The organism is Bradyrhizobium sp. KB893862 SZCCT0404, assembly GCF_018130885.1.
GTDB lineage: Bacteria > Pseudomonadota > Alphaproteobacteria > Rhizobiales > Xanthobacteraceae > Bradyrhizobium > Bradyrhizobium stylosanthis.
In genome coordinates, this window is record NZ_JAFCLT010000016.1 from 56,105 (window position 1) to 113,775 (window position 57,671).

The following is a 57,671-nucleotide window of genomic DNA, read 5'->3' on the forward strand; positions in this document are numbered from 1 at the left end:
GAGTGGGGGGCCGCGCTTCTGCGCCCCTCACAACCCCATCCCCCGTTCCAAATCTGCCCCAAAGCTGGCATAGCTTAACCATGTCGCACGTGGCGGACAGGGTGGAGCAGGCATGGCGCAGGCGGTATTGGGCATCATCGGCGGATCCGGCATCTACGACCTGCCGGGCCTCGAGGGCGCGCACGAAGAGGTGATCAAGAGCCCCTGGGGCGAGCCGTCGGCTCCCTTGCGGCGCGGCTCCATCGCCGGCCTGCCGATCGTGTTCCTGCCGCGGCACGACAAGGGCCACCGGCTGTCGCCTTCCGACATCAACTATCGCGCCAATATCGACGTGTTGAAGCGGGCCGGCGTCACCGACCTGATCTCGCTGTCGGCCTGCGGCTCGTTCAAGGAAGAGCTGCCGCCCGGCACCTTCGTTCTCGTCGATCAGTTCGTCGACCGAACGCACAAGCGCGAGAGCTCGTTCTTTGGCCGTGGCTGCGTCGCGCATGTCTCGATGGCGCATCCGGTCTCGCCGCGCTTGCGCATTCACCTCACCGCGGCCGCCGAAGCCGAAGGCCTCGCGATCGCGCGCGGCGGAACCTATGTCTGCATGGAGGGGCCGCAATTCTCCACCTATGCGGAGAGCATGACATACAAGACATCAGGTTATTCCGTGATCGGCATGACCAACATGCCCGAGGCGAAGCTCGCCCGCGAGGCCGAGATCTGTTACGCCACCGTCGCGATGGTGACCGACTTCGACTGCTGGCATCCCGACCACGACGCCGTCACCGTGCAGGACATCATCCGCGTGCTGACGTCGAACGCCGACAAGGCCAAGGCCCTGGTGGCACGGCTGGCGAAGGATTTCCCGCGCGAGCACGAACCGTGCCCGATCGGCTCGGACCGCGCGCTCGACACCGCGCTGATCACCGCGCCCGAGGCGCGCGATCCCGAGCTTCTGAAAAAGCTCGATGCGGTGGCCGGGCGCATCCTGCGCGGTTGAGACGCAAGAGAGACAAAAAGGCAGAATGCCATGAAGGTCGACGGCAAGCATTTCCGCAGCATCTGGCGCGAGCGCGACGGCTGGTCGGTCGGTGCGATCGACCAGCGCCGGCTGCCGCATGAGTTCGTCATCGCGCGCCTGACCTCGTGCGAGGACGCCGCCGTCGCGATCCGCGACATGCTGGTGCGCGGCGCGCCGCTGATCGGCGCGACTGCGGCCTATGGCATGGCGCTCGCGATGCGCGAGGATTCCTCCGACATCGGTCTGAAGCGCGCCTACGAGACGCTGGTCGTGGCGCGGCCGACGGCGATCAATCTGAAATGGGCGCTGGACGAGATGCGCACGGCGCTCGCGCCGATCGACCCGGTGGAGCGGGCGGAAGCCGCCTATGCGCGCGCCGACGAGATCGTCGAGCAGGACGTCGAGATCAACCGCGGCATCGCCGGCAACGGCCTTGCGTTGATCGAGGCGATCGCGGCGAAGAAGCCGAGCGAGACGGTCAACGTGCTGACCCATTGCAATGCCGGCTGGCTTGCCACCGTCGACTGGGGCACGGCGACGGCGCCGATCTATCTCGCGCATGAACGCGGCATCAAGGTCCATGTCTGGGTCGACGAGACCCGCCCGCGCAACCAGGGCGCCTCGCTCACCGCCTGGGAGCTCGGCCATCACGGCGTGCCGCACACGGTGATTCCCGACAACACCGGCGGACACCTGATGCAGCATGGCATGGTCGATCTCGCCATCGTAGGCACCGACCGCGTCGCCGCCAACGGCGACGTCTGCAACAAGATCGGCACCTATCTCAAGGCGCTCGCCGCTCATGACAACGGCGTGCCGTTCTACGTCGCGCTGCCGTCGCCGACGATCGACTTCGCCGTGAACGACGGCATCCGCGACATTCCGATCGAGCAGCGCAGCGGCGTCGAGGTCACGGACATGACCGGCCGTACCGCGGATGGAAGGCTGGAGACGGTGCGCATCGTGCCGGAGAACTCGCCGGTCGCGAACTATGCCTTCGACGTGACGCCTGCGCGGCTCGTCACCGGCCTGATTACGGAACGTGGCGTGCTGAAACCGGATCGTGCCGCGCTGGCGGCGGCCTTTCCCGAGCGAGTCACTGCTACGGCGAAGTAGGTCTCGTAGGGTGGGCAAAGGCGCGAAGCGCCGTGCCCACCATATGCTAGCGGTGGGCACGCTGCGCTTTGCCCAACCTGCGGCATTTTGCGAACTATGTCAGCTTCAACCCCGTCGCCGCCTCGAGCTCCGCGATCGCCTGCGCGCCGCTGGCCACCTTGATCGTAGTCATGCCCATCTCGCGCGCCGGCTTCAGGTTCACGCCGAGATCGTCGAGATAGACGCACTTCTTCGGATCGACCTTTAGTGTCTCGACCATCAATTGATAGATGCGCGGATCGGGTTTGCGCAGGCCGATCTTGGCGGATTCGATGACGTGGTCGAACAGCACCATCACCTCGGCCACGTAGAGCGAGCGCCCGGTCATGCTGCCGATCGCGTTTGCCGGCAGATTGTTGGTGATGCAGCCGGTCTTGAATTGCGCCTTGATGCGCTTCAGCGCCTCGACCATCTCGGGGCGTAGATCGCCCTGGAGTAATGGCAGCACCTCGCGTCCGCGGACCTCGGCGCCAAGCGCGAGTGATTCCGCCGCGAACAGCTTGTCGAAGGTTTCGATATCGACCTCGGCGCGCTCGAACTTGGCCCAGGCGTTTTCGAGATGGTTGGCGGCGTTGGTGCGCCGGATGATGTCGGCGGGCAGGCCGCGCTCGGTCTCGAACCGCGTGAACGCCTCGAACGGCGAGCTCGTCAGCACGCCGCCAAAATCAAAGATCACCGCCTCGGTCGTCACGATCCTGTCCCCGTCAATTCCTTTCCAAGAGGGCTAGCATGCGCTATCGGCAAGGGCCAGTCCGAAGCAGCCCGTCGTCTCCACCGAGGCCGAAGCGTGTTCCCATGAAGAAGCCTGCAATGCTTATCGCAGCCGCGCTGCTGCTCGCCACCCCCGCTTACGCCATCGTCGGCGGCGGCACGCCGCAGGCTGATGGCGTCGCGCGCGCCGTCGTCACCATCGTCGGTTCTCGCGGCAATTTCTGCACCGGCACGCTGATCGCACCAAAACTGGTGCTGACGGTCGCCCACTGCGTGCAGCCCGGCGCCGACTACAAGATCGTCGATCGCGGCGCCGACGGCGCGCCGCAATTGCTGAACGTCCGCACCGTCGCGATTCATCCAAGCTTCAACATGCAGGCGATGCAGGCGCATCGCGCCACCGCCGACGTGGCGCTGCTGCAACTGGAAATTCCACTGAAGGGAAAATCGACAGTGCCGGTCGGCACGCCGACCATACCGATCCAGGTCGGCAGCCGGTTCGTCATCGCCGGTATCGGCGTCACCGTGCGCGGCGACGGCAAGAGCGGCGGCGCGACGCGTGTTGCCGGTCTCGTCGCCACAGGGCAGCCCGGCACGCTCCAGATCCGGCTGGTCGATCCCGTAACCAACGGAGTTCGTGACGGAATCGGCGCCTGCACCGGCGATTCCGGCGGGCCCGTGTTCGAGGACAAGCCGAACGGCACGATGCTGGTCGGCCTCATCAGCTGGTCCACGGGTCCGAACGGCGCCGCAGGTTGCGGCGGCCTGACCGGTGTCACGCCGCTCACGCTCTATCGCGACTGGATTTTGCAGACCGCGCGGAGCTGGGGTGCGGCGCTGTGATTTGACGGCGACCTGATCTATGTCATTTTGAAGCGGAAGCGCGATGGGTGATCATGCCCGTCGCGGAGGAAACGCGCCGTCCGGTCAAGGACGGCCACAAAAAGCAAGCAAGGCATAGAAGCAACAATGAATGTCGCTGTTCGCAGTCACGCCACCACCAAGCAGGCCTCGGAACATTTCGACGTGCTGATCGTCGGCGCCGGTATCTCCGGCATCGGCAGTGCCTACCACATCAACAAGCAGCTGCCGGGCACGAGCTACGTGATCCTGGAGACGCAGGAGACGTTCGGCGGCACCTGGTCCACGCACCGGTATCCCGGCATTCGCTCCGACAGCGACCTGCACACCTTCGGCTACAGCTTCAAGCCGTGGGTCGGGCCGCCCATCGCGACCGCGGAAGAGATCCTCTCCTATATGAAGGAGGTGATCGACGACAACGATATCGCCCGGCACATCCGTTACAAGCACCAGATCAATTCGGCGAGCTGGTCGAGCGAGCAGAACCTCTGGACCGTCGAGGCGACGACGACCGACACCGGCGAAGCAAAAACCTTCACTGCGAACTTCCTCTGGATGTGCCAGGGCTATTACCGCCATTCGGAAGGCTACACGCCGGAGTGGAAGGGCACCGATCGCTTCAAGGGCCGCATCGTCCATCCGCAGACCTGGCCGGATGACATCGATCTCACGAACAAGAAGGTCGTCGTGATCGGCTCGGGCGCGACCGCGGCGACGCTGGTGCCGAACATCGCCGACAAATGCGCGCACGTCACCATGCTGCAGCGCTCGCCGACCTATTTCCGGCTCGGCCGCAACGCCATCGAGATTGCTGAAGAGCTCCGCCGGCTCCAGGTCGATGATGCCTGGATCCACGAGATCGTGCGGCGAAAGATCCTGTTCGAGCAGGATGCGTTCACAAAACTCTGCCTGTCCAATCCGGAAGGGGTGAAGAAGGAGCTGATCGGCCAGATCAGCGCGGTGCTCGGTCCGGACTACGACGTCGAGAAGCACTTCACGCCCAGCTATCGTCCGTGGCGCCAGCGCATCGCCTTCGTGCCCGATGCCGATCTGTTCAAGGGCATCGCCAGCGGCAAGGCCTCCGTCGTCACCGACGAGATCGAATGCTTCGTCGAGAACGGCATCCAGCTCAAATCGGGCCATGTGCTGGAAGCCGATGTCATCGTCACCGCGACCGGCTTCAATCTCGCCGCGCTCGGCGACATCGCGTTCGAGATCGACGGCAAGCCGCTCGCTTTCGGCGACACCGTCACCTATCGCGGCATGATGTTCACGGGCGTGCCGAACATGGTCTGGGTGTTCGGCTATTTCCGCGCCAGCTGGACGCTGCGCGTCGATCTCGTCGCCGATTTCGTCTGCCGGCTGCTCGGCCACATGAAGGCGAAGGGCAAGAAGAAGGTCGAGGTGAGCTTGCGCTCCGAAGACCACAACATGCCGATCCTACCCTGGATCGATCCGGAAAACTTCAATCCGGGCTACATCATGCGCGACATGAACCTGCTGCCCAAGCGCGGCGACAAGCCGGAATGGCAGCACAGCCAGGACTACTGGACCGAGAAGGACGAGATCCCGAAGACGGACCTGGACGACAAGGCATTCGTCTACGGCTGAAGGAAGTATTGTGTAGGGCGGCAGCGACCGCCCTACGCACGACCGTCGTCATGGCGAGAGCCATGACGCATTATTTCAGGAAAAAGTTGCAACGAATGCCGCCGCAAAACGTGGCCCGGTTGCAACATGGCCGTCGGATTCTGCCTCGGTTGTGCGCCAAACGGACGCATTTCGGTAGCGCCGTAGTTTTACGGAACCTCGTCATGACCTAAGTTCCCGGCGAAATTGCTGGGAATTGGGGGTGCGAGGTGCAGGGCGTGGGGCCATGGTGGCGGCAGGATCGATTGCGCCGATCCGTTGCTGCGTCGCTTGCAGGCGTATCGGCCGTCTTCGTCGGCTTCTGCCTTTGCACGACACCGGCCAACGCGCTCTGCGCGCCCGATCCCGCCACCAGCGGCCAGACCGTCACCTGCAGCGGCACTGACACGGACGGCTTTCAGGCCGGGGTCGGCGTCGACAGCCTCAATGTCAACGTGCTCTCCGGCGCGATCGTGAACGATAACGGGGCGGTCTCGATCGGCGTCAACGATTCCAGCACGGTCACCAACAACGGCACGCTCTCCGCCGGCTCGGGCCTGACCGGCATCGGCGCCGGAAATTTCAACACCGTGACGAACAACGGCATCATCACCGTGATCGACAGCGGCCTCGGCATCCAGGTGATCGACCACAACACGGTCGCCAATGCCGGAACGATCACGACCGGCGATAACGGTGCCGCGATTTGGGTCAACGACAACAACACGGTCACCAACAGCGGTGCGCTGTCCGTCGGCGCGGGAGGCGCGGGTGTCTTCTCGAACCAGAACAACACGATCACCAATACTGCGACGGGTACGATCATTGGAGGCGACGATGCACGCGGCATTTTTGCGGTAGGCGGCGCGACCGTGATCAATGCCGGCACCATCACGGTCGGCGATTCCACCGGCTTCTCCGGCGGCATTCTCGCAGTCGGCAACAACAACACGGTCACCAACACGGCCACCGGCAGGATTACGGTCGGACAGAATGCAGCCGGCATCTTCATGGCTGGCGACGCCCAGACCGCGAGCAATTTCGGCACCATCACGGCCGGCGATCTTGGCGTCGGCATTGCCGTGCAGGGCGACGATGCCAAGGTGACCAACGGCGGCACGATCACCGCGGGTGACAGCGGATCGGCGGGCATCTCGGTGCAGGGCGACCGGGCGGTGATCAGCCAGAGCGGCACGATCAATGTCGGCGTGGGCGGCGCCGGCATCGCCTATAACGGATCGTCCGCCACGATCACCAACAGTGGACGGATCACCGGCGGCGATTTTGCCGAAGGCATCCTGGCGTTCGGCGATTCCAACGTCGTCACCAACAGCGGCACGATCACCGTCGGCACTGCCGGCGTCGGCATCGACGTGAGTAACTTCAGCACCACCAATCAGGTGGTCAACACCGGCACCATCACCGTCGGGGCCGGCGGTATCGGCATCACCGTGAGCGGCGGCGGCAGCGTCTTCAATTCCGGCACCATCAACGCCGCGACCGGCCTCGCCGCGATCGAGTTCTGCAGCTGCGGCCCGAACACGCTCACGCTCGGTCCGGGCAGCGTCATCAACGGCGCCGTGCTCGGCGCCGGCACCGACACGTTCCAGCTCGGCGGTGTCGGCAAGGACACGTTCAATCTCGACCTGATCGGCACCGCCCTCCAGTACGACGGCTTCTCGACCTTCAACAAGGTCGACAGCTCGACCTGGACCGTGACCGGCACCGGCAATCAGGACTGGAACGTGCTCGGCGGCACGCTGCTGCTCGCCGGCACCATCAACGGCACGGTGACCATCGCGAGCGGCGGCACGTTCGGCGGCGTCGGTACGGTCGGCACAACCACCGTCAATGGCGGTACGCTGGCGCCGGGCAATCCGACCGGCACGCTCACCGTATCGGGCGATCTCACCTTCACGTCCGCATCGAGCTACATGGTGCAGGTTTCGGGCGCCAGCAACGGCCTCGCGGTCGTGACGGGTACGGCGACGCTCGGCGGCGCGACGGTCGTGGTCGTGCCGACCGGCTCGATCGCGAAGCATTACACCATCCTGACGGCGACGACGCTCCCCGACACGTTCAATCCGGTCGTGGCCGGGCTCTCGCCGAACCTGAAAGCGGTCCTGAGCTACGATCCGGGCAACGTCTTCCTCGATCTGTCGCTGAGCTACGGCACCGGCCTCAACGTCAACCAGCAGAACGTCGCCAACGTCTTGACCAATCACTTCAACAGCACCGGCAGCCTGCCGGTGGCGCTCGCCAATCTCTCGCCGGCCGGTCTCACGCAGGCCTCCGGCGAATCCGGCACGGGATCGCAGCAGACGACCTTCAACGCGATGAACCTGTTCATGAGCCTATTGACCGACGTGTTCGGTTCGGGTCGCAGCGGTGCGCCCGGGGCGACGCCGCTGGCCGACGAGGCGGATGCCTATGCGTCGACCGGCAAGCGTGCACGTGACGGAAGCGCGCGCGACGCGTTCGCCTCGATCTACCGCAAGGCGCCGGCGGCGACATTCGATCAGCGCTGGGATGTGTGGGCGGCCGGCTATGGTGGCTCGCAGACCACGGACGGCAACACGGCCCTCGGTTCCAACGCCAGCAGCAGCAGCGTCTACGGCACGGCCGTCGGCCTCGACTATCGCTTCTCGCCGTCGACGATCGCCGGTTTTGCGCTGGCCGGCGGCGGCACCGGCTTCAACGTCAACGGGCTCGGCTGGGGCCGTTCCGACCTGTTCCAGGCCGGCGCCTTCGTGCGTCACAACGCCGGACCGGCCTACATCACGGCCGCATTGGCCTATGGCTGGCAGGACGTCACCACCAATCGCATCGTCACCGCTGCCGGGACTGATCAGCTTCGCGCGCAATTCAACGCCAATGCGTTCTCGGGCCGCGTCGAGGGCGGCTATCGCTATGCGACACAGTGGATTGGCCTGACGCCCTATGCCGCCGCCCAGGCCACCATGTTCAGCCTTCCGAACTATTCGGAGTTCGCGGTGGTCGGCAACAATACCTTTGCGCTCAACTATGCCGCCAAGGACGTGACCAGCACCCGCACCGAGCTCGGCCTGCGTGCGGACAGGTCGTTTGCAGCGGCGGGCGGCGTGATGACGCTGCGCGGACGTCTTGCCTGGGCGCATGACTTCAATCCGGATCGCACCGTCGGCGCGGTGTTCCAGACGCTGCCGGGTTCGGCCTTCGTCGTGAACGGCGCCGCCCAGGCGCGCGATTCCGCACTGACCACGGCGTCGGTGCAGATGAACTGGATGAACGGCTGGTCCGCGTCGGCGACCTTCGAGGGCGAGTTCTCGAACGTCACGCGCTCCTACGCCGGCAAGGGCGTCCTCCGCTACGCGTGGTGAGGTGAGGGCATAGAGGTCGTCGTCATGCCCGGGCTTGTCCCGGGCATCCACGTTCTTTGTCCCGCGAGGCCAGACGTGGATGGCCGGGACGAGCCCGGCCATGACGCTGTGGAAGCTTCAACGCCTTTTCCTCCAGGGCGCCCCAGGAAAGCTACCGCTTCTTCTGCTCGGGCTGGCGAGGTGGCCGCGGCGGCAGGGGCGTGCCGGCCATCTTGTTCGCGGTCTCGCTGACGTCGAGCAGCGAGCGGCGGATCTCCTCGAGATAGGTCGCCGATTTCTTCTTCATGGTGTCGGCGAGCTCGTGCAGGTCCTGCACCTTCTCGAACAGTTCGTCGGCCTTGCCGTTGACGAAGCCGGGCACCACGCTTTCGATCTTGGTGACGGCCTTGTCGAATCCCGCGAAGGCGCTGTCGACCTTGGCCATCACGGAATCGATCTCGCCGCCCTTGCTCCTGAGATCGGCGGTGTAGGTCTCGAACGTGCGCAGACCCTCCTTGATGGCCGGCGCGTTGCTGACGATGGTGCGGTCGACGCTGTGCAGGGTGTCGACGATGGATTCGGCGTCGCTGAGATCGGCGGTCAGCACGGGGATGCCGTCCACATCCAGCGGCACCGGCGGCGCCGAGGGCGCGCCACCGATCAGCGAGATCGCGGCGACGCCGGTGAGCCCCTGGAACTCGATGCCCGCGACGGTGTCCTTGCGGATCGGCGCGGCGTTGTCGAGCATGACCAAGGCCACGATGCGGCGCGGATTGTCGAGCTTGATCGACAGGATCTGGCCCGCAGGCACGCCGTCGAAATTGACCGGCCCGCCGCGGCGCAGGCCGCTCGCGGAGCCGCCCTCGAACACCACGCGCAACTGGCTGCGGCTCTGGATGGTGCGCCATTTCTGCACGCCGAGCAGGCCGCCGAACGCGACGGCGATCACCGCCAGCGTCGCCGTACCGATCACAAGATTGCTCGCGCGTGCCATGAGGCTGAGTCTACGGCCAAAGCGGGCAGGTGGGAAGAAGCCCGGATGGCCGAGATTCTAGGTAGGGCGGGTTAGCGAAGCGTAACCCGCCAACGCCTACCCCCGGATAGGTGGAATTGGTGGATTACGCTGCGCTAATCCGCCCCACAGTCTTCTCAATGCCCCGCCGCGCGTTTTGCCGCGGCATTGTTCAGCACGATCAGCGCATCGACGGCCACGCCCGTTTTGGGGTTGATCAGGAACGGATTGATGTCGACCGAAGCGATGCGGTCGCCGGCATCCGCGATCAGGTTGGACAGGCCGACCAGCGCCTTCACCGCGGAGGCCTCGTGCAAGGCCGGCTTGCCGCGATAGCCGCGCATCTTGATGCCGGCCTTGGTGCGGCCGATCAGGAGCCGCGCCTCGGCCTCGTCCAGCGGCGCGCCGGCGAGCGCGACGTCCTTCATCAGCTCGATGTCGATGCCCCCCGTGCCGAACAGCACGACCGGACCCATCTCGGCATCGAGCGAGGCGCCGACCACCAGCTCGAGATCGGCCTTGACCTGCTGCGCGATCAGGATGCCGTCCAGCTTCGGCTTGCCCTTCAGCCTCGCCACCCGCGCGGAAATGTCGGTGAACGCCTTCTTCACCTCGGCTGCGCTGTTGAGGTTCAGCACCACGCCGCCAATGTCGGACTTGTGCAGGATCTCGGCGCTGACCACTTTCGCCACGACCGGGAAGCCGATCTGCTTGGCGATCTTCGCAGCCTCCGCCGCGGTCTGCGCGATCGCCTCCCTGGAGATCGGGATGCCATAGGCCTTCAGCAGCTTCTTCGAGGCGACCTCGTCGAGCGCGGCGCCGTTAGCCGATTTCAGCGCCTTCTCCAGCACGGCGCGTGCGGCGGGCTTCGATGAGGAGACGATGTCGGGCACTTCCTTGCGCAGCTTCGCATAGGCGAGCAGCGACTTGATCGCGGTGACCGCCCGGTCCATGCCCTGCATCACCGCGAGATGGGGGAGTGATTGGCGCAAGCCCTTGGTGAAGTCGGTGAAGCCGATCGACATCGCGCTGATATAGATCACGGGCTTGCCGGCCCCGCTCGCCATGTCGTTGACGATACGCAAGTTCCGCTCGCGCAGCTCGTGCGGCGTCTTGGGCAGCTCGGCATCGATGATCACGATGTCGATATCGGGATCGTCGATCATCAGCTTGATCGACTTCATGTAGACGGAGGGATCGACCACCGCGGCAAAGCCGGCGTCGAGCGGATTGCCGACGATCGAGCCCGGCCCGAGCATTTTTGCGAGCTCCGAGCCGACATGCGGGCTCAGCGGCGCGAAACTCAGGCCTTCGGCATAGAAGGCGTCGAGCAGCATGCCGCGCTTGCCGCCTGAGAGTGTCACGGCTGCGAGCCGGTCGCCCTTCGGCACGGCTGAGTGGACGAAGCATTCGGTGGTCTCGATCAGCTCGTCGAGCCCGCCGACCCGGATCACGCCCTCGCGCGTTGCGATGGCGTCGAAAGTCTCGATCGAGCCAGCCAGCGCGCCGGTGTGTGCCATCGCCGCGGCGCGGCCGCCCTCGGACGCCCCGAGCTTGAGCGCGATCACCGGCTTGCTGGCGGCGCGCGCCGCCTTGCAGGCATCGCGGAACGCCTTGGTGTTACGCACGCCTTCGAGGTAGACGACGATCACCCTGACGCTTGGATCTTCTGCGAAATAGCGCATCAAATCCGGCGTCTCGAGCCCGGCTTCGTTGCCTGTGGTCACCATGTAGCCGACCCCGACGCCGCGATCCTCCAGCGCCTGGCGGATCGCCATGACGATGGCGCCGGATTGACCGGCGATCGCCACCGCGCCCTGTTCCATGGTGACGATGCGGTCGTCGATATTGGTGAAAAGCTTCTCGCCGGCGCTCAGATTGCCGAGGCAGTTCGGCCCGGTGACGGCGAGGCCCGTCTCGCGTATCGCCGCCTGCAATTCGGCGGCGAGCCTCTGGCTCTCGTCATCCTGCAGCTCGCTGAAGCCGGAGGTGACGATGGTGGCCGAGCGCGCGCCGGCGGCAGCCGCATCGCGGATCACCTGCACGGCGAAGCGTGCCGGCACCAGCACCAGCACGTGATCCGGCTTTTCCGGCAGGCTCGCGAAATCCTTGTAGCAGGTGACGCCCCAGATGCTCTCGCGTTTGGCGTTGATCGGATAGAGCCCGCCCTCGAAACCGTATTTGACCAGATTGTTCCAGATGCGCTCGGCATAATTGCCGGGCTTGTCGGTCGCGCCCACCAGCACGATGTTGTGCGGGTGCAGCATGGCATGGATGCGCTTGACGATGTCGCTGGCGCCCGGCGGCGGAGACCATGGACGAGACGCGGACGCAGCAGACACATGGGCTTCCATGGCGTGACCTCACCTGTTGTTCTTATTGGTGGCGCGTCACTCTGTTCTATGGGGAGTTCTTCGGAGTGGCAACCATGCGAGTTGGCATGCCGTGTGGTGGAATGAGCAACGCTTCGGTGCGTCTCGCTGGATCGCGGGCGATCTATCTGCCGGCTTCGATCAATGTTGCGTGCAGGATGTAGCGCTCGGGGCCGGAACTGACGGCGTCGAATGGCCAGCAGGTCGCGAGAACGAGCTCGAAACCCTGCGCCGTGGCATCGATGCCCGATGCATCGAAACGGACCACGGCCGACGAATCGGCGCGATAACGAAAATGTTGACCGTCGCTGCGTGTGACGTCGATGACGTCGCCGATGGCAACGTTGCGCAGGAAGCGGAAATGCGTGTCGCGATGGGCGGCATAGACGGCAATCCCGCGTTCGCCCGCCTCCGGCGTGTGGTCGACATGGCCGGGTCCGAAAGCCAGCGCCTGTCCGCTCGCGCCTTCCAGCACGATGGCGCTGGCGCCGATCCGCTTGACCTCGATCCGCGCCACCGGCCAGGTGTCGGCCCATGACCATGGCTTCACCGCCTGTCCCGTCGCCATGCTGCGGTCGAACGCCCGCTCCAGCAGCGCCTGCGCGAGCCAGGCCTTGGCGTGGATGTAGGCGCCGTCGCCGAACAGGATGAGGCCGATCAGGGCCAATACCAGGGGAGAGATGAAGCGGGGCATTGTGTCAATTCCTGTCATTGCGAGGAGCCCTTGCGACGAAGCAATCCAGACTGTCTCAGCGGGTGCATTTCTGGATTGCTTCGCTTCGCTCGCAATGACGAATTCGGTTGAGACGGCGTGTTCCCAAAAAAAGGCGCGCGCGGCCGTTGGAAGGGACGGGCAGCCGCGCGCGCTAACAGAGGAGTTCGGGGGGCTCCTCTCTCAAGCGGCGACGGTGAGCAAGGGCCGACGCCGGTTGAACACGAACAGGACCAGGGCGAGCACGATCAGGACGAGGCCTGCGATCATCTTCAGCTCGGCCGAGGTTGCGGTCTTGGGCAGGCGGACTGCGTCTTGTGCGGCGGGGGTCGGCCGTCGCGCCGCCGGCAGATTGCGTGCATCGGCATGACGTTCGCGCAGCTGCGTCGGCGTCAGATGCGGCCGTTCGCCGAACACCTTCTCGAAATCCCATCCAGCCGGCAGATTGATCGGCAGGTCGCTGAGCCTGAGCGGCTCGCCTTCGGGCCGGCTCGGCGTCTTGTCGACGGCGACGAGGCTGGTGAGCCGCGTGACGATCTGGTGGTCGAGCGCCAGCGCCAGGATCGCCTTGTCGGAGTCGTCGGGCGTCATCTCGCGCAGCGTGCGCGCCACCTCGGCATCGCCGATCTTGCGCCTCGCCCAGAGTTTCGACAGCCCCTTGCCTTCGGCGGCGCTTTGCAGCGGCAGCGTCACCGACCACGGGCGGTCGCCGACGCGGCCCTTGATCTCGAGCGAGCCCGCGAGCTTGTCGAGCTTGGCCGCCAGCACCAGCGGCTCGTCGCGATAGACGTCCGGAATGATCGCTGGGGTGATGTCGGCCTTGGCGTCGGAAAATTTTGCGCTGAGGCCGGTCACGGCAGGGTTTTCCAGCTTGGCGAACAGGCCGCGCATACGCTCCTCGACCTGCTCGACGGAGCCGATATGGGTGAAGGCGCCGCGGCCGAGCTCGGCGGCGCGCGTCATCAGATAGGTGTTGGGCGCAGAGCCGATGCCGACCATGAAGACGCGCGAGCGGCCGCGCATCGCCGTGATGGTTTCGAACAATTGCTGCTCGTTGCCGATCGCGCCGTCGGTCAGGAACACGACCTGGCGAACCATGTTGGTGTCAGCGAGCTTGTCGGTCAGCGCGGCGCGCATTGCCGGCACCATCTCGGTGCCGCCGCGCGCCTGCAGTCCATTGACGAAACCGAGTGCTTCGCCGAGATGCGCGGGGTCGGCCGGCACGGAGGTTGAGAACAGCACGTCCATGGTGTCGTCGAAGCGAATGACGTTGAAGCGGTCATTGGGCTGCAGGCGGCCGAGCGCATAGAGCAGGCTCGCCTTGGCTTGCACGATGGACGTGCCGCCCATCGAGCCGGAATTGTCGATCACGAACACGACCTCGCGCGGCAGCGGCTTCTGCGTCGCCTGCTCGGCGCTGGGCGGGGTGACGAAGGCGAGCAGATAATCGGCATCGCCGACATGCTCGCGGAACAGGCCGACCGACGGCGCCTTCTCGGCGGCCGGCTTCCAGGTCAGTTCGAAATCGCGGTCGGCGGGGACAGAGCCGTCAGCGAGCGTGACGACACGCGTCGTGTTGTCAGGGCTCTCGATCTTGACGTTGTGGTGGTGGCTCTTGACTTCGCCGAGCGCAAAGCCGGCCTTCAGGCGCACCGTAATGCTGGTCGGATTGACCGGCGCAGTCCTGGCGGGATCCAGCACGGGCGGCGAGATGCGGTCGCGATCCGGCACGGGATCCGAATTCGTTGCGCCCCAACCGGAGCCGTCCTTGCGGAAGTCGACGCTCTGCACGATCGGCGCCGGATTGTAGCGCGGGGCGACCACCAGCGGCAGGCGCAGCGAATATTCATTGCCGGACTGGTGGGCCGGCTCCTGATATTCGATCTGCACCAGCACGGTCTCGCCGGGACCGATATTGGCAACCGAATTGGTGAAGATGTTGGGCCGCTCCTGCTCGGTGAGTGCGGCCTTCTGGCCGGCGCTGCGCGCCTGCTCGTAGATCACGCGGGCCTGCTGCCGCTCCTTGATGTCGCCGACGATGACGCGGTCGCCGACCACCATCTTCAGCGTGTCGACGGCGCCGTTGGTCGCGAGCGGGTAGACATAGGTGGCTTCGACCCAGTCCTTGGTCGGGTTGCGGAACACCTGCGTGACGCGGGCGCGCAGCGTCGGACCGGAGACCGTGATGTCGATGTCGGTCCCGAGGCGGATCGCCTCGGTGGTGGCGCCGTCCTCCTTCAGCAGGAGGCTGCCCGACCGTGCCTCGCCGGGCTGGAGCAGTCCGGCCTGCTCGGTCGTTGCCGACCAGCCGGTCCCGAAGCTCACCAGAAGGGCCACGAAGGCGACCAGCAGCACCGCGATGCCCTGTGCGAGGAGAAACAATCCGACCTTGATCAGCCCCCTGAGCAGAGGGTGTTCGTCGCTGTCGGTGGTGTCGTAGCTGCTCATTTGGTCTGCTCCCGGAGCATGTTTGCTGGTCCTCAGCATCCGTCGGGAGGGCCGGATTTCGCGAGCAGAATGATCGGCAATGTTCCGCCGCCGCCGGCCGGACGGGCCCGCCGCCGGGGCGGCGATGTGCGGTTTTGTGCTGCTTTGTCCGTCCTGCTAGAATGGTGCTCCCAGGCAGGGTTGACGATGCAGATGCAGGCCGACAAGCAGCTTTCGGACGAGCAGAGCCGCGAGATCGCGGAGACCATTCGCGAGGAGCTGGCCAGGCGCCGGATCTCCCGGCAGGCGCTGGCCGAGCAGGCCAAGCTCAGCCTGTCGACCCTGGAGAAAGTGCTCGGCGGCCGCCGGCCGTTCACCCTGGCGACCACGGTCCGGCTCGAGCAGGCGCTGGGCGTGTCCTTGCGCAAAAGTCCCGCCGTTGTGGCGGCGCCGACGGCCGCAAACGACGTCGCGCCCGACAGTCTCGGCTCCTATGCGCATCGCGCGGTGACCTGGCTCGAGGACATCTACATCACCCTGCGCCCGTCCTTCGGCGACAAGGACGCGATCTTCGCCTACCGCACCGAGATCGTCTGGGAGCCGAAGGTCTCATCGCTGGTCTTCCGCGAGGGCGAGCGGACGGATACCGCCTATGAGCACACCGGCGAGGTCGCCGTCCCCCACCAGTCCGGCTTCATCTATCTCGTCATCATCAAGCACGGTCAGCATCGCGTGATCACGGTGTCGCGGCCGACCGTTGCCGGCGAGATGTACGGCATCATCTCGACGCTTCGCGCCGGGCCCGGCTCGCAGCTGACGCCGATCGCCGCGCCGATCGCCTATGTGCCGCTGAAGAACATTCCGAAGCCGTCGCTGGGACGAGTCGCGCCCGACGACGCCAATTACGCCCTGTACCGGAAGCATCTGCGCCGTACGGTGGAAGAACCGTTCGCACTCTTTCTGCCGGCATAGCTTCATCTTGAAGGACATGGATGAAAAGATGGCGGCCTCGCGGCCGCCATCTTCCGTGCATGGACCGTCCGCCGCGCGCTAGCCGCTCGGCTCGGCGCTGATGATGTCGCCGAACAGCTCCCACTGGCCCTTCTTGAAGCGCCACATCTTGAGCTGCTCGATCGGCGCGAAGTCGGTGGCCGAGGTGTTGATCGTGATCCCCGGGATCAGCGTGTCCGGCACGAAGTTCTTCAGGCTGGCGGCCTGCTTCATCACGTTCTCACGCGTGAGATTGTCGCCCGACTGCTTCAGCACCTGAACCATCGTCTGGGCTGCGGCATAGCCGTAGACGAGATTCGCGTCCGAGATGTTTGCGCCGGGCATGTACTTGTCGATGAAGGCCATGAACTTCTTCATGCCCTCGTCGTCCTTCCACTGCGGGTCCGACGCGTCCTTCAAATAGCCGGCAGACAGCACGCCTTCGGAGGCTTCGAGGCCGGCGGGCTTCATCACGGCGCCGATCGACACCGAGACATCAGTCATCAGGTGCATCGGCTTCCATTCCAGCTCGGCGATCTTCTTGATGGCCTGCGCCGCGAATTTCGGGGTCGCGATGTTGACGAAGACATCGGCTCCTGTGCCCTTGAGCTTGACGATATGGGCGTCGATCGACGGCTCCGACGTCTCGTAGCTCTCTTCGGCGACGATCAGTTTCGACGCCTTGTCGCCGAACACGTCCTTGATGCCCGCGACGTAGTCCTTGCCGAAATCGTCGTTGGCATAGAAGATCGCGACCTTCGCGTCCGGCTTCTCCTTCAGGATATACTTGGCGAAGATCCGCGCCTCGACGCGGTAGCTCGGCTGGAAGCCCATGGTCCACGGAAAGTTCTGCGGGTCGTTCCACTTGCTGGCGCCGGTCGCGAGGAAGAGCTGCGGCACCTTCTTCGAATTGTGATATTTCTGCACGGCGGTCTGGGTCGGCGTGCCCAGCGCGTTGAACACCAGGAAGACCTCGTCGCTCTCGATCAGCTTGCGGACCTGCTCCACGGTCTTCGGCGGCGAATAGCCGTCGTCGTAGGAGATCCAGTTGATCTTGCGGCCGTTGATGCCGCCCTGGTCGTTGATCATCTTGAAATAGGCTTCCTCGGTCTTGCCGATCACGCCATAGGCGGAGGCCGGACCCGAATAGGCCTCGACATTGCCGATCTTGATCTCGGTGTCGGTGACACCGGTGTCGTATTTCTTCTGCGCCTGGGCGCCCTGGGCCGAGAGCAATGTCAGGGCCGCCGCCGCGGCGAGCAGGGAGAGTTTCTTGTTCTTCATGGAAATTCCTTGGGTTTCTTGTGGGTTGGGCAGGCACTTCAAAAAAAGAAACGCGCCCGCAAGGGGCGCTTCCATCAGGCGTTGGCGACTTTCTTGTCGACCTCCGAAACGACGGAGAATTCCTTGCGCAGGGTCGGCTTGTGGATCTTGCCGGTGGCGTTGCGCGGCAGCGCCGTGACGAAGCGGATCTGCCGCGGGCACTTGAAGCGCGCCAGATTGGCCGCGCAATGCGCAAACACATCTGCCTCGGTCAACCGCTCGCCCGGCTTGACCGCGACGATGGCAAGGCCGACCTCGCCCCATTGCGGATCAGAGATGCCGATCACTGCGGCTTCCGCGATCGCGGGCAACTGATGCAGGACGTTCTCGACCTCAGCCGGATAGACGTTCTCGCCGCCGGAGATGTACATGTCCTTCCAGCGGTCGACGATGTAGTAGAAGCCCTCGTCGTCGATGCGCGTGGCATCGCCGGTGTGCAGCCAGCCGTCGGTGAAGGAGGTCTTGTTCGCCTCGGGCCTGTTCCAGTAGCCCGGCGTGATGTTGGGACCCTTGACCCAGAGTTCGCCGAGTTCGCCGATAGCGGCATCGCTGCCGTCGGGCCGCACGATGCGCACTTCGGTGTGCAGCACCGGCTTGCCGGCGGAGCCGGCCTTGCGCGCCGCGTCCTCGCGGTCGAGCACCAGCACGGCCGGCGAGGTCTCGGTCATGCCGTAGCCCTGCTGGAGCGCGACGCCGCGCGCCTCCCAGACCTTCAATAGCGGCACCGGCATCGGCGCGCCGCCGACACCGCCGACGATCAGCCTGCCGAGGTCGGTCGTGGCGAAAGCCGGATGCTGCGCCATGAACTGGTAGATCGCGGGCACGCCGAAGAACACGTTGATGCCCTGGGCGGGATCGTTGATCAGGCCGAGCGCCGTGCCGGGATCGAAGGCGCGCATGATCATCACGGTGCCGCCGGCATGCAGCACCGGATTGGTGTAGCAATTGAGCCCGCCGGTATGAAACAGCGGCAGCACGGTGAGCAGCACCGAGGACGGCCCGATGCAGGCGGGGCCACCGAGATTGACGCAATTCCAGAAGGTCATGCCATGAGTGATGGTCGCGCCCTTCGGATGCCCCGTCGTGCCCGACGTGTACATGATGGTCGAGACGTCATCGAGCGTGACCTCTTCGGCGCGGTCGAGCGGCTTTGCTGCGGCGATGCCGGCCTCATAGGCCCCGCCTGGCCCGAGCTGCAGGCTTGTCGGGATGTTGCAGAGCTTTGCGACGGCAAGCGCCGTTTCGGCGAGATCGGTGTCGTGGATCATCACAACAGGCGCGCAGTCGCCGGTGATGAATTGCAGCTCGGGAACGGTGAGGCGGGTGTTGAGCGGCACGAAGATGGCGCCCAGACGTCCGCAGGCGAACTGCACCTCCAGCGTATCGGTCGTGTTCAGCGCCAGCACCGCGACGCGGTCCCCGCGCGAGACCTTCAGCGTGTGACGCAGGAACGAGGCGAGGCGCGAGACGCGGCCGTCGAGCTGCGAATAGCTGAAGCGGCGCTCGCTGGCGAGATCGATCACCGCAACCTTGTCGGGTGTGCGGCGGCCATGGTGGGTGATCCAGTCGTAGTAACGAACGGCCAAAAATCCCTCCCTCGGCGGTCTTGTGCCGCCTGCATTCCTGTCGCCGTGCACCATGCCCGGCGTGGCCCTGGGGCCAGCCGGAGTCTGTGCAACGACGTCTTTTTTGATTTGGAGTTGGCCTGCGGGGGGTGAAAATCGTCTTGCGTTGAGTTGCTAGGCGGCGCGCTGCCGTGGAGCGGTTCCCCGGTCAGCCACTCTGCGCAAGTGGACGGCTGTTGTTCCGGCCATGGTGGACCGGACGAATCCGCCAGAGGGCGAGTTGCGATGAAGAGCCCGTTCTATACCGCCGAGCACGACGCCTTCCGCGACGTCATGCGCCGCTTCGTCGAAAAGGAGATCGCGCCGTTCGCCCACGACTGGGACGAAGCCGGCGAATTCCCGCGTGTGCTTTATCGCAAGGCGGCGGAGATCGGCCTTCTGGGACTCGGATTCCCCGAGGAATATGGCGGGATCGCCGCCGACCAGTTCATGAAGATCGTCGCCAGCCAGGAATTGGCGCGGGCCGGTGCCGGCGGCGTCAGCGCCAGCCTGATGAGTCACACTATCGGCTCGCCGCCGATCGCGCGGGCGGCACGGCCCGAGGTGAAGGCGCGCGTGCTGCCGCAGGTGCTGGCGGGCGAGAAGATTTCCGCGCTCGCGATCACCGAGCCCGGCGGGGGCTCGGACGTTGCAAACCTCCGCACGAAGGCCCGACGCGACGGCGATCACTACGTCGTGAGCGGCGAAAAGACCTTCATCACCTCAGGGATGCGCGCGGACTATCTGACCGTTGCCGTGCGCACGGGCGGCGAGGGCGCCGGCGGCGTCAGTCTGCTCCTGATCGAGGGCGACACGCCCGGCCTGTCCAGGACAAAACTGAAGAAAATGGGCTGGTGGGCCTCCGACACCGCGACGCTGCATTTCGACGACTGCCGCGTGCCGGCCGAGAACCTCATCGGTGAGGAGGGGCAGGGCTTCAAGATCATCATGCGGAATTTCAACAGCGAGCGCATGGGCATGGCCGCGGGCTGCACCGGCTTCGCGCGCGTCTGTCTCGACGAGGCGATTGCCTATGCCAAGGAGCGCAAGACCTTCGGCAAGCCGCTCGCCCAGCATCAGGTCATCCGCCACAAGATCGTCGACATGGCGCAGAAGGTCGCGGCAAGTCAGGCGATGCTGGAGATGCTGGCCTGGCGGCTGGAGCAGGGCGAGAGCCCGGTCGCGGAGATCTGCATGATGAAGAACCAGGCGACCCAGACCATGGCGTTCTGCGCCTCGGAAGCCGTGCAGATCTTCGGCGGCGCCGGCTTCATGCGCGGCATCAAGGCCGAGCGCATCTACCGCGAAGTCAAGGTCAACGCCATCGGCGGCGGCACCGAGGAGATCATGAAGGATCTGGCCAGCCGGCAGATGGGGTTGTGAAAATGCGTCGTCCCGGGGCGCGCGGAGCGCGAACCCGGGGGCTAGAGCTGAGTCCTAACATATCGAGATTCCGGGTTCGCGCTTCGCGCGCCCCGGAATGACGGGAAACAAAATGCTATTCACCGCCGACCACGACGACATCCGCCGTAGCTTGCAGAAATTCATCGCCAACGAGATCAACCCTCATGTCGATGAATGGGAGAAGGCCGACATCTTCCCGGCGCATGCGCTGTTCAAGAAGATGGGCAGCCTCGGCTTCCTCGGCCTGAACAAGCCGGTCGAATTCGGCGGCTCGGGCCTCGACTATTCCTATGCGCTGATGATGGCGGAAGAGCTCGGCGCCATTACTTGCGGCGGCGTGCCGATGGCGATCGGCGTGCAGACCGACATGGCGACGCCGGCGCTGGCGCGATTCGGCTCGGACGAGGTGCGCCGCGAATTCCTGGCGCCCTCGATCTCCGGTGACTTTGTGGCCTGCATCGGCGTCTCCGAGCCCGGCGCAGGCTCCGACGTCGCCTCGATCAAGACCAATGCGCGCTCCGACGGCGACGATTACGTCATCAATGGCGGCAAGATGTGGATCACCAACGGCACCCAGGCCGACTGGATCTGCCTGCTCGCCAACACCGGCGACGGGCCCGTCCACCGCAACAAGTCTCTGATCTGCGTGCCCATGAAGAGCAAGGGCGTCACTGTCGCGCGAAAGCTCGACAAGATGGGTATGCGCTCGTCCGACACGGCGCAGATCTTCTTCGACAATGTCCGCGTGCCCAAGCGCAACCGGATCGGCGAGGAGGGCAAGGGTTTTACCTACCAGATGATCCAGTTCCAGGAGGAGCGGCTCTGGGGCGCGGCGGCGTGCCTCAAGGCGCACGAATACATCATCGACCAGACCATCGCGTACACGCGCGATCGCAAGGCGTTCGGGAAGTCGATCCTCGACAATCAGGTCGTGCACTTCAAGCTCGCGGAGATGCAGACCGAGGTCGAGCTGCTGCGCGCGCTGATCTACCGCGCCGCCGAGCAGCTGGTCGCCGGCGAGGACGTGACGCGGCTTGCGACCATGGCCAAGCTGAAGGCCGGCCGGCTCGGCCGCGAGCTCACCGACGCCTGCTTGCAATATTGGGGCGGAATGGGCTTTACCAACGAGACGCCGGTCAGCCGTGCCTATCGCGACAGCCGCCTGACCTCGATCGGCGGCGGCGCCGACGAAGTCATGCTGATGGTCTTGTGCAAGATGATGGGTACGCTGCCGGGCAGTGGTAAGGGGAATGCATCATGATTACGCTCTATCATTGCGACGCCGCGCGCTCGTTCCGTCCGCTCTGGATGCTGGAGGAGATGGGGCTGCCGTATGAGCTGAAGATGCTGCCGTTCCCGCCGCGCGTCTTCGCCAAGGAGTACCTCGCGCTCAATCCGCTCGGCACGATCCCCTTCATGGTCGATGGCGAGACGAAGATGACGGAGTCCTCCGGCATCTGTCATTATCTCGGTACCAAATACGCCCCGACTCCGCTGATGGTGGATGTCGCGGATCCCGCCTATGGCGCGTTCCTGAACTGGATGTATTTCAGCGATGCGACGTTAACCTTCCCGCAAACGCTGGTGCTCAGATACACCCAGCTCGAGCCGGAAGAGCGGCGCAATCCGCAGGTCGCCACCGACTATGCAAAATGGTTCTTAGGGCGGCTGCGCGCCGTTGAGGCAGCCACCGCAAATGCCGAAACCTTGTGCGCGGGTCGCTTCACCGCCGCTGACATTGTCATCGGTTACGCGCTCCGCCTCGCCGACAATATCGGGCTCGCCAAGGACTTTGGGCCAAATGTCGCAGCCTATTGGGCGCGACTGCAGCAACGCGACGGCTTCAGGCGCGCCGTTGCTGCGGAGCAAAAGGCCGGCCAGGAGCAGAATGTTGCGCCGCGCGTGAGGGCGTAGTGGTCGTCCCGGCCCCCCGCGCGCAATTGCGCGCTAGGCCGGAACGACGGTGAACGAGAGTTCCGGGCGCGTCTCCCAACAGTCCCGGAATGGTCATCTCTTGCGCCTCCATGACAGCGCTATCCCGTCGTGACAGCGCCCAAATTTCCGCTAAGGTGACCTCCGTCCGCAGCGGCCAGAGAGCCGCGCGAGGAGGAGCCCAATGGAATATAACGGTCGCGAATCCGACCATCTGATGCTGATCACGCCGGAGCGGGTGTTCTATGCCGGCCTGCTCGGCCGCCCCCGCAAGCGGACCCCGGGCTGCTGCCATGTCTATGTGGCGGTCAAGGGCAATCTGCACCTGACCATCGACGACGCTCTCGCCTCCGGCGAGCTGTTCGTCACCCTGCCGAACCAGCGGCATTCCATTGCCAGCGACTATCGCACCGCCATCAGCGTGACGCTCGAGCCCGAGAGCATGCCGGATGGCGTGCTCGAAGCCCTGGCCGAGCGGCTGATGGGACCGGACCGCGCGGCCTATGCCCGCAAGATCCTCGCCGCTTACGCGTTGCTGCGCCAGCGCCGCTACGGCGACATCACCACTGCCGAATTCGACGAGATGTGCTTCGGCGAGGCGCTGCCGCGCCGCGTGCTCGACCCGCGCGTGACGCGCGCGGTCGCCCGCATCGAGCGCTTCTCCGGCGAGCCGGTGACGGCGGATACATGCGCCGCCGAAGCGGGGCTCTCCGCCTCGCGCTTCCTGCATCTGTTCAAGGAAGAGACCGGCATCTCGTTCCGCTCCTTCCGCGCCTGGAAGCGCGCGCGGCATTTGCTGCACTTCGCCAACCAGGACCTCAACCTCGCCCATCTCGCGCAGGACATCGGCTATCCGGACTCCACCCATTTCAGCCATTCGATCCGCCGCTTCTACGGATTGAAGCCGCGCGCGATCTTCGTCGGCTCGCGCGACCTTGCGATCTATCGCAGCACCGAGACGGTGCGGCTCGCGGAGGCGGGCTAGCACCGCTCTCGTAGGGTGGGTTAGCCAGCGGACTACGCTTCGCGTAGCCGCGGGCTAACCCACCCTACGAATTCGTCGTTTTTTCCAGCTTCTCCGCGCAAGAAGCCGCATGCCCCGCATCACATGATCGCCCACGTTGAATTCTCAACGTGCGAGATATTTTTGGCATGAGCGACAAGGCCGTCATCACCTGCGCGCTGAACGGCGTGCTCACCGACCCGAAGCAGCACAACGTGCCCGTGACGCCCGAGCAGATGGCGCGCGAGGCCAAGGCTGCGTTCGATGCCGGCGCGTCCGTCATGCATATCCATCTGCGCCAGCAGGCGCCGGGCAAGGGCCACCTGCCGTCCTGGGAGGTTGCGGTCAGCAAGGAGATCCAGCAGGCGATTCGCGAGGCTTGCCCGGGCGTGATCATCAACCACACCTCCGGCGTGTCGGGGCCGAACTACTCCGGCGCACTCGACTGCATCCGGGAAACGAAGCCCGAGATCGCCGCCTGCAACGCCGGCTCGCTGAACTATTTGAAGGTGAAGGCCGACAACACCTGGGCCTGGCCGCCGATGATGTTCGACAACGCGGTCGAGAAGGTAAAGGACTATCTCGACGTCATGAACGCAGTCGGCACCATCCCCGAGTTCGAATGCTTCGACGTCGGCATCGTGCGCTGCGTCGGCATGTACCACCAGGTCGGCATGTATAAGGGCCCGCTCGAATACAACTTCGTCATGGGCGTTGCGTCCGGCATGCCGTCGGACCCCGAGCTGCTGCCGATCCTGATCAAGCTGAAGCGGCCCGAGGCAAAGTTTCAGGTCACCGCGATCGGCCGCGAGGAGATCTGGCCGCTGCATCAGCGCTGCGCCGAGCTCGGCGGCCATTTGCGCACCGGCCTCGAAGACACTTTCTATCTCGCCGACGGCACGAAGGTGACGTCGAACGGCCAGCTGATCGACGCCATCGCCGCCTGTGCACGGCGCGCCGGCCGCGAGGTCGCGTCACCCGCCGAGGCGCGGAAGATCTTTGGGACGAATCGGTAACCCAAATCCTGTCATTCCGGGGCACGCGAAGTGACCCGGAATCTCGAGGTTCCGGGTTCGATGCTGTGCATCGCCCCGGAACGACGGAGCCAGTTGAACGTGTCCATTCTCGAAAACACCATTTCCCCCGGCAGCGCGACCTATCACGCCAACCGTGACGGGATGCTCGGCCTCATCGACCGCATGCGCGCGCTGGAAGAGCGCACGCGCGCGGCGTCCGCGGCCGCGAAGGATCGTTTCCACAAGCGCGGCCAGCTGCTGCCGCGCGAGCGCGTCGCGCTGGTGCTCGATCCCGGCGCGCCCTTCATCGAGCTGTCGACGCTTGCCGGTTACATGTTCGACGTGCCGGACGCGAACAAGAGCGTCCCAGGCGGCGGCGTCATCGCCGGCATCGGCTTCGTCTCGGGCATCCGCTGCATGGTCAGCGCCAACGACGCCGGCATCGATGCCGGCGCACTGCAGCCCTACGGCCTCGACAAGACCATCCGCGTGCAGGAGCTCGCGCTGGAGAACAAGCTGCCTTATGTGCAGCTCGTCGAAAGCGCCGGCGCCAATCTGCTGCGCTACCGCGTCGAGGATTTTGTCCGCGGCGGCAACATCTTCCGCAACCTCGCGCGGCTCTCGGCGGCGGGCCTGCCCGTCGTCACCGTCACGCATGGCTCCTCGACCGCGGGCGGCGCGTATCAAACGGGCCTCTCCGACTACATCGTCATGGTCCGCGGCCGCACCCGCGCCTTCCTCGCAGGGCCGCCGCTGCTGAAGGCCGCGACCGGCGAGATCGCGACCGAGGAAGAACTCGGCGGCGCCGAGATGCACACCCAGGTCTCCGGTCTTGGCGATTATCTCGCCGAGGATGACCGCGACGCGCTGCGCATCGCCCGTGAGATCATGGCCGCGCTGGAGTGGGAACGGCCGAACAAGGTGGCTCCTGAATTCAAGCCGCCGCGCTACGACCAGGACGAGCTGCTCGGCATCATGCCGATGGACCACAAGCGTCCGGTCGACATGAAGCAGGTGATCGCGCGCATCATCGACGATTCCGACTTCACCGAGATGGCGCCCAACTACGGCCCGGCCACCGTCTGCGGCCATGCCCGCATCGAGGGCCAGGCCATCGGCATCATCACCAACAACGGTCCGCTCGATCCAGCCGGCGCCAACAAGGCGACGCATTTCATCCAGGCCTGCTGCCAGACCCGCACGCCGATCCTCTACCTCAATAACACCACCGGCTACATGGTCGGCAAGGCCTATGAGGAAGCCGGCATGATCAAGCACGGCTCCAAGATGATCCAGGCGGTGACTTCCGCGACGGTGCCGCAGATCACGATCTATTGCGGCGCCTCCTTCGGTGCCGGCAATTACGGCATGTGCGGCCGCGGCTTCCATCCGCGCTTCTGCTTCTCCTGGCCCAACGCCAAGACCGCGGTGATGGGCGGCGAGCAGGCCGCGGAGACCATGGCGATCGTCACGGAAGCCGCCGCCGCGCGCCGCGGCAAGCCGGTCGAGAAAGAGAAGCTCGATGCGATGAAGGCGCAGATCGTCGGCGTGTTCGACGGCCAGATGGACGTGTTCTCGACCAGCGCCCGCGTGCTCGACGACGGCGTGATCGATCCGCGCGACACCCGCGCGGTCCTGTCCGAAGTGCTCGCGATCTGCCGCGAGGGCGACTCGCGCACGCCTCAGCGCATGCAATTCTCGGTGGCCCGCCCATGAGGAACGGATCAGTGCATCACCGCCCGTTCTTCAAGGTCCTGGTCGCCAATCGCGGCGAGATCGCATTGCGCGTGATGCGTAGCGCGCGGCAGTTGGGCCTCGGCGTCGTCGCAGTCTATTCGGACGCCGATCGCGATGCGCTCCACGTGCGACAGGCCGATCAGGCCGTGCGCATCGGCGAGGCGCTGCCCGCGCAATCCTATCTCAACATCCCCGCGATCATTGCCGCTGCCAAGGCGAGCGGCGCGGATGCCGTTCACCCCGGCTACGGTTTCCTCGCCGAGAACGAAGATTTCGCGCAAGCCTGCAAGGATGCCGGCCTCGTCTTCATCGGCCCGACGCCGCAGGCGATCGAGGCGATGGGCAACAAGGCCGGCGCCAAGGAGATCATGAAGAAGGCCGGCGTGCCTGTCGTGCCCGGCTATCAGGGCGCCGATCAGGGCGACGAAATCATGCTCGCGGAGGCCAGGAAGATCGGCTTCCCCGTGATGATCAAGGCGGTCGCCGGCGGCGGTGGCCGCGGCATGCGGCTGGTTGCCGACGCCGCCTCGTTCCCGGATGCGCTGCGCAGCGCGCGGTCGGAGGCCAAGGCGGCGTTCGGCGATCCCACCGTCATCCTCGAGCGGGCTATCCAGAATCCGCGCCATATCGAGATCCAGGTGTTCGGCGACAGCCACGGCAACGCCGTCCATCTCGGCGAGCGCGACTGCTCGGTGCAGCGGCGGCACCAGAAGCTGATCGAGGAGGCACCGTCGCCCGCGGTCACGCTGGAGCTGCGCGCCAAGATGGGCGAGGTCGCGGTATCCGCAGTGAAGGCGCTGCGCTATGAGGGCGCCGGCACGCTGGAATTCTTGCTCGACGCGAGCGGCGAGTTCTACTTCATGGAGATGAACACGCGTCTCCAGGTCGAGCATCCCGTCACCGAGGCGATCACCGGGCTTGATCTCGTCGAGCTGCAGCTGCGCGTCGCACGCGGCGAGCCATTGCCGGTGAAGCAGCAGGATATCAAGTTCTCCGGTCACGCCATCGAGGTGCGGCTCTGCTCCGAAGATGCCGCGCAGGACTTCATGCCGCAGTCCGGCCGCATGGCGCGCTGGCAGGTGCCTGACGACATCCGCGTCGAGCACGCGCTGCAACCGGGCTCGGAGATCCCGCCGTACTACGATTCCATGATCGCCAAGGTGATCAGCCACGGCGCCACGCGCGAGGAGGCGAGGGGACGATTGATTGTCGGGCTCGAGCAGCTCACCGCGTTTGGCGTGACGACCAACCAGGCCTTCCTGATGTCCTGCCTGCGCCATCCCGGCTTTGCCGGGGGCGAGGCGACGACCGCCTTCATCGGCGCGCATCGCGACGAACTGCTGGCGCCGCGCGCGGACGCCGCATTCGATACGGCGCTGGCAGGCCTGCTGCTTTACGTCACCAACCCCCGCGCGCCGTCCTGGCAAGGCGGCCGCAGTCTCGCCGCCACCTTTCCGTTGCCTGCGAAGATCGAGATCGCCGGCCACACGCACGAACTCGAAGTCACGCGCGAGCGTGATGGAAGCTACACGGTCGCCGCCGACGGTCGTCAGGACAGGTTCGAGATCGACCAGCTCGATCCCGATGCGATTCGCTTCCGGCATGAGGGCGTGATGGACAGCGCAAGATTCCTGCGCGATGGCGATCGGCTGTACGTGCAGCACCGCGGCATCCCGCTCGCGGTCACCGATCTCACCCTCGCAGCACCAAAGGCCGCTGCGAGCAACGGCGGCGACGGCAAGGTCCGCGCCGCCATGAACGGCCGCGTCGTCGCCGTCCTGGTCAAGCCGGGCGATCGCGTCACCATCGGCCAGCCGGTGATGACGCTGGAAGCGATGAAGATGGAGCACGTCCACAAGGCCGGCATCGATGGCATCGTCGCCGCGATCGACGTCGCCGAGGGCGAGCAGGTCACGACGGGCAGGATCGTCGCGGAGATCGGAGCCGGCTAAGGCGGTACCGCAGGGCGGGCAAAGGCGCGAAGCGCCCTGCCCACGAAGGTCAAGCGTACCGGGGTGGTGGACACGCTTCGCTTTGCTCCCGACGGCACCTGCCGGTCGGCGAGAATTTCAATGATTTCAACGAAGTTTCGGCGCATCATGGCGCGCAGGGGTGGCCATTGAACAATGTTCAATCATGGACTATATTGAACATTGTTCATTTAATCGGGAGGCTCGCATGCAGCGCGCAACTGATTCCGCCCCAGAGACCAATGCTACGCCCCGTTTCCTGTCGTCCCGGCTTCCCCTCGCCGGAGCACACGTCCGCGAAAAATACCTGAGCGCCGCTGTCCTCGTGCTGGTGCTGGCGGCACTCTTCGCGCCGGCCCTGCCTGCCTCCGCCTGGCCGATCCCGCATTACGTCGACAGCCGCAGCTGGTTCGGCCTGCCCAATGCCGGCGATGTGCTGAGCAACCTCGCCTTCCTCGCGCTGGGTGTCTGGGGCCTGATGCTGCTGCGCGCCCGTCCCGATGCGCCCGCGGGCACAGGCTGGCTCTTCGTGGGGCTGATCCTCACTTGCGTGGGCTCGACTTTCTATCATCTCGCTCCCGACGTGCCGCAGCGCCTCGTGGCAGATCGCCTCGGCATGGCGGTGGCATTCGCGGGCTTTCTCGGTATCGCAGCCAGCGAGCGCGTCAGCATGCGCGCCGGCCGCGTGCTGGTGCTGCTGATGATGGTTGCGGGTCCGCTCGCGGCCTGGGTGGCGCGCGACAACATCACGCCGTGGGCCGTCGTGCAGTTCGGCGGCATGGCGCTCGCGGCGGGATTGGCGTTGACACGGCCTCGCCTCGGTGCGCTTGGCGTGCCGCTCGGCGGCGTGATCTTTTTCTATGTGCTGGCCAAGCTCTTCGAGCTCGGCGATGCGGCCGTGTTCGAAGCGACGGGGCATCTTGTCTCGGGCCACACGCTCAAGCATCTCGCCGCGGCGCTGGCTGCGTGGCCGGTGATTAGCACGCTCCGTGATCGTAGGGTGGGTTAGCCCGCGGCTGCGCGGAGCGAGGTCCGCTGGCGTAACCCGCCCTACGGCACCTATGTTGGTCGGCCCGTCCCCTCATTCAGTAGGCACGCCACCTGGTGCCCGTCGCCGGCATCCAGCAGCGCGGGGCGCTCCGTCCTGCAGCGCTCCATCGCGAACCGGCAGCGGGTGTGAAACGCGCAGCCGGACGGCGGATTGACCGGGCTCGGCACATCGCCGTCGACCAGCGGCACCAGCTTCTTTGCGAGCGGATTGGCGACCGGCACCGAGGCGAGCAGCGCCTGCGTATAGGGATGCCTGGGATTGCGGAACAGCTCGTCCTTGTCGGCGATCTCGACGATGCGGCCGAGATACATCACGGCCACGCGGTGGCTGATATGCGCGACCACGGCGAGGTCGTGCGCGATGAAGAGATAGGAGAAGCCGTGCTGGCGCTGCAGGTCGATCAGCAGGTTGATCACCTGCGCCTGGATCGAGACGTCGAGCGCGGACACCGGCTCGTCGCAGACGATCAGGCGCGGCTCCAATGCGAGCGCGCGGGCGATGCAGATGCGCTGGCGTTGGCCGCCCGAAAACTGGTGCGGGAAATTCTGCATCTGGTCCGGCCGCAGGCCCACTTGTTCGAACAGTCTCGCGACCCGCGCCTCCAGCTCCTTGCCGCTCGCGAGCCCATGCACGGCCAGCGGCTCGCCGACGATGTCGCCCGCAGTCATGCGCGGATTGAGCGAGGCAAAGGGATCCTGGAATACGATCTGCATCGAGCGGCGGTGCGGGCGCAGCGCGGTCTTGGACAGATGCGTGATGTCCTCGCCCTCGAGCCGGATCTGGCCCGAGGTCGGCTCGACCAGCCGCAGCACGCTGCGCGCCACCGTCGACTTGCCGCAACCGGATTCGCCGACGAGGCCGAGCGTCTCGCCGATGCCGAGCGAGAACGAGACGCCATCCACCGCATGCACGGTGCCGACCTGCCGGCGCAGCACGCCGGCGCGCACCGGATAGTGTTTCGTGAGGTCGGTGACTTCGAGCAGCGCCTCGGTCATGCCACCTCCGCGACTTCTTCCGCGCGCCAGCACGCTGCGAGATGGCCGCCGCCCCAATCCGCCAGCGGCGGGTATTCGGCCTCGCAGCGTTTCACCGCCAGCTTGCAGCGCGGCGCGAAGGCGCAGCCCTGCGGCAGCCGCACCAGCGAGGGCACGGTGCCGGGAATTTCGTTCAGCCGCGCCTGCGCGGGAACGCCGGAGGCCGGCACCGCCGGGATCGAGGCCATCAATCCGCGCGTATAGGGATGCTTTGGCGCGGCGAACAGTGCCTCGACGCCGGCTTCCTCGACCTTCCGTCCCGCATACATCACGATCACGCGCTGCGCGGTCTGCGCGACGACGCCGAGATCGTGCGTGATCAGCACGAGGCCGGTGCCGAGCTCCTTCTGCAGATCGAGGATCAGCGCCAGGATCTGGGCCTGGATGGTGACGTCCAGCGCGGTGGTCGGCTCGTCCGCGATCAGCAGCGCCGGCCTGCAGGCCAGCGCCATCGCGATCATCGCGCGCTGGCGCATGCCGCCGGAGAGCTGGTGCGGATATTCGCGCGCGCGCCGTGCCGGCTCGGGGATTCGCACCAGGCGCAGCATCTCGACCGCAATCTCACCGGCCTCCTTCCGCGACAGGTTGCGATGCAGCCGCACCGCTTCGACGATCTGGTCGCCGATCCGGATCACCGGATTGAGCGAGGTCATCGGCTCCTGGAAGATCATGGAGATGCGGTTGCCCCTGACCGCGCGCATCTGCGCTTCGTCCAGCGCCAGCAGGTCGGTGCCTTCGAGCGTGACGGAGCCGCCGACGATGCGGCCGGGCGGATCCGGCACGAGCCGCATCAGCGACAGCGCGGTGACGCTCTTGCCGCAGCCGGATTCGCCGACGATCGCCAGCGTCTCGCCGCGCTTCACGGTGAAGGACAGGTCGTCCACGGCCTTGAACAGGCCGGAATTGGTGAAGAACACCGTCTTCAGGTTCTTCACATCGAGCACGAGATCGGATTTGTTCGCCATCAGCCGCGCTGCCGGGGATCGAGGATGTCGCGCAGGGCGTCGCCGAACAGGTTTGCGCCGAATACGGCGAGGCTGATCGCGATGCCCGGGAAGATCACCAGCCACGGCGCGGTCCGGACATATTCGGCGGCGGATTCGGAGAGCATGCGGCCCCATGACGGGTAAGGCTCGGGAATGCCGAGGCCGAGGAAGGAGAGCGAGGCCTCGGTCAGGATGGTCGAGCCGAGCTGCGCGGTGGCGAGGACGATCAGCGGCGCCAGCGTGTTCGGCAGCACGTGGCGGAGCGCGATGCGGACCTCGCTCATGCCGATCGACTTGGCGGCCTCGACGAAGGGCTGCTCGCGCAGCGCCAGCGTGTTGGCACGAATGACGCGCGACACGGTCGGGATCAGCGGAATGGCGATGGCGATGATGACGTTCGGCAGCGACGGTCCGAGCGCGGCCGTCATGATCAGGGCCAGCACCAGCAGCGGCAGTGCCTGCAGCACGTCGGAGACGCGCTGGAACACGAGGTCGACCCAGCCGGAGAGATAGCCTGACGTCAGCCCGACGATGACGCCGATGCTGCCGCCGAGCGCGGTCGATCCGATCCCGACCGCGAGCGAGATGCGCGCGCCGTGGATGATGCGGCTGAACACGTCGCGGCCGAACGAGTCCGTCCCCATCCAGTGCGCCCAGCTCGGACGGGCCAGCGCGCGGGCGGAATCGACCGTGAGCGGGTCGTAGCGCGCGATGAAATCGGCAAAGATCGCGGTGAGCACGAACACCGTCATGATGATGAGCCCGGCCGCGCCCAGCACGTGCCGCTGTGCCATGAACAGCACGCGCCGCCACCCGCCCGTCGCATGCGCCCCGGCGCGTCTCAGTTCAACATCGAAGTCGATCGCGGCCAAACAGCTCTCCTAATCGGTGTATCTGATGCGCGGATCGAACACCGCGTAGAGCATGTCGACGGTGAAGTTCGCGAACACCACCACGACGGCAATGAACATCACGAGGTTCTGCACGATCGGATAGTCGCGCCAGCGGATCGCCTCGACCAGGAAACGCGCGACGCCGGGAATGTTGAACACGGTCTCGGTGACGATCAGGCCGCCGATCAGGAACGCCGCCTCGATGCCGATCACGGTGATGACAGGCAGGATCGCGTTCTTCAGCGCGTGGTGATAGTTCACCGCGGCGTCGGAGGCGCCCTTGGCGCGCGCGGTGCGGATATAATCCTGCCGCAGCACTTCCAGCATCGATGAGCGCGTGATGCGCATGGTCAGCGCGGCGCTGCGGAAGCCGACGGCGGCAGCCGGGACGGCGTAGGTCGTGAACGCCTCCAGCCAGGTCTGCGGGTTCGCATTGAAGATCGGGATCTGGCCGAACATCGCCACCGCCGCGGTGAGGATGAGGAGACCAAGCCAGAACGAGGGCAGCGACAATCCGCTGAGGCTGACGACGCGCAGCGCATAGTCGAGCTTGGTACCCTGCTTGACCGCACTGATGACGCCGAGCGGAATGCCGATGGATGCCGAGAACAGCAGCGCGAGGCCTGCGAGCCGCGCCGTGATCGGGATCCGCGGCAGGATCTCCTGCAGCGCCGGCTTTTCCGAGACGTAGGAGTAGCCGAAATCGCCGCGCAGGAATCCGCTGATCCAGTGCCAATATTGCAGGATCAGCGGCTGGTCGATGCCGAGCTCCTTCTCCAGATTGGCCTTGTCGGCGGGATCGACATAGCCAGCGGCGGCGAACAGGATGTCGACGATGTTGCCGGGCACGATGCGCAGCAGGAAGAAGATGACGATCGAGATCCCGAACAGGGTCACGAGCATCAGGAACAGGCGTCGTACCAGATAGGCAAACATCCTTCGCCTCCTGCCGAACCCGTCAGCCTGCGCTACTTGTCCATCCAGACGTCCTCGTAGCGATAGCCATTATACGAGCTGTTCGACATGATCGTCACGCCCCTCACGTAAGGCTGCCAGCAGGAGCCGGTGCGCGCGTGGAAGATGATCGGGCGTGCGACGTCCTCCTGCAACTTCTTGTCGATGTCCCACACCAGCTTCTTGCGCTTGGCGATATCGGTCTCCTGCGACTGCACGTCGAACAGCTTCTCGATCTCCTTGTTGCAGTAGTTGGTGTAGTTGCGCTCGGACCCGCAGGAATAATTCTCGTAGAAGGACTGGTCGGGATCGTCGACGGCGTTGCCGGTCAGATTGAGCCCGAGCATGTAGTCCTTGCGCGCGATCTTCGGGAACCAGTTCGCGGTTTCGACCACGTCGAGCTCGCCGTCGATATAGATGCTCTTGAGCTGGTCGATCAGGATTACCGCGGGATCGCGGTAGACCGGGATGTTGCGGGTCGAGACCTTGACGGCGAGATGCTTGTCCGGCCCGTAGCCGGCCTTCTGCATCAGCTTCTTGGCCTCCTCGCGGTTGGCTTTCACGTCGGGGCCGTAACCCGGAATGGTCTCGAGCATCTCCTTCGGCATGCCCCACAGGCCGTTCGGCGGCGGCAGCATGGTGCCGCCGACGTCGCCCTGGCCCTCGAACATGATCGAGATGAAGGCCTTGCGGTCGAGCGTCAGCGCCATGGCGCGGCGGATATCGATGTTGTCGAAGGGCGGGGCGCTCGAATTGACGATGATGTTGGTCGCGACGTTGTTAGGCTCCACCACGCAGACCGCGTTCGGCGCCTGCGACTTCACGTCCTTCAGCAGCGGAATGCTCACCTCGGTCGGGAACGTCATGTCGAACTTGCCGGCGACGAAGGCGAGGATCGCGGTCGAGCGGTTCGGAATGATGGTGAACTCGATGCCGTCGAGATAGGGACGGCCCTTGCGCCAGTAATCCGTGTTCCGCGTCAGCTTGATCGATTCATTGGCCTTGAACTCGACGAACTTGAACGGCCCGGTGCCGATCGGATGCGTGCGCATGTCGCCGGGCGAGACGTGGCAGGGGTAGACCGGCGTATAGCCGGAGGCCAGTAGCGCCAGCAGCGAGGGTTGCGGCCGCTTCAGGTTGAACGAGACCTCGAGATCGCCGTTGGTGGAGATGTCGTTGACCTGCTCGTACCAGGTCTTGCGCGGGTTCTGCCGGAACTTCTGTTGCGACTTGCCCATCAGCATGTCGAACGTGCATTTGACGTCCGCCGACGTGAACGGCTTGCCGTCATGCCATTTCACGCCCTGGCGCAGCTTGAAAGTCAGGGTCTTGTTGTCGTTCACCCAGGCCCAGCTCTCGGCGAGCTCGGGCATGATGTTGTCCATCCTGTTCTGCGCCTCGTCCTGCTTGTAGATGACGAGGTTGTTGAAGACGGGCATGAAGGGAACATTGAGCGAGTAGGTCGCGCCCTCGTGGATCGAGGCATTGCCGGGGCTGTCGCGATGATACATCCGCAGAATACCGCCCTGCTTGGGCTCGCCGGCGAATGCAATGGTCGAAAACGCCAGCAAAGATAGCGCCGCCGTCGCGGCGAGCGCCCGCACGCTCCGCATCCTCGTCCTCCCTGGACAATCGGCCTTTGTGGCCTGTTTGTCAGGACGATAGCCGAGGCAAGCACAGCGAGGCAACCCGCAAGCGCGGCGGCACTCTCCGCAATTCGGATGACGGAAGGCCGCAGGCCTTTCACATTTTCATAATGTGAGAGTGCAGGTGCGAAGGCGGTTCCTGTGGTGTGTAATGCGCAGTCGCATCCGCAAACTCTGCCGTCGTCCCGGGGCGCGACGAAGTCGCGAGCCCGGGACCCATAACCCCAGGAAGGAGCTGCCGCGCGAGCCGGCAACTCCGAGTCTTCGCCAAACAGCTCCCTGTGGTTATGGGTCCCGGATCTGCGCTTCGCTTGTCCGGGACGACAGCGAGGGTGTGGTTGCCGCCCTCACACAATCCGCGACGTCTTGTTCCCCCAATAGCGGTCGCGCAGCAGCCGCTTGTACAGCTTGCCGGTCGGCAGCCGCGGCAACTCCTTCTCGAAGTCCACCGAGCGCGGCACCTTCTGTCGCGACAGCTGTTGCCCGCAGAACGCGATCAGCTCCTCGGCGAGCGCCTCGCCTGGCAGCACGCCCGGCATCGGTTGCACCACCGCCTTCACCTCCTCGCCGAGATCGGGATTGGGCACGCCGAACACCGCGGCGTCCGCGACCTTCGGATGGGTGATCAGCAGATTCTCGCATTCCTGCGGATAGATGTTCACGCCACCGGAGATGATCATGAAGGTGGCGCGGTCGGTGAGGTAGAGGAAACGGTCGTCGTCGACATAGCCGACATCGCCGACCGTGCTCATGCTGCCGTCGGCCGAGCGCGCCTCCCTGGTCTTCTCGGGGTCGTTGAAATATTCGAACGGCGATCCGGTCTTGAACCAGACTTGTCCGGGCGTGCCGGTCGGGCACGGCTTCATGTTCTCGTCGAGAATGTGGAGGTCGCCGAGCAGCACCTTGCCGACGGTGCCGCGGTGGCTAAGCCATTCCTCGCTGTTGCAGGCGGTAAAGCCGAGGCCTTCGGTCGCCCCGTAATATTCGTGGATGATCGGTCCCCACCATTTGATGATGTCCTCCTTGACGAGGGCCGGGCAGGGCGCGGCGGCGTGGATCGCGATCTCCAGCGACGACAAATCGTAGCGGCGTCGCACCTCCTCCGGCAGCTTCAGCATGCGCGAGAACATCGTCGGCACCAGCTGGGTGTGGGTGATGCCCCATTGCTGGACGAGCTGGAGATAGCGCTCGGGATCGAAGCTCTCCATGATGATCACGGTGCCGCCCATGCGGATCGTGAGGTTCACGGCCGCCTGCGGTGCCGAATGATAAAGCGGGGCCGGCGACAGGTAGACCATGCCCTCGCGGTAGTGCCAGAGCTTGGTGAGGAAATCGAACAGCGGAAGATTGTGCTTCGGCGGCTCCTCCGGCAACGGCCGCAGGATGCCTTTCGGCCGCCCCGTCGTGCCTGATGAATAAAGCATGGCCGTGCCCAGCCACTCATCCGCGATCGGCGTCGCCGGCAAGTCGGCTGTCACCTCGGCAAGGCCGACGATGCGGTCGCTCTCGCCGGGACCGTCGGCGACGATGCAGAGCTTGATGTCGGGACAGGCCTTGATCGCCTCGCGCGCGATGTCGAGCTTGGCCATCGACGTGATCAGGATCTTCGACTGGCTGTTGACGAGGAGATAGGCGAGCTCGCCCGGCGTCAGGAACGAGTTGATGCAGGTGTAGTACAGCCCGGAGCGCTCGCCCGCGCCGCAGGCCTCGAGATAGCGCGAATTGTTCTCCATGAAGATCGAGTAGTGGTCGAGCCGCTTCAAGCCTTGCCTGCGGAACAGCTGCGCGAGGCGATTGCTGCGCGCGTCCAGCTCGCGATAGGTAACGGTCTCGCCCGTCGCGGCCATGATGAAGGCAGGCTGCAGCGGACGCAGGCGGGCATGGTGACCAGTGTACATCTATCCTCCGGCTTGGATCATGCGGCGAGAGACAGGATTTCGCGGATATCGGCGGGGCCGTCGATCTTGCGCGGGTTGCGCGGGATCCAGTTCGTGCGCATCGCCTGCTCGGCGATCGCATCGAAATGCTCCGGCGCGACGCGCACGTCCGCGAGGCTGCGCGGCATTCCGAGCGAGCGGATGAAGGCATCGAGCACGTCGGCGGCGTCACGGCCGGGGAAGCCCATGGCGGCCGCGACGATGACCTGCCGCTCGGCATTGTCGCGCGCATTCCAGCGCATCACCGCCGGCAGCATGACGCAGGAGGTGTAGCCGTGCGGCACGTCGAAGGCCGCCCCCAGCACGTATCCGATGCCGTGGCTGGCGCCCATCGGCACGCCGGCGGCGAGCGCCCCCATCGACAGCCAGGTTCCGATCTGCGCGTCCATCCGCGCGTCGAGATCGGACGGATCGGCCTTCACCCGCGGCAACGCGTCGGCGAGCATGGCAAGTCCTTTGACCGATTGCGCGTCGGCGTAAGGGTGCGTCTCGCGCGAGCAGATCGCCTCGACGCAATGATCGAGGGCGCGGATGCCGGTGGAGAGGAACAGCCATTCCGGCGTGTGCACGGTCATGGCGGGATCGAGGATGGTCGCGCGCGGCACGGCCAGCGGATGCCGCAGCATCTGCTTCACGTTCGAGCTACGGTCGGTCACGCCCGCGATTGAACTGAACTCGCCGCCGGCGATCGTGGTGGGTACGCTGACCTGGCGCACGGCCGGCGCATTCATCTCGGGTGCGACGCCCTTGTGCACGCGGATACGGTCGATGCCGTCGATCGTGTCGATGCCGTTGGCAAGGCAGATCTGCACCGCCTTGGCGCCGTCGGTGATCGAGCCGCCGCCGACGGTGACGATCAGGTCGGCGCCGGCTTCGCGCGCTGCATTGGTGGCGGCAATCACCGCCTCGCGCGGCGTGTGTGCCGGCATGGCGTCGAACAGGCCGGCGCAACGCGCGCCGAGCGCGTCCTTGATCTTCGTGATCTCGTCGGTCTGGCGGTTCAGCGTCCCCGAGACCATCAGGAAGGCGCGGTGCGTGTCCAGCCGGTCCATCTGTGCCACGATCGCGCCTGCCGCAGGCTGGCCGAACACGACCTCCTCGATCGCGCCGTAAACGACACGTCCCTGGTGCACGCCTGTCCTCCCCGGACAATTCGTCTTTGTTTTTGTGAGGGGAAGTCTAGCCGAGCCCGCCGCGTCCGTCATGCGCGAAGACGCTGGCCGTTTCGCTCCCTCGTCTCAAGCGTCCGCACCGTGATGGCCGGGCTTGTTCCGGCCATCCACGTCTTGTCCCGTGGCACCAAGAACGTGGATGCCCGGGACAAGCCCGGGCATGACGGAAATGGAGGCGCTCAACGACCCCGCCATTCATGAACCCCGCGAATAAGTCCATTCGCGTCTCGCCCACTTATCGTCGCGTGCGCAGCCGGCTATCTCCCTTGTCAACCCGCCATCCGGTCAGGGCGTCTGTCCAAGCATTGCGCGTGCATGGGTCTTGAAGAGTTCATCATTGCCGCCCATCCTGTAGGACCCGCGAACAGGCGAATACCCTGCATTTTCCGCGGCTTTTGATGCGAGGACTTGGGATGACCGGACCGGACGGAAGCGAGCCATATGTCAAAAAGCACGATTTCGTTAGGCCGAGGCATTACGCGCTAGCGGGTCTCCTCACCGCTTCATTTGCGCTCGCAGGTTGCGGCCAGCCGGCTTCGCAGGCTTCCGCGCCGCCGCCAGCGCCGGTCACGGTCGCCCAGCCGGTCAAGCGCACCGTCACCGATTGGGACGAGTTCACGGGACGCTTCGAGGCGGTCGAGGAGGTGCAGGTGCGCCCGCGCGTCGGCGGCTTCGTCAACTCCGTCGAATTCCAGGACGGCGCCATCGTGCACCAGGGAGACCTGCTCTATGTCATCGACCCGCGCCCATTCGAGGCGGTGGCTGAGCAGGCGGACGGCCAGCTCTCCGATGCCCGCGCCAAGGTGGAGCTTGCCAAGCGTGAGCTCGACCGCGGCCTGAACCTGGTTCAGACCAGCGCCGTCTCCGAGCAGGTCGTCGACCAGCGCCGCCAGGCTCTGCAGGCCGCGCACGCCGCGGAAGTGCAGGCCGCGGGCGCGCTGAAGGCCGCCCGGCTCAACATCGAGTTCACCCATGTGACCGCGCCGCTCACCGGCCGTGTCAGCCGCCATCTCGTCAGCCCCGGCAATCTCGTGCAGGGCAGCGACACCGGCACCTCGACGCTGCTGACCTCGATTGTCGCGCTCGATCCGATCTACGTCTATTTCGACATGGATGAGGCGACCTTCATCAAATACAGCAAGCTGTGGTTCGAGGGTAAGCGCCCGAGCTCGCGCGACACGGCGAACCCGGTGCAGGTAACGCTCGCCGGCGAGACCAAGGCCTCGCATGAGGGCACCATCAACTTCCTCGACAACCGCCTCGATGTCTCCACCGGTACGCTGCGCAGCCGCGCCGTGATCAAGAACACCGATCTGTCGATCCTGCCCGGCCAGTTCGGTCGCGTCCGCCTGATCGGCAGCGCGCCCTATGAGGCGCTGCTGATCCCCGATGTGGCCGTTGCGACCGACCAGTCCCGCAAGATCGTTTTCGTGGTCAAGCCTGACGACACGGTCGAGGCCCGCCCCGTGGTGCTCGGGCCGCTCGACGACGGCCTGCGCGTGATCCGCGAAGGGCTCAAGCCGGACGACCGCGTCATCGTCAACGGCATCCAGCGCGCCCGCGTCGGCGCCAAGGTTGCTCCGCAGACCGCGCCGGCTGGTGGCAAGTCATGAATCTCGGCCGTCTCTCTATCAATCAGCCCATCCTGGCGATGGTGCTGTCGATCGTGCTGCTGATTGTCGGCGCGCTCGCCTACACCACGCTGCCGGTGTCCGAATATCCGCAAGTGGTGCCGCCCACCGTGGTGGTCACCACGCAATATCCCGGCGCCTCCGCGCAGACCGTGTCCGACACGGTCGCGGCTCCCATCGAGCAGGAGATCAACGGCGTCGAGGACATGCTGTATCTCTACAGCCAGGCGACCTCGAACGGCCAGCTCACCATCACGGTCACCTTCAAGCTCGGCACCGACCTCGATAAGGCCCAGGTGCTCGTGCAGAACCGCGTCGCCATCGCGCAGCCGCGCCTGCCGGAAGAAGTCCAGCGCAACGGCGTCACGACGCGCAAGAACTCGCCCGACATCCTGATGGTCGTGTTCATGCTGTCGCCGGACGACACCTTCGACCAGCTCTACATCTCCAACTACGCGCTGCTGCAGGTCCGCGACCAGCTCCTGCGCATCGACGGCGTCGGCGACATCCAGATCTTCGGCGCCCGTGACTATTCGATGCGGCTGTGGCTCGATCCCGACCGCATCGCCAATCTCGGCCTGACCTCGACCGAGGTGCTGGCCGCGATCCGGGCCCAGAACGTGCAGATCGCGGGCGGTCAGATCGCCGAGCCGCCGATCGCCGACCGCGCCTTCCAGCCCAACCTGGTTTTCACGGGACGCCTGAAAGACCAGAAGCAGTTCGAGGACATCCTGATCAAGGCCGGCTCCGACGGCCGCACGGTACGCCTGCGCGACGTCGCCCGCATCGAGCTCGGCGCGCTCGCCTATTCCACCAACAGCTTCCTGCTGCGCAAATCGGCGGTCGCCATGCTGGTGACGCAGCGGCCGGGGTCGAACGCGCTCGCGACCGCGAAGAACATCTCCGACACCATGACCAAGCTGAAGGAGAGTTTCCCGAAGGGTCTCGACTACAATATCGGCTACAACCCGACCGAGTTCATCGCGCAGTCGGTCCATGAGCTGATCAAGACCATCTACGAGGCCATGCTGCTGGTGGTCATCGTGGTGCTGGTGTTCCTGCAGGGATGGCGGCCCGCGATCATTCCGATCATCGCGATCCCGGTCTCGCTGGTCGGCACCTTCGCGGTGATGGCGGCGCTCGGCTTCTCCATCAACAATCTCACGCTGTTCGGCCTCGTGCTCGCGGTCGGCATCGTCGTCGACGACGCCATCGTCGTGGTCGAGAATGTCGAACGCCATCTCGAACACGGCTTGAGCCGGCGCGATGCCGCGCTCAAGACCATGGAGGAGGTCGGCGGCGCGCTGGTCTCGATCGCGCTGGTGCTGTGCGCGGTGTTCGTGCCGACCGCCTTCCTCGGCGGCATCTCTGGCCAGTTCTTCCAGCAGTTTGCGGTCACCATTGCGGTGGCGACCGCGATCTCCTGCTTCTGCTCGCTGACGCTGTCGCCGGCATTGGCCTCGCTGATCCTGACGCCGCACGAGGAGAAGCGGCCGCCGGCCGCCTGGAACATCGTTGCGCGCGGCTGGAATGCCTTCACCGGCGTCTTCAACCGCATATTCGACCGGCTCTCGCACGGCTACGCCGGCCTCGCCAATTTCGTCATCCGCCATTCGGTGGTGATGCTGCTGGCCTACGTCGTGCTGATCGGCAGCGCCGGCTGGCTGATCGTGACCACCCCGCAGGGCTTCATCCCCGCGCAGGATCGCGGCTACGTCATCATCTCGGTGCAACTGCCCGGCGCGGCCTCGCTGGCGCGCACCACCGAGGTGGTGCGTGAGATCGAGCGGATCTCGCTGGATACGCCGGGTATTATCCGCGTCGCCGCCTTCGCCGGCTTCTCGGGCGCCACCCGCACGCAGGCCGGCAACGCGGCGGCGCTGTTCCCGGTGTTCGAGGAGCCCGAAGCGCGGATCAAGAAAGGGCTCACGGCGAACGCGATCACGGCCGAGCTGCGCAAGCGGCTTGCCGCGATCCAGGGCGCGTTCATCATCGTCATCCCACCGCCGGCCGTACCCGGCATCGGCACCGGCGGCGGCTTCACCATCCGCATCCAGGACCGGCAGGGCCGCGGTCCCGAAATGCTCGCCGCGGCCACCGACGAGCTCGTCGCCGCCGCGCGCAAATCGCACGCGCTGCTCGCTCCGACGGTGTTCTCGCCGTTCTCGGCCAACACGCCGCAACTGTTCGTCGACATCGACCGCACCAAGGCGCAGAAGCTCGGCGTGCCCATCGCCAACATCAACGACACGATCCAGACCTATTTCGGATCGACCTATGTCAACGACTTCAACCTGTTCGGCCGCACCTACCACGTCACCGCACAGGCCGACTTCCCATTCCGGAAGGAACCAAGCGACCTCTCGCGTCTGCGCACGCGCAACGCCTCGGGTGACATGGTGATGCTCGGCAGCGTGGTCGAGTTCAAGGACGTCTCGGGCCCCGACCGGGTCGCGCGCTACAATCTCTATGCGGCGTCCGAACTGCAGGGCGAGCCGGCGCCGGGCACCAGCTCGACCACCGCGCTCAACGCCATCAAGAAGCTCGCGGACGATACGCTGCCGAGCGGCTTCACCTTCGAATGGACGGATCTGTCCTACCAGCAGATCACCGGCGGCAATGCGGGCCTGCTTGTGTTCCCGATTTGCGTGCTGTTCGTCTATCTCGTGCTCGCCGCGCAATATGGCAGCTGGACGCTTCCATTCGCGGTCATCCTGATCGTGCCGATGTGTCTGCTCGCGGCCACCGTCGGCGTGCGCATCATGGGGCAGGACGTCAACATCCTGACCCAGATCGGCTTCGTCGTGCTGGTGGGATTGGCGGCGAAAAACGCGATCCTGATCGTGGAGTTCGCGCGCGACATCGAGAAGGAAGGCAAGCCACGGCTTGAGGCCGTGATCGAGGCCTGCCGCTTGCGCCTGCGGCCGATCCTGATGACGTCGTTCGCGTTCATTCTCGGCGTGCTGCCGCTGGTGGTCTCGACCGGCTCCGGCTCGGAGATGCGCCAGGCCGTCGGCGTCGCCGTCTTCTTCGGCATGATCGGCGTCACCCTGTTCGGGCTGCTGTTCACCCCGATCTTCTACGTGGTGGTGCGGAACCTGGCCGAGGGGCGGCAGGACAAGAAGCCGGAGGCGGTGGCGTAAGGCCGCTTCTGGCTATCGGCGTCTCCACAATCACAGTGTCGTCCCGGCGAAGGCCGGGACCCATAACCCCAGGAAGAGGTATGGGGCGAGCCGGTAACTCCGAGCCTCCGTAAAACCCCTGCTGCGGCGTATGGGTCCCGGCCTTCGCCGGGACGACACCATCCTTGTGGCAGGCTCACTTCATACTAACGACCAACATGCAATGGATGGGCAGGGGCGGGGTTGTTCACTAGTATCCGCGCGATTTCAAAACAGAAAACTGCTGGGAGCTCACAGATGAAATCAGCCCTTTTGGCCGCCGTCGCAACCTCGGCCCTGCTGCTGGCAGCGCCGGCCTCCGCGCAAGGCGTCAAGATCGGCATCCTCAACGACCAGTCCGGCGTCTATGCCGATTACGGCGGCAAATGGTCGGTCGAAGCGGCCAAGATGGCGATCGAGGATTTTGGCGGCGAGGTGCTCGGCCAGAAGATCGAGCTCGTCACTGCCGACCATCAGAACAAGCCTGACCTTGCCACCTCGATCGCGCGGCGCTGGTACGACGTCGAGAACGTCGACATGATCACAGAGCTGACGACCTCCTCGGTCGCGCTCGCGATCCACGAGCTCTCCAAGGAAAAGAAGAAGATCGACATCGTCGTCGGCGCCGCGACCTCGCGCCTCACCGGCGATGCCTGCCAGCCCTACGGCTTCCACTGGGCCTACGACACCCGCGCGCTCGGTGTCGGGACCGGCGGCGCGCTGACCAAGGCCGGCGGCGACACCTGGTTCTTCCTCACTGCTGACTACGCCTTCGGTTACGCGCTGGAGAAGGACACCAGCGAGATCGTCACCGCCAATGGCGGCAAGGTGGTCGGCTCGGTGCGCGTGCCGCTCAACTCCTCGGACTTCTCCTCCTTCCTGCTGCAGGCGCAGAGCTCGAAGGCGAAGATCGTCGGCCTTGCCAATGCCGGCCTCGACACCACCAACTCGATCAAGCAGGCGTCCGAATTCGGCATCGTCTCCGGCGGCCAGAAGCTCGCGGGCCTCCTGATGACGCTCGCCGAGGTGAACGGACTCGGCCTGCAGGCCGCGCAAGGCCTGGTGCTGACCGAGGCCTATTACTGGGACGTCAACGACAAGTCGCGTCATCTCGGCGAACGCTTCCTCAAGCGCACCGGGCGGATGCCGAACATGATCCAGGCCGGCACCTATTCGGCGACGCTGAGCTATCTCAAGGCCGTCAAGGCCGCCGGCACCAAGGATCCGGATGCCGTCGCCAAGAAGCTGAAGGAGCTGCCGGTCGACGACGACTTCGCGCAGGGCGGCAAGGTGCTCGAGAACGGCCGCATGGTCCACGACATGTATCTGTTCGAGGTCAAGAAGCCCTCGGAGTCGAAGAAGCCCTGGGACTATTACAAGCTGCTCGCCACCGTCCCCGGCGACAAGGCCTTTTTCACCGCCAAGGAAAGCGGCTGCCCGCTGACGAAGTAAGCCTCTCGTGTCCCGGACGCGCTGCAGCGTGAAACGCTGCTGCGCAGAGCCGGGACCCATGCTTCTCCAAACGTCGAGGCCCGACTGGGTCCCGGTTCAGCGGTGCAGCGTTACACGCTGCGCCGCGCCCGGGACAAGCGTGCGTGTACGGCAGCTTGGGTCTCACCTCACCAGCCGCACCACCACCGCGCCCAGCGCCCCCGCCCACAGTGTAAGCGCCGCGAGCGCCTGGATCGCAAAGCCCGGGCCGCGCTTTGCGGCGGCCTGCGAATAGCCGATGAAATAGACGATGCGGCCGATGATCCACACCGCGCCGATCCCGGCTGCAATGGCATCGCTGATATAGATCGCGAACAGCCAGAGCGCCGGCACGAAGATCGGCAGCCATTCCAGCGTGTTCGCCTGGATGCGGAAGGCGCGCTCGAAATCCGGGTGGCCCGACGTCGCCGGCACCTTGATGCCCGTCCTCGACCGCGCGCGTGAGACGTTGATGGTGACAAAGAGATAAAATGCGAGCGCCAGTAGCGTGACGAGGGCGGTGAGGTGATACATCGCGAATTTCCCCCAGGCGTTTTCGAGCGAAGTGGATACCGGTTCGTGTGAAGAAAACGCGTCAAACAAGAATCCAGACCGCGCCTCAATACCCGGTCAGCTCGAGATAGCCAACGCCGTCATGCGTGCCGGCAAAGCTGATCGGCCCTTCCCAATAGGAGAAGCCTGTTCCCATCCAGGCGTTCGGATTGAGCGGCTTGCACAGGATCGAGAACGATCGCGAGGGGATCGCGATCTGCCATTCCACCGGCAGCTTGCGCCCGGTAATCTCGACCGTCGCCTTCGGCATCATCTGGATGTCGCCGCCCGCGATCATCTGCGTCTCGCCGCTCGCGCTGATCCAGTTGCCGAACGGATAGTCTTTGCCGTCCTTCTGCCGCAGCCGGTACAGCATCAGCTTGTCGCCGGATGACAGATGCAGCGACAGCCAGTCCCAGCCGGTCTGGTCGGCATCGAGTGGCTGGCTGCTCCATTCGCGGTCCATCCAGGCTTGCCCTGTGACATCGACCGGCTTGTCGTCGATGGTGAGCGTGCCGCGAGCGCGGTAGAACGGCTGGCTGTAGTAATACGACGCCTGCCCGCGCTCCGACTTCCGGCTGAAGCCGCGATCGCCCTGCAGCACCACCGGGCGATCGGCGTCGAGCGTCAGCGCGTAACTGAAATCCGTGCCGGAGGCCTTCAGCGTCAGCGGTGCGAGCGTGCGATCGTCGGTGCGCTCGGAGCCCTTCATCTCCCAATCGTCGATCCAGGCCGCAAACGGCTTTGCCGTGACGCCGGCCTGCCCGATCCCGCCGCGCGAAAACAGCTCGTTGAAGCGATGGGTGCCGGCGCGCGTCACCGCGGCATGCGCCATCCAGATCTGCTGGTTGGCCCAGCCTTCGCCTTGCGGACCCGGCTGTGCCGCCTGGCGGAACAGCGTCCATTGCAGGCCGCAAGGAGCGCCGCTCCCGTCCGTGAGGTTCGCCGTGAGATACCACCACTCGATGCGAAACTCCGGATGCGGCCCGTGATCTCCGGGGAAGGTGAACGTTTTCCCCGGCGTCACCTTCGCAAAGCCGTCGGCGGTCTCGCCGAGCCCGGCATAGCCTTGCGCTTGCGCCCGGCGCGCGAGCGCGAGAGCGGCGATGCCGCCGGCGAAGGCGCGCCGCGAGATCCCGTCAGCGCTCATTGGCAAACACCTTGACGAGATTGTCCGGCTGCATCCGCGCCAGCCGCAGCATCGGCAGCAGTGCGGCCAGCAGCGAAGCGAGCAGCGCCACCGCGACCAGCTCGATCAGCTGCAGCGGAAACACATGGAACGGCAGCCGCCAGCCGAACGCCTTCACATTGACGATCGCGATCAGGCACCACGCCACCAGCAGTCCGAGCGGCACCGCCAGAAGTGCAGTGAACAGTGCCACCGACAGCGTCTTGGTCAATTCGATCGCGGCAAGGCGCGGCCGCGTGATCCCGATCGCCCACAACGGGGCAAGCTGCGGCAGGCGCGAATTCGCCAGCGTCAGCAGGCTGGTGAGCAGCGCGATGCCGGCGACGCCGAGCGTGAACGCGTTCAGCGCGGATGTGACCGCAAAGGTGCGGTTGAAGATGCGGATCGATTCCGCCTTCACCGTCGCCTGGTCGGCGACGCTGCGGTCGTCGAGCGCGAACTGCTTCTGCAGGGCCGCGATCAGGCCGGGGATGTTCTCCTTCGCGACGATCAGCCCGATCCGCGTTTGCGGCGTCTGCGGGAATTGCCGGATCAGCGCCGCGACGTTCACCGCGAGCTGCCCCTTGGGATTGCCGTAATCCGCATAGATGCCGACGATGTCGAGCTCCCAGGTCCCGCCCGGCGCCGGCACCGCGATGACGTCGCCGACGCGGACGTTGAGGCGGCGGCTCAGCTGCTCGCTGATGAAGGCGGCGTTGCCCGGTATGAGCTGCGTCCAGGCGCGCGGCGCGGCCTCCAGCAGCGGCCAGCGCTCGCGATAGAGCGCATGATCGGGCAGGCCGAGCAATTCCACCGGCTGGCCCTGCACTTGCGTCTCGGCGCGGCCGCCCGACAGGATCGCCTGAACGTCGCCGCGCTGCTGCAGCCAGTTGCGGATCGCAACGCCTTGCGCGTTGTCGGAGGCGCTGATGTAGACATCGGCCGCAAGCCGCCCGTTGAGCCAGCCGATGAAGGTGCGGCTGAACGTCTCCACCATGGTGGACACCCCGACATTGACGGCGAGCGCGAGCAGCAGCGCCATCAGCGCCAGCGACAGCCCGGAGAGCTGCTGCCGGCTGTCCGCCCAGAACCAAAGCGCAAGCGGCCCGCGCGCGGTGCGCTGGCCGATCAGCAGGATGATCTCGAGGAAGGCCGGCAGGATCAGCGCCGCACCCAGCATCAGCGCCGCCAGCACGCCGAAACCTGCGATCAGCGACACGCCGTAATGGAGCAGCAGCAGCGCGACCGCGAACACGGCGCAGGCCGCCAGGCTCTGCAGGACCAGCCAGCGGCGCTGCCGCTGCTGCCAGGCGCGCGGCTGCGCGGTGGCCAATACCGGCATCCTGATCGCCTTGACCAGGCTGGTCGCCGCCGCAACCAGCGCGCCGGCAACGCTGATGCCGATGCCGGCGAGCCACCATTCGCTGCGCAAGGAGAGCTGCCCCGGGATCTGCGCGCCATAAAGCCCGCGCAGCGACGCCGCGACATCGGGCAACAGCGCGGCCGCGATGAAATAGCCGCAGACCAGCCCGATCAGACCCGCGACCAGCGCCAGCGCCACCAGCTCGACCACCAGCACCGTGTTCACCAGCCGCGCCGAGGCGCCACAGGCCCGCAAGGTCCGCAGCATCGGCAGCCGCTGCTCGAAGGCAAGGCCCACGGCCGAGTTGACGATGAAGAGGCCGACGAAGAACGACAGCAGGCCGAAGGCGGTGAGGTTGAGATGGAAACTGTCGGTGAGACGCTCCAGCTCGGTCTCCGCGTTCGGCTCAACCCGCTGCAGCTGCTCGCCGACGACGCTTTGCAGCGGCGCCGGCTTGCCCTTCGGCTTGCCGATCAGGAGCCGGGACACCTGGTCCGGCTTGTTCAACAGGCGCTGGGCCACGCCGATGTCGACCACCAGCACGTCAGGCACCAGTTGCGGCAGCACGTGCAACGGCGGCAGCTTGGCGCCGCTGCTGATCGGCGGCGCCACACCTTCGGTTTCCTGCAGATCGCTCAGCGTCTCCCGCGACACCAATGTCTGGCCCGGCGGCGCGACGAAGCTGCGCAAATCCGAGGCACCAAGGCGCGGCGCGTTGCCGACATCGACCGGCAGCGTCACCGGCTCGATGCCGAGCAGCCGCACCGAGCGTCCATTGACCTGGATGCGTCCCTCCAGCACGGGCGATACCGGCCAGCCCTCCCGGCGCAGCTTGACGAACAGCTCCTGCGGAAACGTCGCCGCATTTGGCGCCACCAGCATCGCGGTGCGCGCGCCGCCAAAGGTCGCCGCGGCACGGTCATAGGCATTGCGGGCCTGCTGGTTGATCGCCTGCACGCCGCTCCACAGCGCGGTCGCCGCGATCAGCCCGATCAGCAGCGTCGCGAACTGCATCCTGTGCCGCCGCCAATGGCTCAGGAGCACGGCGAGGACCCAGAGCGCGCGTCTCATGCGATCCGTCCCGCATGCAGGGTGAGGTGACGGTCGAGCGTGCCGGCCAGATGCAGACTGTGCGTCACCATCAGGAAGCCGCAGCCGGTGCGCGCGACGAGGTCGCGCGTCAGCGCCAGCACGTCCTCGGCGGTATCTTCGTCGAGATTTCCGGTCGGCTCATCCGCGAGCAGCAGCGAAGGCTTTGTCGCCAGCGCCCGGCCGATCGCGACCCGCTGCTGCTGGCCGCCCGACAATTGCTCCGGATAACGCTTGAGGAGACTGCCGAGCCCGAGCCGCTCGATCAGCTCTTTTGACCACGCCGCATCATGCCGGCCGGCGATCCGCGCCTGGAAGGCCAGATTGTCCGCGACCGACAGGCTCGGGATGAGGTTGAACTGCTGGAAGACCAGCCCGATCCGGTCGCGCCGCAAGCCGGCGCGCCCCGCGTCCGAGAGTTTTGTGACCTCGATATCCTCCAGCCGGATCGAGCCGCCATCGGCGGCATCCAACCCGGCGATCAGGTGCAGCAGGGTGCTCTTGCCGCTGCCGGATTCGCCGGTCAGCGCGACCCGCTCGCCGGCCTTGAGGTCGAGGTCGACGCCGCGCAGCACATGGACCGGCTCGCCGGCCGAGGAGAAGGACTTTGAGAGGTTTCGAATGCTCAGCAAGATTGATGCGCCGGACGGAATTAACTCAATGCTGCGTAGCACACCTGCCGTGGAAATGCCGGGGTTGCGTTGGCTTTCAAGCCGTTGTTAGCTCCCAAGACGGCCAAATCAAAAAGGCCGACCAAATACATACGGGGAGAACGATGAGCGCTCAGGGAACGCCCGAAATGGGCCGGACGGCAGGGGATTCCAAGGTAACGCCGAAGGGCGCCTGGACCGTCACATTTCTCCTCTTTCTTTTCATGGTGGTGAACTTCGCGGACAAGATCGTCGTCGGCCTCGCCGGCGTGCCGATCATGACCGACATGAAGCTCAGTGCCGAGCAATTCGGCCTGCTCGGGTCCTCGTTCTTCTTCCTGTTCTCGATCTCGGCCATCGTGGTCGGCTTCATCGTCAACAAGGTGCCGACGCGCTGGGTGCTGCTGACGCTGGCCGTGATCTGGGCGCTGGCGCAGTTTCCGATGGTCGGCACCGTCTCCTTCACCACGCTCCTGATCTGCCGCATCGTGCTGGGTGCCGGCGAAGGCCCGGCCTTCTCGGTCGCCGCGCACGCGATCTACAAGTGGTTCCCCGACGAGAAGCGCACGCTGCCGACCGCGATCCTGTCGCAGGGTTCGGCCTTCGGCGTCATCCTCGCCGTGCCGGCGTTGAACTGGGTCATCGTCAACCACTCCTGGCACTACGCCTTCGGCGCGCTCGGCGTCGTCGGCCTGATCTGGGTCTGCGCCTGGCTCGCGCTGGGCAAGGAAGGCCCGCTGGAGGACACCCAGCTTCTCGCCGCCACCGAGCCGAAGATTCCCTATGTGCAGCTGCTGACCTCGCGCACCTTCGTCGGCTGCGTCGTCGCGACCTTCGGCGCCTATTGGGCGCTGTCGCTCGGCCTCACCTGGTTCACGCCCTTCATCGTCAAGGGCCTCGGCTTCTCGCAGAGCCAGGCCGGCTTCATCTCGATCCTGCCCTGGGTGTTCGGTGCGACCATCGTCATCCTCACCGGCTGGATCTCGCAGGTGATGATGGCGCGCGGCTACACCACGCGCATCTCGCGCGGCGTGCTCGGCTCGGTGCCGCTGATCATCGGCGGCCTGATCCTCGCCGGGATGGCGCATGTGCAGGGCCCGGGCCTGCAGATCGCGCTGCTCGTCGTTGGCTCCGGCCTGTGCGGCGCGATCTATGTGGTCTGCCCGCCGATGCTCGGCGAGTTCACCCCGGCCTCGCAGCGCGGTGCGGTGATCGCGATCTACGGTGCGCTCTACACGCTCTCGGGCATCATCGCGCCCAGCGTGATGGGCACGGTGATCCAGCGCTCCGGCAGCATGCTCGACGGCTACATGACCGGCTTCACCATCAACGCGGTGGTCATGGCCGCCTCCGGCGTGATCGGCCTGCTGCTGCTGTGGCCGAACACGGAAAAGGCCAGGCTGACGCGCGGTGCGGCTCCGCAAGGAACGTCGCTCAAGGGCGCGGTCTCGCCGACGTAAGGGCTGGCTGCTCGCCCCAACCACAACTGTCGTCCCGGCCTAGTGCGCAATTGCGCACTAGGCCGGGACGACAGCGAGATTGAGGCGCGGGCTACGCGCCTCACAAGCGCCGCGCCTAATTCACCCCCTGCGCGCCACGAATCAGCTTCCCCGGCCGCCGTCCCGTCGCCTCGCCGTGCCGCCGCGTCACCACGCCCGACACGATCGTCGCCTCGTAGCCGTCGACATCCTGCAGCAGCCGGCGCCCGCCGACCGGCAGGTCGTAATGTACCTTCGGCGGATGCAGATGCAGGCGGTCGTAATCGATCACGTTGACGTCGGCCTTGTAGCCGGGCGCGATCAGCCCGCGGTCGGTGAGGCCGACCGAGAGCGCGGTCTTGCGCGACTGCGCCGCGACCACGAACGGAATCGTCAGCTTCTCGCCGCGCTTGCGGTCGCGCGTCCAGTGCGTCAGCAGATAGGTCGGGAAGCTGGCATCGCAGATGATGCCGCAATGTGCGCCGCCGTCGGACAGGCCCGGCACCGATTGCGGATCGATCAGCATCTCGCGGGTCGCGTCGAGATTGCCGTCGGCATAGTTGAGGAAAGGCACGTAGAGCATGCCCTTGCCCTCGTCCGACAGCATCGCATCATAGGCGAGCTCCTCCGGCTGCCGTCCCTGCCTGCGCGCCTGCGGTCCCAGCGCATTCTCCGGCGGCTGCTCGTAATCGGGGGGATCGCCGAGCAGGAACATCTTGTCGTAGTTGGGCCGGAAGAACAGCGGATCGTCGGTCGCGGTCGCGGTCTCGCTCAGGATTGCCTTGCGCACATCGGCCTGGTGCAGCCGGGCCAGCCGCTCCTTCAGCGGCAGATGCGCGATCGCCTGGTAGCTCGGATGGGTCTGGAACGGATTGCGCGACAGCTCGAGCCCCAGCAACAGGCCGACGGGCCGCGCCGCGATCTGCGCGGTGATGGAGAGGCCGCGTTTTGCTGCCGCATTGATCGCGTCCAGCGTCTGGCGCCAGCGGTTCGGCGATTTGTCGTTCTGCGTAATCGAGAACGAGATCGGGCATTTTGTCTGGTCCGCCACCCGCAGCATCATCGGCAAATCTTCGTGGATGGTGGATAGATCGAGCACGAATTGCAGCACGCTGCGGCCCTGCCGATGCATCGCGCCCGCGATCGCGGTGAGCTCGTCCTCGCCGGCCTTCAGGGTCGGCGTGAAGTCGCCGGTCGAGGTGCGGTGGTTGAGCGTGCGCGAGGTCGAGAAGCCGAGCGCGCCGGCGCGCACGGCTTCGCCCGCGAGCTTTGCCATCGTCGCGTTGTCCTCAGGCGTCGAGGGGTCGCGCCGCGCGCCGCGCTCGCCCATGACATAGACGCGAAGCGCCGCATGCGGCAGCTGTGCGCCGACGTCGATGTCGAAATCGCGTTTCGACAGCCAGTCCATGTAGTCCGGGAAACTCTCCCAGGCCCAGGGAATGCCGGCGCTCAAGACCGGCTCGGGAATGTCCTCGACGCCTTCCATCAGCTGGATCAGGCGGGTGTGATCGGCCGGCTTGCACGGTGCAAAGCCGACCCCGCAATTGCCCATGATCGCGGTGGTGACGCCGTTCTGCGATGACGGGGTGATGTCCTGGCTCCAGGTGACCTGCCCGTCATAGTGCGTGTGCACGTCGACGAAGCCCGGCGTCACCAGCTTGCCGCGCGCGTCGATCTCTTCGCGGCCCTTAGCCGAGACCTTGCCGACCTCGCTGATCCTGCCGCCGGTGATGGCGACGTCGGCCTCGAACAGCTCGCCGCCGTGGCCGTCCGCAACGGTGCCGCCGCGGATCACGAGATCAGGGGTGCTCATGGTGTTTCTTCCCGTTTTGTTGTTTTGCGTTTTCTATCCGTCGTCCCGGACAAGCGCAGCGAAGCGGAGCGCAGATCCGGGACCCATAGCCACAGGGAGGTGTTTGACGAAGACTCGGAGTGACCGGTCTCGTGCCGCAAGTTCTCCCTGTGGTTATGGGTCCCCGCCTTCGCGGGGACGACATGTGAGTTTGTAGCGATACCGACCGATCAACTGGCCTTCGCCGGCTTCCGTTCCGTGAACGGCGACAGCACCACCGTCGCGACCATGAAGATCACCGACGCGCCGAACACCCAATGCGGCGCGTTCTGGTCCATGATCCAGCCGAACAGCAGTGGTGAGACGATGCCGCCGAGATTGAAACCGGTAGAAACGATACCGAAGGCGCGTCCCGCAGCGCCGGCGGGCGCGGCGTTGCGCACCAGCATGTCGCGCGAGGGCGCGATGACACCGGAGAGGAAGCCAGCGGTGGCCATCGTGGCGGTCAGTGCCCAGACAGGCAGCGTCACCAGCGCGATCATCAGCACGATCGCCGCGTTCACGGCAAAGCAGGCCGCGGCGACATAGCCATGGTGCTTGGTGTAGTCGGCGAGGAAGCCGCCCGCGAGAACGCCCGCGGCGCTGCAGCCGAGGAACGCCGTCAGCATGACGTTGGCCGAGGAATAGGACGCGCCATAGCCGCTCATCAGCGCGACCACGCCGAAATTGTTGATGCCCGCGACCGACAGGCTGAGCAGCATGAACAGCGCGGTCAGCATCATCAGCGCCGGCGTGATGACGGCCTGCTTCGGTGCGTTCTCCGCGCCCGGCTTCTTCTTATGGGCGCCGGCATCGGGAATGTTCATGGCGATCAGCAGCACCGCTACCAGAACGGCGATCGCGCCCGAGGCGATCAGCGCGCCGGTGCCGCCGGACATCGTGACCAGCGCCGCGACGATTGCCGGTGCCACCGCGCCGCCGAGAAAGCCCGCGAATGTGTGGATCGAGAAAGCGCGGCCCATCCGCGCCTCGTCCATGTGCTCGGCGAGGATGGCGTAGTCGGCGGGGTGATAGACGCTGTTGGCGAGCCCGAGCAGCACGGCGCAGGCGATCAGTGAGACGTAGCTGAGGTGCAGGCCGAGCAGGATCAAAGCAAGGCCGCCAAGCGTGAGCCCGGCCAGCAGGATCTTCCGCGCGCCAAAATGATCGACGAGATACCCGGTCGGCGCCTGCGTCAGGCCGGACACGACCGCGAACACGGTCAGCGCGAAGCCGAGCTCGATATAGCCGACGCCGAGCCTCTCCTTGAGGAACGGAAACAGCATCGGCAGGACCAGCAGATGGAAATGGCTGACCCAGTGCGCGATCGAGATCCCCGTCAGCGTGCGCAGCGCACTGTCCGCCTTGCCTTGCTGCGGTGCGGCGAGAACGTCGACCATTGCAGTTCCGTTTCACTCCCGATGGACGCGCAAACTATCGGGGACAGCGGTTATTTGTCCATGAACGCAGGCGCATGGCAGGTAGCGCGGGTGGGGTGCTGCGCTCTTGCTCAACGGTCCGGCGGGGCAAACTGCGCTCCCTCCCCCCTTGCGGGGGAGGGCGGTAGTCCAGGAAAAGGTCTTCGTTATCGCGAACAAGTCTTCTGCGCGATCGATGGAGTCCCCGTGTGGCACCCCTCTCCCTAACCCTCCCCTGCAAGGGGGGAGGGAACGCACCATTTGTGAGACAAGCTTACGCGCTCACAACGGCTCGTCATCATTCCCGTAGCGATCGCGCTTCGGCGTGGCGAAGTCGCCGTCTTCGTCATCGTCGTCGCTCTCGCGCGGCGGCATGGGCTTCTTCGCCCTGTCATCCGCCGTCTTCGGCGGTCTGCTCGGCTTGGAGGTCTCAATCCCGGTCTTGTTGGCGGTCTTGGCCATGGCTGGTCCCGGATGGTGATGCTGCATCCGAATCTATCCGCCAAATATGAGCGGAACCTGACTTATCTCAAGGGGGTGCGACGCGGCCGTCAGTGCAAGACCGGGCCGCCCGCCTTCTTCCAGGCATCGATGCCGCCGGCGATATGGGCGGTGTTGAGCAGGCCGGCGTCCTTGGCCGCCGCAACCGCCATCGCCGAGCGCTCGCCGAAGGCGCAGAAGAACACGACGCGGCGTCCTGTTGCGGCCGCGACCTCGCGCAACATGCCGCCGGGCTTCAGGCTCTCCTCGACACTGGGATAGGGCGTGTGCAATGCGCCCTCCAGCATGCCGTGCTTGATCCGCTCATTGGTCTCGCGCAGGTCGACCAGGAGGATGTCGGGCCGGCCGAGGATGCGGATCGCGTCGACGGCGCTGAGCGCGCGGCCTTCTTTCTCCAGCGCCTCCTGATGCAGGCCGACATGCATGTTGGCGGGCACCGCCACGTCCATCATCTTCGGATTGGGCAGCTTCAGGTTCGCCATCAGCTCGATATATTCGTCGACCGAGCGCACCTGGAGCCGCGGATTGTAGCGCTTCTCCTCGCCGATGGTGGAGACGGTGTCGCCCTTGTAGTCATGCGCCGGGAACACCATCGTCTCGTCCGGCAGCTTCAGCAGGCGGTTGAAAATCGATTCATACTGCGCGCGCGACGAACCGTTCTGGAAATCGGTGCGGCCGGTGCCGCGGATCAGCAGCGTGTCGCCGGTGAAGACGCGGTCGCCCATCAAATAGGAATAGGAATCGTCGGTGTGGCCCGGCGTGTACATCACGTCGAGCGACAGGCCCTCGATCGTCACCTTGTCGCCGTCGGCAACCCGCATCGCCACCACGTCGGCCTTGGTCTGGTCGCCCATCACCGTCATGCAATGGGTGCGGTCGCGCAATTCGCCGAGCCCGGTGACGTGGTCGGCATGCAGATGGGTGTCGACGGCCTTGACCAGCTTGAGGTCGAGCTCGCGCAGCAGCTGGCAATAGCGGTCGACCTTCTCCAGCACGGGATCGAGGATCAGCGCCTCGCCGCCGGGGCGGCTGGCGAGGACATAGCTGTAGGTGCCCGAAACGCTATCGAAGAGCTGGCGGAAGATCATGGCAGGACCCGGCGGCTTGGAACTGATTTCGAGGATTCTACTACGTTGCGGGCCGGAAAGAGAAGTAATTCACTGCAATGAAGAGGTAATTTGGAAGATTTTTATTCCGCGGGGTGCGGGGCGGGCGGCTCTGAGAACTGTGAGGGACGCCATCATGCCGTCCCACCCATTGCTGTCATTCCCCGCGAATGCGGGGAATCCAGTACGCCGCGGCCTGTCCGTACCCCGCACCTTCCCGGAGTACTGGATCGCCCGCCTTCTCTTCGGTCTAAACACTTCGCGGGCGATGAGACCGTATGTGACGAGAGACAACGCCCCCTACGGCCGCACCAACGTGTACCCGTTCTCCGCCAGGAACAGGATCTGCCCGACCCCCACCTGCACCGGCGTTGCCGCCGGGATGAACTCCGGCCGCTTGCCCGTCTCGCGTTCGAGCGTGTCGACCGTGTTGAGGCAGATGTCGAAACGCACGCCCTGCGCGATCAGGCTCTCGACCTGCTTGCGGCGCTCGCTGCCTGACAGCAGCAGATCGATGCCGGGGCCGAACGCCACCACCTCGATCGCGATCTTGTCGGGATCGTAGGCCTTCAGCAGGTTGTTGGCGACGCTCAGCACCAGCGCCTGCTTCCTCGCATCGCCGTCGGAGAGCTGCAGCACGATCTTGTGCTCGGCGAAGGGCTTGTCCTGGAGCTGCACCTGCTGGGCAAAGGTCTGTGGCATCCAGGCGAGCAGCGCCAGCAGCATCGCGCAAAAGACCTTCGACCGCATCATGCCTATCCCGCAATGCCCGGGTTGCCGTCGACGCCCTGCAGCGCGACGCCGGAGCCTAGTCGCTCCTGAAGCATCCGGCCCGAACGCAGATATTTGCCGACCACGTCCCATACCGGCGCGCCCTGCTGACCATTGACCGAGGCCCAGCCAGCGACCTTGTAGCGATGGCCGGCGCTGATCGCCTTGCCGTTGTTGAGCTTCAGCTCCGAGATACGGCTGCCGATCGCATTCGTCGGCGTGCAGGTGTAGCTGAGCCCGCCGGCACGCACCATGTCGCCGCCCTGCTGGTAATAGGGATCGGCGTTGAAGAGATTGTCGCAGACGTCTTCCATCACGGTCTTGATCTCTGCGCCCGTCATCTCCTGCACATAGGTCTCGGGATAGGTGATGGCGGTTTCCGCGAGCAGGTCCTCCATGGTGATCGCCTGGCCCGACAGCGCGGTGACGCCCCAGCGGAAGCCGGGCGACAGCGCGATCTCGGCATCGAGCTCGGTGCGCAGCGCGGTGCAGATCAATTCGTCCATGGGCCCGGTGAAATTGCCGCGGCGATAGAGCAGCCGGTCGGGCGTCGCGATCTTCTCCGACCAGTCGGAGACGTGCGGCGCACGAACCCGGCCGATCAGCTCGGCCATCCCGGGATCGGCTTTCAGCAGCTCCGAATAGACCGGCAGCAGATGATAGCGGACGTCGCTGACCTTGCCCTTGTCGAGCGCAAGGTCGAGCACGCCCAGGAATTTGCCGTTGGAGCCGGCATTGGTGACGAGCGTCGTGCCGCCGGCGTTCTTCACGGCGATCGGCTGCGGCACGGCATCATGGGTGTGGCCGCCAAGGATGACGTCGATGCCGGTGACGCGGCTGGCGAGCTTGAGATCGACATCCATGCCGTTGTGCGACAGCAGGACGACGGCATCGACCTTGTCGGTGCCGCGCAAGGCATCGACATGCTTCTGCAGCTCCTCCTCGCGGATGCCGAAGGTCCAGTCGGGCGTGAAGCGCTTGGGATGCGCGATCGGCACGTAAGGAAAGGCCTGGCCGACGATCGCGACCCGATGACCGCCGAGCTCCTTGATCATGGACGGCTTGAAGACGCGCCCGCTCGCGGGGTCGAAGGCGCGGGCGTCGTTGAACGCGGCTTCCTCGGTCAGGAAAACGTTCTGCGCCAGGAACTCGCCCTTGAAGCGCTCGAGATTGTCGCGCAGCGCCTGCTCGCCATAGGTGAATTCCCAATGCCCGGTCATCGCCTCGATGCCGAGCAAATTGGCGACCTCCACCATGTCGCGGCCCTGCATGACGTTGGCAAGCCCGGTGCCCTGCCAGAGATCGCCGCCGTCGACGAGCAGCGAATCTTTTTCGCCGACGTCGCCGCGCAGGCGGTCGACCAGCGTCTTCAGATGGGCGAAGCCGCCGAGCTTGCCGAAACGGCCGGCGGACTTCTCGAACTCGAAGCAGGTGAAGGCATAGGCATCGGCGCTGTCGGGCCGGATGCCGAACCGCTCCAGGAAGGCGCGCCCGACCAGATGCGGCGGCCGTCCCGCCATCTCACCGATGCCGATATTGACGCTGGGCTCGCGGAAATAGACCGGGTTGAGCTGCGCATGCGCGTCGGTGATGTGCAGGATGCG

42 protein-coding genes (1 of these 42 cut by a window edge) are annotated in these 57,671 nt (G+C 65.6%); 18 read left to right on the top strand and 24 right to left on the bottom strand.

Annotated features, from left to right (window positions below; genetic code table 11):
• Positions 1-112 precede the first annotated feature (112 nt).
• Positions 113-988, top strand: a complete 876-nt coding sequence (locus tag JQ617_RS37495) for an S-methyl-5'-thioadenosine phosphorylase (protein WP_212030728.1) — start codon at positions 113-115, stop codon at positions 986-988.
• 30 nt (positions 989-1,018) lie between these two features.
• Complete coding sequence (mtnA, locus tag JQ617_RS37500; protein ID WP_212030729.1) at positions 1,019-2,125, top strand: S-methyl-5-thioribose-1-phosphate isomerase; 1,107 nt, start codon at positions 1,019-1,021, stop codon at positions 2,123-2,125.
• Positions 2,126-2,219: 94 nt separating this feature from the next.
• Here the strand turns inward: mtnA and JQ617_RS37505 are convergent, their stop codons facing one another.
• Complete coding sequence (locus tag JQ617_RS37505; protein WP_212030730.1) at positions 2,220-2,855, bottom strand: HAD-IA family hydrolase; 636 nt, start codon at positions 2,853-2,855, stop codon at positions 2,220-2,222.
• A gap of 104 nt (positions 2,856-2,959) precedes the next feature.
• On the opposite strand from JQ617_RS37505, the gene JQ617_RS37510 reads away from it, so the two are divergent.
• The 3 genes from JQ617_RS37510 (at position 2,960) to JQ617_RS37520 (ending at position 8,724) form a co-directional block, all read left to right on the top strand.
• Positions 2,960-3,718 carry a S1 family peptidase gene (locus tag JQ617_RS37510; RefSeq protein WP_212030731.1) on the top strand — a complete coding sequence of 253 codons (759 nt, stop codon included), beginning with the start codon at positions 2,960-2,962 and terminating at the stop codon, positions 3,716-3,718.
• A 126-nt stretch (positions 3,719-3,844) separates the two neighbouring features.
• Positions 3,845-5,347 carry a flavin-containing monooxygenase gene (locus JQ617_RS37515; protein ID WP_212030732.1) on the top strand — a complete coding sequence of 501 codons (1,503 nt, stop codon included), beginning with the start codon at positions 3,845-3,847 and terminating at the stop codon, positions 5,345-5,347.
• Between the two features lie 284 nt (positions 5,348-5,631).
• On the top strand, positions 5,632-8,724 hold the full coding sequence (locus JQ617_RS37520) for an autotransporter outer membrane beta-barrel domain-containing protein (protein WP_249157834.1): 3,093 nt from the start codon (positions 5,632-5,634) through the stop codon (positions 8,722-8,724).
• Between the two features lie 151 nt (positions 8,725-8,875).
• Here the strand turns inward: JQ617_RS37520 and JQ617_RS37525 are convergent, their stop codons facing one another.
• The 4 genes from JQ617_RS37525 to JQ617_RS37540 form a co-directional block, all read right to left on the bottom strand.
• Positions 8,876-9,697, bottom strand: a complete 822-nt coding sequence (locus tag JQ617_RS37525; protein WP_212030734.1) for an MlaD family protein — start codon at positions 9,695-9,697, stop codon at positions 8,876-8,878.
• A 155-nt stretch (positions 9,698-9,852) separates the two neighbouring features.
• Positions 9,853-12,069, bottom strand: coding sequence for an acetate--CoA ligase family protein (locus JQ617_RS37530; RefSeq protein ID WP_212030735.1), 2,217 nt, complete (start codon positions 12,067-12,069; stop codon positions 9,853-9,855).
• 142 nt (positions 12,070-12,211) lie between these two features.
• Positions 12,212-12,781 carry a class GN sortase gene (locus tag JQ617_RS37535; protein ID WP_212030736.1) on the bottom strand — a complete coding sequence of 190 codons (570 nt, stop codon included), beginning with the start codon at positions 12,779-12,781 and terminating at the stop codon, positions 12,212-12,214.
• A 201-nt stretch (positions 12,782-12,982) separates the two neighbouring features.
• Positions 12,983-15,247 carry a marine proteobacterial sortase target protein gene (locus tag JQ617_RS37540; RefSeq protein ID WP_212030737.1) on the bottom strand — a complete coding sequence of 755 codons (2,265 nt, stop codon included), beginning with the start codon at positions 15,245-15,247 and terminating at the stop codon, positions 12,983-12,985.
• A 186-nt stretch (positions 15,248-15,433) separates the two neighbouring features.
• Here JQ617_RS37540 and JQ617_RS37545 point away from each other — a divergent pair, with 186 nt between their 5' ends.
• Positions 15,434-16,198, top strand: coding sequence for a helix-turn-helix transcriptional regulator (locus tag JQ617_RS37545; RefSeq protein ID WP_212030738.1), 765 nt, complete (start codon positions 15,434-15,436; stop codon positions 16,196-16,198).
• Positions 16,199-16,276: 78 nt separating this feature from the next.
• On the opposite strand, the gene JQ617_RS37550 is transcribed toward JQ617_RS37545, so the two are convergent.
• Together JQ617_RS37550 and JQ617_RS37555 are read right to left on the bottom strand one after the other, a co-directional pair.
• Entirely contained in the window at positions 16,277-17,500 is a 1,224-nt protein-coding gene (locus JQ617_RS37550) for an ABC transporter substrate-binding protein (protein ID WP_063686200.1), read from the bottom strand.
• Between the two features lie 74 nt (positions 17,501-17,574).
• Positions 17,575-19,125: an acyl-CoA synthetase gene (locus JQ617_RS37555; protein ID WP_212030739.1), complete on the bottom strand. Its 1,551-nt coding sequence runs from the start codon at positions 19,123-19,125 to the stop codon at positions 17,575-17,577.
• A gap of 264 nt (positions 19,126-19,389) precedes the next feature.
• Here JQ617_RS37555 and JQ617_RS37560 point away from each other — a divergent pair, with 264 nt between their 5' ends.
• The 8 genes from JQ617_RS37560 to JQ617_RS37595 all read left to right on the top strand — a co-directional run bounded on the left by JQ617_RS37560 (position 19,390) and on the right by JQ617_RS37595 (position 29,214).
• Positions 19,390-20,526: an acyl-CoA dehydrogenase family protein gene (locus tag JQ617_RS37560; protein WP_212030740.1), complete on the top strand. Its 1,137-nt coding sequence runs from the start codon at positions 19,390-19,392 to the stop codon at positions 20,524-20,526.
• A gap of 112 nt (positions 20,527-20,638) precedes the next feature.
• Complete coding sequence (locus tag JQ617_RS37565; RefSeq protein ID WP_212030741.1) at positions 20,639-21,808, top strand: acyl-CoA dehydrogenase family protein; 1,170 nt, start codon at positions 20,639-20,641, stop codon at positions 21,806-21,808.
• Positions 21,805-22,461 carry a glutathione S-transferase family protein gene (locus JQ617_RS37570; protein ID WP_212030742.1) on the top strand — a complete coding sequence of 219 codons (657 nt, stop codon included), beginning with the start codon at positions 21,805-21,807 and terminating at the stop codon, positions 22,459-22,461. Before JQ617_RS37565 ends, JQ617_RS37570 begins: the two co-directional genes overlap by 4 nt.
• A gap of 202 nt (positions 22,462-22,663) precedes the next feature.
• Positions 22,664-23,464 carry a helix-turn-helix domain-containing protein gene (locus tag JQ617_RS37575; RefSeq protein WP_212030743.1) on the top strand — a complete coding sequence of 267 codons (801 nt, stop codon included), beginning with the start codon at positions 22,664-22,666 and terminating at the stop codon, positions 23,462-23,464.
• Positions 23,465-23,631: 167 nt separating this feature from the next.
• On the top strand, positions 23,632-24,498 hold the full coding sequence (locus JQ617_RS37580) for a beta-keto acid cleavage family enzyme (RefSeq protein ID WP_212030744.1): 867 nt from the start codon (positions 23,632-23,634) through the stop codon (positions 24,496-24,498).
• 99 nt (positions 24,499-24,597) lie between these two features.
• Positions 24,598-26,214: an acyl-CoA carboxylase subunit beta gene (locus tag JQ617_RS37585; RefSeq protein ID WP_212030745.1), complete on the top strand. Its 1,617-nt coding sequence runs from the start codon at positions 24,598-24,600 to the stop codon at positions 26,212-26,214.
• Positions 26,211-28,187 carry an acetyl-CoA carboxylase biotin carboxylase subunit gene (locus JQ617_RS37590; protein ID WP_212030746.1) on the top strand — a complete coding sequence of 659 codons (1,977 nt, stop codon included), beginning with the start codon at positions 26,211-26,213 and terminating at the stop codon, positions 28,185-28,187. Before JQ617_RS37585 ends, JQ617_RS37590 begins: the two co-directional genes overlap by 4 nt.
• A gap of 226 nt (positions 28,188-28,413) precedes the next feature.
• Positions 28,414-29,214: a hypothetical protein gene (locus JQ617_RS37595; RefSeq protein ID WP_212030747.1), complete on the top strand. Its 801-nt coding sequence runs from the start codon at positions 28,414-28,416 to the stop codon at positions 29,212-29,214.
• A 50-nt stretch (positions 29,215-29,264) separates the two neighbouring features.
• On the opposite strand, the gene JQ617_RS37600 is transcribed toward JQ617_RS37595, so the two are convergent.
• The 7 genes from JQ617_RS37600 to JQ617_RS37630 all read right to left on the bottom strand — a co-directional run bounded on the left by JQ617_RS37600 (position 29,265) and on the right by JQ617_RS37630 (position 37,839).
• Positions 29,265-30,251, bottom strand: a complete 987-nt coding sequence (locus JQ617_RS37600; RefSeq protein ID WP_212030748.1) for an ABC transporter ATP-binding protein — start codon at positions 30,249-30,251, stop codon at positions 29,265-29,267.
• On the bottom strand, positions 30,248-31,255 hold the full coding sequence (locus tag JQ617_RS37605; protein WP_212030749.1) for an ABC transporter ATP-binding protein: 1,008 nt from the start codon (positions 31,253-31,255) through the stop codon (positions 30,248-30,250). The genes JQ617_RS37600 and JQ617_RS37605 overlap by 4 nt, the downstream gene beginning before the upstream one ends.
• Complete coding sequence (locus JQ617_RS37610) at positions 31,255-32,148, bottom strand: ABC transporter permease (RefSeq protein WP_212030750.1); 894 nt, start codon at positions 32,146-32,148, stop codon at positions 31,255-31,257. The genes JQ617_RS37605 and JQ617_RS37610 overlap by 1 nt, the downstream gene beginning before the upstream one ends.
• Positions 32,149-32,157: 9 nt before the next feature.
• Positions 32,158-33,105 (bottom strand): ABC transporter permease, encoded by a 948-nt coding sequence (locus tag JQ617_RS37615; protein WP_212030751.1) that lies wholly within the window; start codon positions 33,103-33,105, stop codon positions 32,158-32,160.
• Positions 33,106-33,137: 32 nt separating this feature from the next.
• Positions 33,138-34,736, bottom strand: a complete 1,599-nt coding sequence (locus JQ617_RS37620) for an ABC transporter substrate-binding protein (protein WP_212030752.1) — start codon at positions 34,734-34,736, stop codon at positions 33,138-33,140.
• Positions 34,737-35,116: 380 nt separating this feature from the next.
• Positions 35,117-36,667 carry an AMP-binding protein gene (locus JQ617_RS37625; RefSeq protein WP_212030753.1) on the bottom strand — a complete coding sequence of 517 codons (1,551 nt, stop codon included), beginning with the start codon at positions 36,665-36,667 and terminating at the stop codon, positions 35,117-35,119.
• A 17-nt stretch (positions 36,668-36,684) separates the two neighbouring features.
• On the bottom strand, positions 36,685-37,839 hold the full coding sequence (locus JQ617_RS37630; RefSeq protein ID WP_212030754.1) for an iron-containing alcohol dehydrogenase: 1,155 nt from the start codon (positions 37,837-37,839) through the stop codon (positions 36,685-36,687).
• A gap of 452 nt (positions 37,840-38,291) precedes the next feature.
• Here JQ617_RS37630 and JQ617_RS37635 point away from each other — a divergent pair, with 452 nt between their 5' ends.
• The 3 genes from JQ617_RS37635 (at position 38,292) to JQ617_RS37645 (ending at position 44,122) form a co-directional block, all read left to right on the top strand.
• Positions 38,292-39,491, top strand: a complete 1,200-nt coding sequence (locus JQ617_RS37635; RefSeq protein WP_212030755.1) for an efflux RND transporter periplasmic adaptor subunit — start codon at positions 38,292-38,294, stop codon at positions 39,489-39,491.
• Positions 39,488-42,652 carry an efflux RND transporter permease subunit gene (locus tag JQ617_RS37640; protein ID WP_212030756.1) on the top strand — a complete coding sequence of 1,055 codons (3,165 nt, stop codon included), beginning with the start codon at positions 39,488-39,490 and terminating at the stop codon, positions 42,650-42,652. The genes JQ617_RS37635 and JQ617_RS37640 overlap by 4 nt, the downstream gene beginning before the upstream one ends.
• A gap of 276 nt (positions 42,653-42,928) precedes the next feature.
• Positions 42,929-44,122, top strand: coding sequence for an ABC transporter substrate-binding protein (locus JQ617_RS37645; protein WP_212030757.1), 1,194 nt, complete (start codon positions 42,929-42,931; stop codon positions 44,120-44,122).
• Positions 44,123-44,284: 162 nt separating this feature from the next.
• On the opposite strand, the gene JQ617_RS37650 is transcribed toward JQ617_RS37645, so the two are convergent.
• From JQ617_RS37650 to JQ617_RS37665, 4 genes are all read right to left on the bottom strand, one after another.
• Entirely contained in the window at positions 44,285-44,674 is a 390-nt protein-coding gene (locus JQ617_RS37650) for an MAPEG family protein (protein WP_212030758.1), read from the bottom strand.
• Between the two features lie 85 nt (positions 44,675-44,759).
• Complete coding sequence (locus tag JQ617_RS37655) at positions 44,760-45,842, bottom strand: lipocalin-like domain-containing protein (protein WP_212030759.1); 1,083 nt, start codon at positions 45,840-45,842, stop codon at positions 44,760-44,762.
• The gene (locus tag JQ617_RS37660; RefSeq protein ID WP_212030760.1) at positions 45,832-48,294 is read right to left on the bottom strand and encodes an FtsX-like permease family protein; all 2,463 of its coding nucleotides are present in this window, start codon (positions 48,292-48,294) and stop codon (positions 45,832-45,834) included. The genes JQ617_RS37655 and JQ617_RS37660 overlap by 11 nt, the downstream gene beginning before the upstream one ends.
• A complete protein-coding gene (locus JQ617_RS37665; RefSeq protein WP_212030761.1) occupies positions 48,291-48,944 on the bottom strand; it encodes an ABC transporter ATP-binding protein in 654 nt (217 codons plus the stop codon). The genes JQ617_RS37660 and JQ617_RS37665 overlap by 4 nt, the downstream gene beginning before the upstream one ends.
• Positions 48,945-49,087: 143 nt before the next feature.
• Between JQ617_RS37665 and JQ617_RS37670 the strand changes: the two genes are divergently transcribed.
• Complete coding sequence (locus JQ617_RS37670; RefSeq protein WP_212030762.1) at positions 49,088-50,422, top strand: MFS transporter; 1,335 nt, start codon at positions 49,088-49,090, stop codon at positions 50,420-50,422.
• Between the two features lie 115 nt (positions 50,423-50,537).
• Here JQ617_RS37670 and JQ617_RS37675 read toward each other — a convergent pair whose 3' ends face one another.
• From JQ617_RS37675 to soxB, 6 genes are all read right to left on the bottom strand, one after another.
• Positions 50,538-52,253, bottom strand: a complete 1,716-nt coding sequence (locus JQ617_RS37675; protein WP_212030763.1) for an N-acyl-D-amino-acid deacylase family protein — start codon at positions 52,251-52,253, stop codon at positions 50,538-50,540.
• A gap of 209 nt (positions 52,254-52,462) precedes the next feature.
• On the bottom strand, positions 52,463-53,671 hold the full coding sequence (locus JQ617_RS37680) for an MFS transporter (RefSeq protein WP_212030764.1): 1,209 nt from the start codon (positions 53,669-53,671) through the stop codon (positions 52,463-52,465).
• 300 nt (positions 53,672-53,971) lie between these two features.
• The gene (locus JQ617_RS37685) at positions 53,972-54,151 is read right to left on the bottom strand and encodes a hypothetical protein (protein ID WP_212030765.1); all 180 of its coding nucleotides are present in this window, start codon (positions 54,149-54,151) and stop codon (positions 53,972-53,974) included.
• A gap of 89 nt (positions 54,152-54,240) precedes the next feature.
• The gene (locus JQ617_RS37690; protein ID WP_212030766.1) at positions 54,241-55,278 is read right to left on the bottom strand and encodes an MBL fold metallo-hydrolase; all 1,038 of its coding nucleotides are present in this window, start codon (positions 55,276-55,278) and stop codon (positions 54,241-54,243) included.
• 318 nt (positions 55,279-55,596) lie between these two features.
• The gene (locus JQ617_RS37695) at positions 55,597-56,049 is read right to left on the bottom strand and encodes a DsrE family protein (protein ID WP_212030767.1); all 453 of its coding nucleotides are present in this window, start codon (positions 56,047-56,049) and stop codon (positions 55,597-55,599) included.
• A gap of 2 nt (positions 56,050-56,051) precedes the next feature.
• On the bottom strand, positions 56,052-57,671 hold the 3' portion of the coding sequence (gene soxB / locus JQ617_RS37700; protein WP_212030768.1) for a thiosulfohydrolase SoxB. The gene runs 126 nt beyond the window's last position; 1,620 of the gene's 1,746 nt are visible here — the last part of the coding sequence; its start codon lies beyond the right edge, outside the window — the gene reads right to left on this strand; the stop codon is at positions 56,052-56,054.

Bases quoted from the DNA above. Each gene is read 5' to 3' on its own strand.
- JQ617_RS37495 (WP_212030728.1), top strand. From the start codon at position 113: ATGGCGCAGGCGGTATTGGGCATCATCGGCGGATCCGGCATCTACGAC.
- mtnA (WP_212030729.1), top strand. From the start codon at position 1,019: ATGAAGGTCGACGGCAAGCATTTCCGCAGCATCTGGCGCGAGCGCGAC.
- JQ617_RS37510 (WP_212030731.1), top strand. From the start codon at position 2,960: ATGAAGAAGCCTGCAATGCTTATCGCAGCCGCGCTGCTGCTCGCCACC.
- JQ617_RS37515 (WP_212030732.1), top strand. From the start codon at position 3,845: ATGAATGTCGCTGTTCGCAGTCACGCCACCACCAAGCAGGCCTCGGAA.
- JQ617_RS37525 (WP_212030734.1), bottom strand. From the start codon at position 9,697: ATGGCACGCGCGAGCAATCTTGTGATCGGTACGGCGACGCTGGCGGTG.
- JQ617_RS37530 (WP_212030735.1), bottom strand. From the start codon at position 12,069: ATGGAAGCCCATGTGTCTGCTGCGTCCGCGTCTCGTCCATGGTCTCCG.
- JQ617_RS37535 (WP_212030736.1), bottom strand. From the start codon at position 12,781: ATGCCCCGCTTCATCTCTCCCCTGGTATTGGCCCTGATCGGCCTCATC.
- JQ617_RS37540 (WP_212030737.1), bottom strand. From the start codon at position 15,247: ATGAGCAGCTACGACACCACCGACAGCGACGAACACCCTCTGCTCAGG.
- JQ617_RS37545 (WP_212030738.1), top strand. From the start codon at position 15,434: ATGCAGATGCAGGCCGACAAGCAGCTTTCGGACGAGCAGAGCCGCGAG.
- JQ617_RS37550 (WP_063686200.1), bottom strand. From the start codon at position 17,500: ATGAAGAACAAGAAACTCTCCCTGCTCGCCGCGGCGGCGGCCCTGACA.
- JQ617_RS37560 (WP_212030740.1), top strand. From the start codon at position 19,390: ATGAAGAGCCCGTTCTATACCGCCGAGCACGACGCCTTCCGCGACGTC.
- JQ617_RS37565 (WP_212030741.1), top strand. From the start codon at position 20,639: ATGCTATTCACCGCCGACCACGACGACATCCGCCGTAGCTTGCAGAAA.
- JQ617_RS37570 (WP_212030742.1), top strand. From the start codon at position 21,805: ATGATTACGCTCTATCATTGCGACGCCGCGCGCTCGTTCCGTCCGCTC.
- JQ617_RS37575 (WP_212030743.1), top strand. From the start codon at position 22,664: ATGGAATATAACGGTCGCGAATCCGACCATCTGATGCTGATCACGCCG.
- JQ617_RS37580 (WP_212030744.1), top strand. From the start codon at position 23,632: ATGAGCGACAAGGCCGTCATCACCTGCGCGCTGAACGGCGTGCTCACC.
- JQ617_RS37590 (WP_212030746.1), top strand. From the start codon at position 26,211: ATGAGGAACGGATCAGTGCATCACCGCCCGTTCTTCAAGGTCCTGGTC.
- JQ617_RS37595 (WP_212030747.1), top strand. From the start codon at position 28,414: ATGCAGCGCGCAACTGATTCCGCCCCAGAGACCAATGCTACGCCCCGT.
- JQ617_RS37600 (WP_212030748.1), bottom strand. From the start codon at position 30,251: ATGACCGAGGCGCTGCTCGAAGTCACCGACCTCACGAAACACTATCCG.
- JQ617_RS37605 (WP_212030749.1), bottom strand. From the start codon at position 31,255: ATGGCGAACAAATCCGATCTCGTGCTCGATGTGAAGAACCTGAAGACG.
- JQ617_RS37615 (WP_212030751.1), bottom strand. From the start codon at position 33,105: ATGTTTGCCTATCTGGTACGACGCCTGTTCCTGATGCTCGTGACCCTG.
- JQ617_RS37620 (WP_212030752.1), bottom strand. From the start codon at position 34,736: ATGCGGAGCGTGCGGGCGCTCGCCGCGACGGCGGCGCTATCTTTGCTG.
- JQ617_RS37625 (WP_212030753.1), bottom strand. From the start codon at position 36,667: ATGTACACTGGTCACCATGCCCGCCTGCGTCCGCTGCAGCCTGCCTTC.
- JQ617_RS37635 (WP_212030755.1), top strand. From the start codon at position 38,292: ATGACCGGACCGGACGGAAGCGAGCCATATGTCAAAAAGCACGATTTC.
- JQ617_RS37640 (WP_212030756.1), top strand. From the start codon at position 39,488: ATGAATCTCGGCCGTCTCTCTATCAATCAGCCCATCCTGGCGATGGTG.
- JQ617_RS37645 (WP_212030757.1), top strand. From the start codon at position 42,929: ATGAAATCAGCCCTTTTGGCCGCCGTCGCAACCTCGGCCCTGCTGCTG.
- JQ617_RS37650 (WP_212030758.1), bottom strand. From the start codon at position 44,674: ATGTATCACCTCACCGCCCTCGTCACGCTACTGGCGCTCGCATTTTAT.
- JQ617_RS37655 (WP_212030759.1), bottom strand. From the start codon at position 45,842: ATGAGCGCTGACGGGATCTCGCGGCGCGCCTTCGCCGGCGGCATCGCC.
- JQ617_RS37660 (WP_212030760.1), bottom strand. From the start codon at position 48,294: ATGAGACGCGCGCTCTGGGTCCTCGCCGTGCTCCTGAGCCATTGGCGG.
- JQ617_RS37670 (WP_212030762.1), top strand. From the start codon at position 49,088: ATGAGCGCTCAGGGAACGCCCGAAATGGGCCGGACGGCAGGGGATTCC.
- JQ617_RS37675 (WP_212030763.1), bottom strand. From the start codon at position 52,253: ATGAGCACCCCTGATCTCGTGATCCGCGGCGGCACCGTTGCGGACGGC.
- JQ617_RS37680 (WP_212030764.1), bottom strand. From the start codon at position 53,671: ATGGTCGACGTTCTCGCCGCACCGCAGCAAGGCAAGGCGGACAGTGCG.
- JQ617_RS37685 (WP_212030765.1), bottom strand. From the start codon at position 54,151: ATGGCCAAGACCGCCAACAAGACCGGGATTGAGACCTCCAAGCCGAGC.
- JQ617_RS37690 (WP_212030766.1), bottom strand. From the start codon at position 55,278: ATGATCTTCCGCCAGCTCTTCGATAGCGTTTCGGGCACCTACAGCTAT.
- JQ617_RS37695 (WP_212030767.1), bottom strand. From the start codon at position 56,049: ATGATGCGGTCGAAGGTCTTTTGCGCGATGCTGCTGGCGCTGCTCGCC.